Raw genomic sequence first — 56,136 nt, forward strand, 5'->3', positions numbered from 1 at the left:
CCGCCGTCGGCATCGCGGCGCGGCTGTGGCAGCACGCCGGCCTGGCCGCCGCCGCGTCGTCGGGGCTGGCGAAGCTGCGCGCCGCCGGGATCGACGTGGACCCGCACGCCACCCTGGGCCTGGAACCGATGGTGACGGTCGACCCGGCGTTCGCCCCGCTGACCGCCGCCGCCCGGGATCGGCGGGAGGTCGACTTCGACTACCGGGTGCCGGACCGGGACGCCCCGACCCGCCGTCGGCTGCAGCCGTGGGGCGTGGTCTGCTGGCGCGGCCGGTGGTACGTGGTCGGCCACGACCTGGACCGGGCGGCCACCCGTTGCTTCCGGCTCTCCCGGGTGGTCGGCGCGGTCCGGGTGACCGGCGACCCGGGGGCGTACGAGCCGCCCGTCGGGGTGGACCTGATCAGCCACGTGGCCCGCTGGTCCGGGCCGGTGGAGCGGTCCAACCGGGCCACCGTGCTGGTCGCCCCGGGGCGGGCCGCCGGGCTGCGCCGCTGGGCGACGGAGTGCGGGTCGGGGCCGGACGGCGACCGGCTGGTTCTGCCGTACGCCGACGCGGACTACCTGGCCGGCCAGATCGTCGGGTACGGCCCGGACGTGCGGGTGCTGGAGCCGCCGGAGGTGCGGGAGGCGGTCATCCAGCGGTTGAAGGAGATCGCCGCCCGGCACGACGAGCTGGCGGTAACCGGGGGTGTCCGGTGACCCGGCCGGCGGCCCGGGGTGGCCGCGCCTCGGCGGACCGGCTCGCCCGGCTACTCAACCTGGTGCCCTACCTGCTGGCCCGCCCCGGCATCGAGATCGCCGAGGCGGCGCGGGACCTGGGGGTGACCGAGCGGCAGCTCCGCGAGGACCTGGAACTGCTCTGGGTGTGCGGGCTGCCCGGCTACGGCCCGGGTGACCTGATCGACATGGCGTTCGACGGTGACCGGGTCACCATCACCTACGACGCCGGCATCGACCGGCCGCTGCGGCTCACCCCGGACGAGGCGCTCGCCCTGGTGGTGGCGCTGCGGATGCTCGCCGAGACGCCCGGGGTGGCCAACCGGGAGGCCGTCGAACGGGCCCTCGCCAAGATCGAGGGCGCCGCCGGGGACCTGGCGGGCGCCCCGGTGGAGGTGCGGCTGCCCGGCGACTCTCCCCGGGTACGCGAGCTGCGGGCCGCCGTGGAGCGTGGCCGGGCGCTGCGGATCACCTACTACACGGCCGCCCGGGACGAGACCACCGAGCGGACCATCGACCCGCTGCGGATGCTGATGGTCGGCGGGCGGGCGTACGTGGAGGCGTGGTGCCGCCGCGCCGAGGCGGTCCGGCTGTTCCGGGCCGACCGGATCGACGCGGTCACCGAGCTGGACGAGCCGGCGGTGGTGCCGGCGCAGGCCCGCCCGCACGATCTCAGCGACGGGGTGTTCCGCCCCTCGGCCGACCTGCCGTCGATCACCCTGCGGATCGGCCGGAGCGAGCGGTGGATCACCGAGTACTACCCGTGCGAGCGGGTCGAGTCCGACGGCGAGCAGTGGCTGGTGTCGCTGCGCGTCACCGACCTGGGCTGGGCGCGGCGGTTCGTGCTCGGGTTGGGTCCGGACGTCACCGTGGTCGCCCCGGCCGAGCTGGCCGAGCAGGTCCGTGCCCAGGCGGTCGCCGCGCTCGACGCGTACGCGACGCCGGTGGACCGCGCGGCCGCCGGCCGCAGCCAGTAGGCTGACCGCCGTGGTGACGTGGATCGTGCTCGGGGTCGTCCTGTTCGCGCTCGTCGTGCTGGCCCTGGCGGTCCGGCCGGTGCTGGCGCGGCTGCCCCGGCTGCGACGGGCCGCGGTGGCGCTGCAACGCCGCCAGGCCGAGGCGGAGGCGCTGCGCTCCGCCGCCGAGGCGCTCCAGGAGCGGGCCGGCGCGTTGCAGGAGCGGGTGGCCGTCACGCAGGAACGGCTGGCGTTGATCAAGGCCAGGCGCGGGCGCTGATCGACGGCGGTCGGTCGGGCGCTCGGTAGCTGCGCGTTCGCCGGTGGTTGCGTGCACAATCGCGCCGCGACGGGTGGTTGACGGGACACTTCGGGTTGGTCGAGACTTCACCGGCCAGGCCCGCACTGACAGGCCCGGCGGGGTGGCAACCCACAGTGACGGACGTACGATGGGCTCCGACCACCCCTCACCGACACTTGAGCGACTGGAGCTTCCCATGGGTGCCCTCAAGCCGTGGCACATCGCTGTACTCGTGGTCGTGCTGATCCTGCTCTTCGGCGCGAAGCGGCTCCCCGACGCGGCCCGTTCGCTGGGCCGCTCGCTGCGGATCATCAAGGCCGAGACCAAGAGCCTGCAAGACGACGACCGTGACCTGGCCGAGAAGGCCGACGCGCAGGCCGCCTACCAGCCGCTTCCGCCGAACGCCGGCCAGCAGCAGTACGCCCAGCCGCAGCAGCCGGTCGACCCGGTGCAGCGCGTCCGCGACAACTGACCGGAGGGCCCACCACCGTGGCCTTCGCGTTGAAGAAGCGCGGCCCGAGCAACTTCGAGCGGGCCGCCGACGGCTCGATGACGCTCATGGAGCACATCCGTGAGCTGCGGAACCGGCTGTTCCGCGCGTCGTTGGCGATCGTCGGCGGCCTGATCGCCGGCTTCTGGCTCGCCGACCCGGCCTTCATGCTGCTGAAGCGGCCTTACTGCCGGCTGCCCGACACGACGAACGCGCTGGGCGAGTGCCAGGACCTGCTGGCCCTGGCGCCGACGAGCGCGTTCCTCCTGAAGCTGAAGCTGGCGCTCTGGCTCGGGTTGATCATTGGTGGGCCGGTCTGGCTCTACCAGCTCTGGGCGTTCATCGCCCCCGGCCTGCATCGGCACGAGCGCAAGTGGGCGTACGTCTTCGTGTCGATCGCCGCGCCGCTGTTCGCCGCCGGCGGGGTGCTGGCCTACTTCGTGGTCGACAAGGGCCTCGGGTTCCTGATGGAAGCCGGGGTGGGCGGGCTGGGCAACCAGTTCGCGGCCGAACCGTACATCGCGTTCGTCACCAACATGATCCTGCTGTTCGGGGTGGCGTTCGAGTTCCCGCTGATCCTGCTCATGCTCAATTTCACCGGGGTGGCCAGCGCCCGGCGCCTGCTGAGCTGGTGGCGCGTGGTGATCTTCGTGTCGTTCGCGTTCGCCGCGATCGCCACGCCGGACCCGGGTCCGTTCGGTATGACGCTGCTGGCCACCGCGCTCTCCCTGCTCTACTTCGTCGCGGTCGGCGTGGCCTTCCTCAACGACAAGCGGCGCGGACGGGGCAAGGAGATGTACGCCGGCATCGCCGACGACGAGGTCTCGCCGCTGGACCTGTCCGCCGAGCCGGTGGGGGCCGTCGAGCGGGTCGAGGCGACCAGCCCGATCGAGTCGCCCGAGCCGATCGTTAAACCGGCGCCGATCGAACGGCGCTACGACGACATGACCTGACCGGTTCGCGTCGAGCACACCGGAACGCCGTCCCCGAGCAGGGGGCGGCGTTTCGCGTATCAGGAGCGGGCCGTCAGAGCAGCGCCAGCAGGCGGTCCAGCGGCGGTGGGGTTCGCGCGGGGTCGAGGGCGTCGGCGAGCAGGGTGGCGTAGTGGCTCTTGCGGCCGGCCCGGGTGCCGATGAAGCGGCGTAACTGGCGGGCGAGCGGGCGGTCCCGCTGGGCGGGCTGCCGCTGGAACAGTCGGAAGGAGCGCAGGTCCCCCACGGCCGCCATGACCTCTTCGACCGTATCGGTCCCGAGCGCCCGGATCAGCTCGTCCTCCAGGTCGGCCCGGCAGGCATGGAAGCCGAGGCCGGCCAGCTCCGCCGAGGACCGGGCGGGGCCGAGCCCGCCGTCCGCCAGGGCCCGCCGGATGAACCTCTCCTCGGCGGCGTCGTAGAGGCCGGCCAGCCTGCGGTCGTGGAACAGCTCGACGAAGTGCCGGATGTTCGTCACCCCGCCCATCGGCACCACCGCCACCCCGTGCAGCGAGCGGCCGTGCCGGCGCGCCACCGCCTCGATCGCGTGGCGGTCGCTGTCGCCCTCGACCAACACCACCGTCGCGGCGGACAGGCCGGCGGCATCGGTCAGGCCGCTTCGCAGGTCCATGGCATGCCTCCCGGGGTCCGCGCCGAAAACAGGCCCACCATGCCCGCCCGCACCGACCTCGGCAACCGGATTCTCCTAGTGGGGATACTTGCCGAAGAGGCTGCTCAGCGCGGTCTCCGCCGAGCAGGGCAACTCGCCCGGGGCGAGCTGGGTGTGCGACGGCCGCCAGATCTCGGCGCCCTTCGGGGTTACCCGCCCCAGCAGGCAGTCGTACTGACTGGCCCGCAGAGCCACCCCAACCATGCCCTGCCGGGCCGCGACGTCCTGGCCGACGGCGGGGTCGAGGCCGAGGCCGGCGACGGCCGACCGGACGGCGGACTCGTCCGGGCCGGCCGAGGCGAGGGCCCGCTTCAGCCGGTCGTCGACACCGCCGAGCGACGGATCGCGTGAGACCGGCAGCGGATCGCCGGCCGGGCAGGCGATGTCGTCGTCACGGCGGTCGCGCTCCGGGCCGAGCCGCAGCCGGAAACAGATCTGCTCGTCGCCCTCGACCACGGAACCGTCGCGGGCGACCGCCTGCCCGTGGCCGGTGACCCGTAGCACCAGCGTCACCCCGGTCTGCCAGTGGGTCTCGCCGGTCACCGAGAGGACGGTCACGTCGGGCTGCTGGGCGGCGGTGTGCGCGTAGTCGTCCGCCCGGTAGAGGTGGTCGTAGGTGAAGCGCGTCTGGACCCGGTCGACCTTCTCGGCCGCGTCGTCCACGGCGCTGTCGCGGTAGGGCGTGGCCGCCGCGTCGGGCCACCACAGCCGGGCCGCCAGCAGGCCCGCGCCGACCACGACCACCGCGCCGACGGCCAGTAGGTTTCTCCGTCGCACGGACGCGAACATACCCGAGCGGTGCCCGCCGCACTGTCCCCGTCGGTGGCCGCCCCGGCGGCAGCGGTCCGCGCGGAGCCGGGGAGGGTGGTCACGGCTCGTCGCTGGCACACAGCACGCCCGCCGAGCTCTACGGTTCCGCGGTCGACGGGCCGGCCGCGCCCGGCCGGCCCGTTCCGGCCGGCCCGGACGAGGTTGGAGGTGCCGACTGCCCGTGCCGTACGGTGCTCGCCGTGACCGTGCACGATCCTGTCCCGCCCGGCCCCGTCGCCGTGCTCGTCAACCCGACCGCCGGCCGGGGACGGCACCGTGGCCTGCTGCCCCGGCTGCTGGACCGGCTGAACGGCGCCGGCCGGCCGGTCCGGCTGCTGGCGGCGGACACCCCCGAGGAGGCGGAGGCCGCCTGCCACGCCGCGGTCGCCGACGGCGCCGGCGCGCTGGTCGCGATCGGTGGGGACGGCACGATCCACCGGGCGCTCCAGGCGGTCGCCGGTACGGCCGTGCCGTTCGGCCCGGTCCCCGCCGGCACCGGCAACGACTTCGCGGCCGACACCGGCTTCCCCACCGACCCGCTCGCGGCCGTCGAGGTGGTCGTCGAGGCGCTGCGCGCCGGCCGCGCCCGCCCGGTCGACCTGGCCCTGGTGACCACCGCCGACGGCGCCGAGCGGTGGTACGGGGCGGTGCTGGCGGCCGGCTTCGACGCGATCGTCAACGAGCGGGCCAACCGGATGCGCTGGCCGCGCGGCCCGCGCCGCTACGACCTGGCCATCCTGGTCGAGCTGGCCCGGCTGCGCCCGCGCCGCTACCGGCTGCGCCTCGACGGTGCGGAGCACGAGGTGGACGCGGTTCTCGTCGCGGTCGGCAACTGTGCCAGCTACGGCGGCGGCATGCGGGTCTGCCCCGACGCCGACCCCACCGACGGGCTGCTGGACGTGGTGGTCGGCGGGCGCTTCGACCGGCGCACCCTGATCCGGGTCAAGCCCCGCATCTACCAGGGCACCCACGTCGCGCACCCGCTGGTGCGCGTACACCGGGCCCGGACGGTGGAGCTGGACGCCGCCGGCATCACCACCTACGCCGACGGGGAGCGGACAGCCGACCTGCCGCTGCGGATCACCGCCGTGCCGGCGGCGCTGCGGCTGCTGCGCTGACCGGCTCGACGTCACCCGGTCCCGGCGTGCCGCCGGCCGTCCCGGTGGGGCCCCGCGTGCCGGCCCGGACCGCGCCGGCGCTGGCGGCGATCACCAGCCCGATCGCGAGGATCTCCACCGCCGCCAGCCGCTGGTCGAGCACCAGCCAGCCGGCCAGGGCGGCGATCGCCGGCCCGAGGCTCATCAGCACGGCGAAGGTCGCGGTGGGCAGCCGCCGCAGCGCCAGCAGCTCCAGCGTGTACGGCAGCACCGAGGCGAGCACGGCCAGCCCGGTGCCCAGCCCCAGCACCGCCGGGTGCCACAGCCGGCTCCCCGAGCCGACCAGCCCGATCGGCAGGGTGACCAGCGCGGCCACGGCCAACGCCAGGGCCAACCCGTCGGCGCGGGGGAACCGCCCGCCGACCCGGGCCGAGCAGACGATGTACGCCGCCCACAGCGCGCCCGCGCCCAGCGCCAGCCCGACCCCGACCGGATCCAGACGATCGAAGCCGCCCTGCCCCAGCAGCGCCACCCCGGCCAGGGCCAGCGCGGCCCAGCACCAGGCCGCCGGCCGGCGGGCGGTGAGCACCGACAGCGCCAGCGGCCCGAGCACCTCCAGGGTCACCGCCGGGCCGAGCGGAATCCGCTCGATGGCCTGATAGAAGACCGAGTTCATTCCGGCCAGTGCCAGCCCGAAGGCGATCACGGCGACCCAGTCGTCGCGGTTGTGCCCGCGCAGCCGGGGGCGGCACACGGCCAGCATCAGCAGCGCGCCGATGGCCAGCCGCAGCGTCACCGCTCCGGCCACCCCGGTACGCGGGAACAGCAGCGCGGCGACCGCGGATCCGAACTGCACCGAGAGCGCCCCGCCGAGCACCAGCCCGACGGCGCCGGTGCGGCGGGCCGGGGCGGGCGTGGTGGGAGATCCGCCGGTCGTCATGCCCGCGACGCTAATTCCCAGGTCAGGCGGTGCGTCGTCGGGCGTCGCGAGGTGGGTCGGCGGTCACTCCGGCGGTGTGCCCCGGCCGTGGCCGGCCCAGGGTCCGGCACCTCCGCCGCTGGCCAGGCGGGGCGGCGAAACGGTCAGCCGGGCACGGCGAGGTCGAGCACCGCACCCAGGCCGTTGGGGCGCCCGGCGTCGGCGCAGGGCAGCACCAGCACGGCGCAGCCGGCCCCGACCGCGCCCGCGTCGGCGGGGGTGTCGCCCACCATCAGGGCCCGCTCCGGGTCGACGCCGAGCATGCCGCAGGCGCGCAGGAAGATGCCCGGGTCCGGCTTGCACCGCCCCACCTCGTACGACAGGGCGTACGCGTCGATCAGCTCGGCGAGCCCCCAGGCGTCGATCAGCGGCCGGATGTCGAAGCCGATGTTGCTGACCACCGCCACCTTCACCCCGGACCGGCGCAGTGCCTTGAGCACCGCCTCGGTGTCCGGGTACGGCACCCAGCCGTCGGGCACCAGCACCCGCTCGTAGAGCGCGTCGGCGAACCCCTCGATGCCCACGTCGACGGTCTCCGCCAGCCCCGTGTAGGCGCCCCGGTGGGCGTGCGGGTAGAGATCGCGGTCGGCCCACAGCTCGGCCAGCCGGGGCGGCACCCGGGCCGGCAGTGGCCCGCCCGCCCGGCCCGCGGTGAGCAGCCGGTCGGCCAGCGCGGTGGCGCGGACCCGGTCGAGTTCCACCCCGCACGCCGCCGCGGCGGCCAGCACCCACTCCCGGGGCTCCTCCACCTGGGCGAGGGTGCCGTGGAAGTCGAAGAGCACCGCCTCCACAGGCCGGCGGGACGTGGTCGGGTGGACAGCGTCGTCGGCGCCGCTCGGGGCGGTCGGTTCGGCATGATCCGGCACGTCGTGCACCCTACCGACCCGCTCCTACCCGGTTGCCGGATGGCCTTGGCCGGTGGTCGTCGGACGGACCGATTAATCTTGGAGGCATGTCGAGCCCCGCCGAGCGGTACGCCGCGGCGCGCCGCCGGGCCGCGCAGGCCTCCACCTTCCCGGCCCTGGACGAATTCGCCCGTGATCTGGGGTTCGACCTCGACGACTTCCAGCGCGAGGCGTGCGAGGCCCTGGAACGGGGCAGCGGCGTGCTGGTCTGTGCCCCGACCGGGGCCGGTAAGACGGTGGTCGGCGAGTTCGCCGTACACCTCGCCCTGCGGGGTGGGCCCGGGAAGGCGCCGGCCGCCGACGGTGCGGGGCCGACCCGGCGCAAGTGCTTCTACACCACGCCGATCAAGGCGCTGTCGAACCAGAAGTACCACGACCTGGTCGACCGCTACGGCGCCGAGCAGGTCGGCCTGCTCACCGGCGACAACGCGATCAACGGCGACGCGCCGGTGGTGGTGATGACCACCGAGGTGCTGCGCAACATGCTCTACGCCGGCTCGGCCACCCTGGAGGGCCTGGCCTACGTGGTGATGGACGAGGTGCACTACCTCGCCGACCGGTTCCGCGGCGGGGTCTGGGAAGAGGTGATCATCCACCTGCCCGCCTCGGTCACCCTGGTCTCCCTGTCGGCCACCGTCTCCAACGCCGAGGAGTTCGCCGACTGGCTGGTCACCGTGCGGGGCGAGACCGCCGTGGTGGTCAGCGAGCACCGGCCCGTGCCGCTGTGGCAGCACATGCTGGTCGGCCGGCGGATGTTCGACCTGTTCCACGACGCTGACGCCGCCCGCAAGCACGACGTGCACCCCGAGTTGCTGCGCTACACCCGGGAGACGATGCGCCGGCTCGAACTGGGCGAGGGGCGCAGCGCCGGCCCCGGCGGCGGCCGGCGCGGGCCGCGGTGGCGCGGTCCGATGCGCCCCGACATCGTCGACCGGCTCGACCGGGAGGGGCTGCTCCCGGCGATCCTGTTCATCTTCAGCCGGGCCGGCTGCGACGCGGCCGTGCAGCAGTGCCTCGCCGCCGGGCTGCGGCTGACCTCCCCAGAGGAGCGCGCCGAGATCCGCCGGGTGGTCGAGTCGCGGGTCACCGCCATCCCCGGCGAGGACCTCTCCGTGCTCGGCTACTGGGAGTGGCTCGACGGCCTGGAGCGCGGGCTCGCCGCCCACCACGCCGGCATGCTGCCCGCGTTCAAGGAGGTCGTCGAGGAGCTGTTCGTGCGCGGCCTGGTGAAGGCGGTCTTCGCCACCGAGACGCTGGCGCTGGGCATCAACATGCCGGCCCGCTGCGTCGTGCTCGAACGCCTGGTCAAGTTCAACGGCGAGGCGCACGTCGACCTCACCCCGGGCGAGTACACACAGCTCACCGGCCGGGCCGGCCGCCGGGGCATCGACGTGGAGGGGCACGCGGTGGTGGTCTGGTCGCCGGAGACCGACCCCCGGCACGTCGCCGGCCTCGCGTCCACCCGGACGTATCCGCTGCGGTCCAGCTTCCGGCCGTCGTACAACATGGCCGTCAACCTGGTCGGCACGGTCGGCGCCGAGCCGGCCCGGGCGCTGCTGGAGTCCTCGTTCGCCCAGTTCCAGGCGGACCGGTCGGTGGTCGGCCTGGCCCGGCAGGTGCAGCGCAACACCGAGACCATCGAGGCGTACGGGGTGGACGCGGCCTGCCACCACGGCGACTTCGACGAGTACTTCGCCTTGCGGGTGGCCATCGCCGAGCGGGAGCGGGCCATCGCCCGGCAGGGGCAGACCCAGCGCAAGGCCGCCGCCGTCGCCTCGCTGGAGCGGCTGCGGGTCGGTGACGTGATCCGGGTGCCGTCCGGCCGCCGGGCCGGCCTGGCGGTGGTGCTCGACCCGGCCACCGGCGGCTTCGGCGAGCCGCGCCCGCTGGTGCTCACCCAGGACCGGTGGGCCGGCCGGGTCACCCCCGGCGATTTCACCACCCCGGCCGAGGTGCTCGCCCGGATCCGGGTGCCGAAGCACTTCAACCACCGATCCCCGGCCGCCCGGCGGGACCTTGCCGCCGCGGTCAGTGGCACCGGGCTGGACCGGCACGGCGGCCGGCGCGGCGGGCGGTCCCGGCAGGCCGTCGGCGAGGACCACCGGCTCAGCCAGCTCCGTGCCGAGCTGCGCCGGCACCCGTGCCACGCCTGCCCGGAGCGGGAGGAGCACGCCCGCTGGGCGGAGCGGCGCCGCCGCCTGGAACGCGACACCGAGGAGCTGCGCCAGCGGGTCGCCGGCCGGACCGGCTCCCTCGCCCGCACCTTCGACCGGATCGTGGCGCTGCTGACCGCCCGGGGTTACCTCTCCGTCGAGGGCGAGGTCACCGACGCCGGGCGGATGCTCGGCCGGATCTGGACCGAGGCGGACCTGCTGGTCGCCGAGTGCCTGCGCCGCAAGGTCTGGGACGGGCTCTCGCCGGCCGAGCTGGCCTCTGCCGTGTCCGTGGTGGTCTTCGAGGCGCGCCGGGACGTCGACGAACGGGCCTCCCTGCCGCGCGGCCCGGTCGCCGAGGCGGTCGACGAGACGCTCAAGCTGTGGAACGACATCGAGACGGACGAGGCCGCCCGGGGGCTCGCCGTCACCCGGGAGCCCGACCTCGGCTTCGCCTGGCCGATCTACCGCTGGGCGCGGGGCGAGGCGCTGGCCAAGGTACTGGCCAGCGGCCACCAGATCGACGGCGAGATGCCCGCGGGCGACTTCGTCCGCTGGGCGCGGCAGGTGGTCGACCTGCTCGGCCAGCTCGCCGACTCCGGCGGTGCGTCGACGGAGTTGCGGGCCACCGCCCGGCAGGCGATCGCCGCGGTCAACCGGGGCGTGCTGGCCTACCACGGCGCCGCCTGAGCGGCGCCGCCGGTCAGGACCCGCCGGCCAGGGCGTCCACCAGACGCCGGCACGAACCGGCCAGGTTCCACCGCTGCGCCAGCTCCAGCAGCCGGTCCGGGTCCGCCGGTGCCGTCGGTAGCGCCGTGGCCAGCTCCGGCAGCGGCACGTCGGTGGCCACCCGCACCACCTTCGGCGCGACCGCCAGGTAGTCCCGGGCCGCCTCCAGTTTGGTTCGCAGGCCGGGGGCGAAGCCGGAGGCCCGGTCGTCGAGCGCGGCCAGGATGCCGGGGAGCCCGTCGTACCGGTCGATGAGCCGGGCGGCGGTCTTCTCGCCCACGCCGGGCACGCCGGGCAGCCCGTCGCTCGGGTCCCCACGCAGGGCGGCGAAGTCGGCGTATCGGTTGGCGGGGACGCCGTAGCGGGTGCGCACCGCCACGTCGTCGCAGTCCTCCAGCTTGGCCACGCCGCGCCCGATGTAGAGCAGCCGCACCTGGCGGGCGTCGTCGACGAGCTGGAACAGGTCACGGTCGCCGGAGACCACCTCCACCGGGCCGGGCTGGGTCACCGAGAGGGTGCCGAGCACGTCGTCGGCCTCGTAGCCGGTGGCGCCGACCACGGTGATGCCGAGCGCGTCGAGGACCTCGAGGATCATCGGCACCTGCGGGGAGAGCGTGTCCGGCACCACCTCGCCGCCCTCCGGCGCGACCCGGTGCGCCTTGTACGACGGCAGCAGCTCCACCCGCCACGCCGGCCGCCAGTCGTGGTCGAGCGCGCAGACCATCCGGTCCGGCCGGCGGGTGCGGACGAGCTGGGCGAGCATGTCGAGGAAGCCGCGGACGGCGTTGACCGGCTGGCCGTCGGCGGTCCGCGCCGCCGACTCGGGGATGCCGAAGTAGGCGCGGAAGTAGAGGCTGGGGGAGTCGATCAGCAGGATCGGGGGTTGGTGTGCCACGCCACCAGCGTGGCACAGCGGTGTGACGAGGTGGGGGACCGGCGAGGGGCGTCGCCGGGGTCAGCGGCCCTCGTTCCGGTACAGGGTCTCCCGGCGGGCCACCCGTTGCAGCATGTAGCTCCCGACGAGCAGCACGAGCGCCAGCACCACCTCGACCCAGGCCAGGGTCCCGCTGGCGACGATCAGGCCGATCAGGAGCAGCGCCAGCCCGACCACGGCGAGGATGCCGGCCCACCACAGCCGGCGGCGCCGTACGCTTCGGTCCCGCCCCCTGTCCGTCACCGCTCCACCCTCCTCCACCCGTAACCCAGGCTATCGGCGTGGGCCGGTCGGTGAACCGATAACCGCCGAGCGGTCGGGCAGACTGGCGGCATGGATTTCGTGCCCGGCCTGACGCTCTGCCGGCGTTTCCACGATGAGGTCCTCGCCCCGCTGCTGGCCCGCCGCCTGCCCGGCCTCCGCTACGCCGCCGGGCTGCTCGACGGTGGCTCGGAGCTGCTCGGGCTGGACACCCCACGTTCGACCGACCACGACTGGGGGCCGCGTACCCAGCTCTTCGTCGCCGATGCCGCCGACGTCGCGCGGGTACGGGCGACCCTCGACGCCGCGCTGCCGGCGCGGTTCCTCGGCTGGCCGACCCGGTTCGCCGGTGGCCCGGACGTCCGGCTCGGCGTGGTGCACCCCGACGGCGACCGGCACGGGGTGGGCGTCGACGAGTTGGGCGGCTGGCTACGCGAGCGGCTCGGCTGCGATCCGCGCGCCGGGATGGCGGTGGCGGACTGGCTCTGCGTACCCACCCAGCGGCTGGCCGAGTTGACCGGCGGCGCGGTTTTCCACGACGGGCTCGACGGGGAGCTGACCGCGGCCCGCGCCCGCCTGGCGTGGTATCCGGATGACGTCTGGCGGTACGTGCTGGCGGCCGGGTGGCAGCGGATCGGCCAGGCCGAGCACCTGGTCGGCCGGTGTGCCGAGGTGGGTGACGAGCTGGGCAGTCGGGTGGTGGCCGCCGGGCTGGCCCGGGACCTGATGCGTCTCGGGCTGCTGCTGCACCGGCGCTGGCCGCCGTACGCGAAGTGGCTCGGCACGGTCTTCGCCGCGCTGCCGGCGGCGGACCCGGTGCTGGACGCCCTGGCCGCCGCCCTCGGCCCCGGGGACTGGCCGGCGCGGCAGGCCGGGCTGGTCCGGGCGTTGGAGACCGTCGCGGCCTGGACCAACGACAGCGGGCTGGCCGCTGCGGTCGACCCGACCGTGCGACCGTTTCACGACCGGCCTTTTCTGGTCCTGGACGCGAACCGGTTCGTCGCCGCGTTGCGCGCCGCGGTCGAGGACCCGGCCCTGCGGGCCCGCCCGCCGGTCGGCGCCGTCGACCAGTATCTCGACAACGTCGATGTGCTCACCCACGCGGAACGGGTACGCCGGGTCGCCGCGGCGGTGCTGCCGGACTGACCGCCGGAGGTCAGCCGGTCGGGGCGGCGGCCCAGCCGGTGAGGGCGATCTCGGTGGCCCGGCGCAGGGCCGCCTGCACGGCCGCCGGGTCGGTGGCCTGGTCCGGGTCGTCGAGAAGCACCTGGAGCGCGCCGGCCACCGCGCCGACGAACGCCCCGACCAGCGCCGCCGCCGTCACCGGATCGAGCCGTTGCGGGTACGCGGCGGCGAGGTGCCGGGCGATCTCCCGCTGCGCGTCGAGTTGGAGTTGCAGGGCACGCCCGCGTACGACCGGCACCTCGCGGATCAGCCGCAGCCGCAGCGCGGCCAGCCGGCTGCCCAGTTCCTCACTGTCCGCGGTCACCGTGCGCAGCGCCCGCAGCAGCACCTCGGCCGGCCCCTCGTCCGGCCCGCGATCGGCGATCGCCTCGACGGCGGCCCGGATACGGTCGTCGCTCTCGGGGAAGAGCAGCGCCTCCTTGCTCGGGAAGTACCGGAAGAAGGTCCGGGTGCCGACCTCGGCGGCCGCGGCGATGTCGGCGACGCCCGTGCGGTCGTAGCCGTGCCGTTCGAAGAGGTCGACGGCGGCGTCGATGAGCGCCTGCCGGGTCCGGGCCCGCTTCCGGTCACGTAGCGACGACATGCCGGCGATCATACGGCGCTGAGAGTCATGTGGCATCCATTGCAAAATGGCATTGAGTGCCATTAGTGTCGGTGGTATGCGGACAGTGCTCATCTCCGGCGGCGGCATCGCGGGCAACACGCTCGCCTGGTGGCTCGCCCGGCACGGATTCCGGCCCACGGTCGTGGAGCGCGCCGCCGGCCAGCGCTCCAGCGGCGCACCGGTCGACGTGCGCGGTCCCGCCGTTCCGGTGGTCGAGGCGATGGGGTTGCTGGAGCGCCTGCGCGCGGCCGCCACCTCGGTGACCGGCGCCCGGCTGGTGGACGCCGGCGGGGCGACCGTCGCCCGGTTCCCGATGGGCGGCGACCGCCCCGCCGGCCGCACCGAGCTGGAGATCCCCCGCGCCGACCTGGCCGCGATCCTGCACCGGGCCACCGCCGACGACGTCGAGTTCCGGTACGACGACACGATCACCGGGCTGACGGAGGACGCGGGCGGCGTCGACGTGACCTTCGCCCGGGGCGAGCCGCGCCGCTTCGACCTGGTCGTCGGGGCCGACGGCCTGCACTCGGCGGTGCGCCGCCTCGCCTTCGGGCCGGAGGCGCGGTATGTCCGCCATCTCGGCGTGTGGGTGGCCGGCATGTCGCTGCGCGGGCCCGCCGACGACCCGCACGACGTGCTGCTGTACAACACGCCGGGGCGGCTCGCCTCGGTGCACCCGGCCCGGGGCGACGCCATGGCCGCGTTCATCTTCCGGGGCCCGATGGTCGACGGCCTCGACCACCGCGACCTCGCGCGGCACAAGCGGCTCGTCGTCGAGGCGTACCAGGACGAGCGGGGCTGGCGGGTGCCGGAGCTGCTCGACCGGGTACGCGCCGCCGACGACCTCTACTTCGACAGCGTGAGCCAGGTCCACCTGCCCCGCTGGTCACGGGGGCGGATCGTGCTCGTGGGTGACGCCGCCTCCTGCGTCTCGCTCTTCGGCGAGGGCTCCAGCCTCGCCATCGCCGGCGCACACACCCTCGCCGAGGCCCTGGCGGCCGGTGGGTACGGCGCGGCGTTCCGCCGCTACGAGACGGTGCACCGCCGCCGTACCGAGCCGAAGCGGCGGGCCGCCCGGTACGTGGCCGGGCTGCTCGTGCCCCGTACCCGGATCGGTCTGGCGACCCGCAACGCCACCGCCCGGGTGTTCGCCCGCGTCCGTCCGGCCGCCCCGGCCCGGTAGCGCTCGCGGGTCCCGCCCCGTCTCAGGCGGCCGATCCGACGCTGTCCACGACGGACATCCGCCGGAACTCCCAGGGGTCGTGGGCGGAGACGACCTCCACCTGGTCGGGGTGCTCCGCCAGCAGCGCCCGCAGCCGGGCCAGGTTGTCCAGCCGCAGTGGGCGGTCGGTTTCGACGGACGCCTGCAGCGCGTCGAACATGGGCGGCGTCGGCGGCAGCCCTGGCGCGACCTCTCCGCGGTAGTAGTACGCGTCACCGGCGTGCACGAGCCACGCCGGGCCGGGCCCGGCGGAACGCCGGACGGCCACGGCGAGGTGCCCCTCGGTGTGACCGGCGAGCGGCACCAGCAGGATCTCCGGTGGCAGGTTGGTAAGTTGCTGGACCTTGTCGAAGCCGAACCAGCGCTCCCCGTCGGTGCCGGAGTACGTGACCCAGTGCGGATCGTGGGCCCAGTGCGCCTGGGGGTACCGGTCGCCGCGGGTGACCGTCGCCGCGCGATGCTCGGTTTCGTGCAGGTGCACCCGTGCGTGTGGGAAGTCCGCCAGGCCACCGGTGTGGTCCCGGTGCAGGTGGGTCACCACGATGTGGCGGACGTCGGTCGGCGAGTGGCCGAGCCGCTCGATCTGGCGTACGGCCGTCTCCTCCGGATCGAGGACGGGCTGAGCCCAGCCGAGGAAGTCCTGCCCCAACCTCGCCTCCGGATCCCGGATGTCGGACGTGCCGAAGCCGGTCTCCACCAGCACCAGCCCGTCGGAGGCGGTCTCGATGAGCAGGCAGTGGCAGACCGCGGGCAGCGGTCGGAGCGCCCCGTCCGGGTCGGTGGCCGGGGCGATCTCCCGCATGGACCCGCAGTTGAGATGATGGATTCGCACGTTTCCCCCTGAGCTGGCGTCGGATGCGACCGCGCCGAACGCTAGGAGACGCTCTCGTGACTCACCAAACGGTTGGCCACATCGGGGTGGGCCTGCTGGACCTGTGCTCCGGCCCGGATGTCCGCCCCGACCCGTCCTGCCCGGTGGAGGTCACCCTCGCGGCGCTGCGCGGGCGGTGGACGGCGTTGGTGATCGGCGAGATCGCCCGTGGTCCCCGAAGCTTCACCGCGCTCGCGCAGGCGCTGCCCGCCCTGTCCGACAAGGTGTTGGCCGATCGGCTGGCCCAGCTGGCGGAGGCGCGGGTCGTCGTCCGCCGCCGTACCCCGTCCTGGCCGCCTCGGGTCACCTACACCCTCACCGACCGGGGCCAGGCACTGCTCCCGGTACTTCAGGCGATGTGGGACTGGGGAGCGGGCCCGGCGGGCCCCCGGGGCGGGTAGCCGGCTCAACCGGCCGCGGTCATCTCCCGCTCGGCCGGCTCGTCGACCCGCAGGTCGGTGAGGTCGCGCAGTCCGCGTACCGGGGAGAGGAGCAGGGCCAGCGGCGCCAGCACGGTCGCCACGGCGAACGCGACGAGGGTGAGCCGGGCGCCGGCGAGTCCGGCGAGCGCCCCGGCGACCAAACCGCCGACCGGGATCGCCCCCCAGGAGACGAAGCGGACGGTCGCCATCACCCGGGAGAGCAGATCGGGAGGGCTGGCGGTCTGCCGGTAGGTGCGAGTGGTCACGCTGAGCACCACGACGCCCCCGGCGAAGAGCACGTTGCCGGCGGCGAACGCCAGGTACGCCGGCCAGCCCACGCCCAGCGGCACCAGGAACGCGCCACCGGCGGCGACGAGGCAGGCGACCACCAGGGACCGGGCGGTGCCCCACCGTCGGGTGATCCACGGTGTCAGGGTCGCCCCGACCAGTGACCCGACTCCTTCGACGGCGAGCAGCACACCGACCAACGCGGCCGGGGCGTGCAGCTCTCGGACCAGGTGGAGCGGATACACGGCGAGCTGTGCCCCGCAGACGAAGTTCACCGCCGTGGCGGTCCACATCGTCGGTCCCATCACCGGGTGGCGGGTGACGTACCGCCAGCCCTCGCCGATCATCGCGCGTACCGGCGGCCAGCGGTCCGGGGCGTCGGCCCGGCGGGCCGGCAGGGACCACAGCAGCGCGGCGGAGACGAGGTAGCTGGCCGCGTCGACCAGCACCGTCGGCACCGCGCCGAGCGCCTGCACCGCCAGGCCGCCGAGGGTCGGGCCGCTGAGCTGGGTGCCGGCGTGGGTGGCCGAGGTGAGGCTGTTGCGGGCGTGCAGCTGTTCCCGGCTGACGATGGCCGGCAGGAAGGTGGCGTTGGCGACGTCGAAGAGCACGTTGGCGAAGCTGACCACCAGGGCGACGACCACCAGTTGGGCGACGGTCAGCACCTCCCACCACCAGGCGAGGGGGATGGAGGCGACCGCGAGCGCCCGAGCCAGATCGGCACCGACCTGGGCGCCGCGCAGCGGCAGCCGCTGCACGATCACCCCGGCGGGCAGCCCGATCACCAGCCAGGCCACGTAGCTGGCGGCGGTGATCAGCCCCATCTCGAACGCGGACGCGTCCAGCACGGTGAGCGCGGTCAGCGGCAGCGCCACCGCGCCGACCGCCGACCCGACCGAGCTGGCCGTGCCGGCGGCCCACCAGCGCCAGAACACTCCGGCTCCCTGCTCGACGGACATGCCGTCAACCCCCGATCCCGAGCCAGTGAGTTCCAAACTGAAACGGACTATAGTCGAGGTGGCTGGACGAACGGGAGGTGGGACGTGAGGCGGGCGGACCTCGGCGACGCCGACTGTGGCATCGCCCAGGCGCTCGGTGTCCTGGGCGACTGGTGGACCTTCCTGATCGTCCGCGAGATCGCCGGCGGCACCACCCGCTTCGACGCGATGCAGCGAGAGTTGGGCGTCAGCCGGCGGGCGCTCACCGAGCGGCTGGCCGGGCTGGTCGAACACGGCGTGCTGTTTCGCCGGCCGTACTCCGCCCACCCGCCGCGCCACGACTATCTGCTGACCGCCAGGGGAGAGGCCCTGTTGCCGGTCCTCGTCGCGTTGCAGGACTGGGGCACCCGGCACGTGATGGGCGACGGCGCGCTCACCGCCACCGCCGACGCGGACTCCGCCGAGGCGCGCAGGGTGCACCGACTGGTCGGCCGCCGCGTACCGGAGATGGCCCTGCGCCGGCACGACGGCGACACGGAATCGCCGGCCGTCCCCGGCCGGTGGACCGTCCTCTACCTTTTCCCGGGGGCGTTCGCGCCGGGCGCGCCGGGTCTCCCGCCGGGCTGGGGGGAGATCCCCGGCGCCATCGGGTGCACGCTCGAATCCCGGACGTACGCCGAGCGGCACTCCCGCTTCCGCGCTGCCGGCGCCGAGGTGCGTGGTGCGAGCACCCAGCGCCCGGACCAGTTGCGTGACTTCGCCGAGCACGCCCGGCTGCCGTACCCGCTGCTGTCCGACGAGGACGGTCGGCTCGCCGCCGGCCTGCTGCTGCCCACTTTCCGGGCCGGCGGGGTCGAGCGGTTCAAGCGGCTGACCCTGCTGGTCGACCCGGAGTCGGTGGTGCGCGCGGTGCAGTTCCCGGTGACCGACCCGGCCGGCTCGGTCGACGAGATGCTCGACCAGGTACGCCGGCGCGCGAGCCGGTAGCGCCCGCCGCCGGCCGGCCCGTCAGGTGAACCTCCCGTTGTCGGCGACCGCGCCGATCCGTAAACTCCGGGACAACCGTACTGATCTACGGTTGTCTATCTCGTCTCCGAGGGTCCGGGCCGCCGTGATGGCGCCTCGACGGCGAGGCCGTGGCGCGTGCCCGCAGACGCGCCGTCGTCCCACCACCCCGAGGAGAACCATGTTGAGAAAGAGGCTCAAAATGCTCGGCGCGGCCCTGGTCGCCGCCGGGTTGACCGCGCTGGCGGCCGTCGCCGCCGCGACTCCCGCCTCGGCGGCGGCGCTGACCGAGGTGACGAACTTCGGCACGAACCCGAGCAACCTGCGGATGTACCTGTACGTACCGGACCGGGTCGCGCCGCAGCCGGGGCTGGTGGTGGCGATCCACTACTGCACCGGCACCGGGCCGGCGATGTACACCGGCACGCAGTTCGCGGCGTTGGCCGACCGGTACGGCTACATCGTGGTCTACCCGTCGGTGACCCGCAGCAGCCAGTGCTTCGACGTCTCCTCGCCGCAGGCGCTGCGCCGTGACGGCGGCAGCGACCCGGTGGGCATCGTGTCGATGGTCAACTACGTGCGGCAGCGCTACAACGTGGACCCGAACCGGATCTTCGCCACCGGCATCTCGTCGGGCGCCATGATGACGAACGTCATGCTGGGCCTCTATCCCGACGTGTTCGCCGCCGGGGCGGCCTTCGCCGGTGTGCCGTTCGGTTGTTTCGCCACCACCAACGGGTCGGAGTGGAACAGCGACTGCGCGAACGGCCAGCTCATCAAGACCGCGCAGCAGTGGGGTGACCTGGTCCGCAACGCGTACCCGGGCTACAACGGCAAGCGGCCTCGGATGCAGTTGTGGCACGGCACCAACGACGAGACGTTGCGCTATCCGAACTTCGGTGAAGAGATCAAGCAGTGGACCAACCTGCACGGGTTGAGCCAGACCCCGACGTACACCGACACCCCGCAGGACGGCTACACCCGCACCCGCTACGGCAGCAGCGGCAGCACCGCGCCGGTCGAGGCGATCAGCATGCAGGGGGTGTCGCACAACCTCCCGGTCGACGCCGCCCAGGCGATCCGCTTCTTCGGCCTGGACGCCAGCACCCCGCCGACGACCACGCCGCCGACCACCACGCCCCCGACCACCACGCCGCCCAGCAGCCCGCCGCCGTCCGGCGGGTGCCGCGTCGCGTACGTCGTGAACGCCTGGAACACCGGCCTGACCGCGGACGTGACCGTCACCAACACGGGCACCGCGACGATCAACGGCTGGAGTCTGGCGTTCACCCTGCCCGCCGGCCAGACCATCACCAGCGGCTGGAACGCGACGTACGCACCGTCCAGCGGCGCGGTGACGGCGCGCAACGTCTCCTACAACGCGGCCATCCCGCCGAACGGGTCGGTCAGCATCGGCTTCCAGGCCAACCACACCGGTAACACCGGCAAGCCTTCCTCCTTCGCCCTCAACGGCGTTCCCTGCGCGGTCGCCTGACCGCCGGCACCGCCGGACGCCCCGTCGAGGGCGTCCGGCGGCAGCCCGGTGCGCCGAATCCGGCGGCGCCGGAATCGGACACCCGACGACGTTGCCGACAGCGCTTCGGCAAAACGCCACCCCTCCGCAGGGTTGCCGACGCGACGTCGATAACATGGCGACATGATGTCGACAAAACAGCGTGGGGTGGCCTGATGTTCCTGGCCCTTCGCGAGTTGCGTTTCGCCCGGACGAGATTCGGGCTGATGGGTGCGGTGATCGCCCTGATCGCGGTGCTGATGGTGATGTTGTCCGGGCTGTCGGTCGGCCTGGTGAACGACGGCGTGTCCGGGCTGCAGAAGATGCCGGTGACCGCGTTCGCCTTCGAGAAGCACGTCCAGCACGACGCGGCCTTCTCACGCAGCGTCGTCGACCTGGACGCGGTGCGGGCCTGGCGCGACCGGCCCGACGTGGCGGCGGCCGAGCCGTACGGCAACACGTTGGTCAACGCCCGCAGCGACCGGGGTGTCGAGATCGACCTCGCCCTGTTCGGGGTGGAACCAGAGTCGTTCCTGTCGCCGCGGGTCAGCCAGGGGAAGTCCCTGTCGGCACCCGACGGGATCGTCGTCAGCACGACGGCCGAGCAGGCCGGCCTCAAGATCGGCGACACCGTCACGCTGGACCGGATCGGTACCCGGCTGACGGTCGTCGGGGTGACGGACGGCCAGCACACCTTCGGCCACGTCGACGTGGCGTACGTCCCGCTGGGCACCTGGCAGCGGGTCAAGGCAGGGGTCGGGCCCGACGGTGCGCTGCCCGACCGGGCGGCCCGGGAGAGCACCGCCGTGGCGGTACAGGCGAAGCCGGGACGCACCCTCGACCTGGCCGCGGGTGACGCGGCGGCCGGGACCGAGAGCCTGACCCTCGACCAGGCGTACGGCGCCTCCCCGGGTTACACCGCGGAGAGCACCACCCTGCAGCTGATCCAGGGGTTCCTCTACGCCATCTCGGCCCTGGTCGCCGGGGCGTTCTTCGCTGTCTGGGTGATCCAGCGCAAGCAAGAGGTGGCCGTCCTGCGGGCCATGGGCGCCTCCGCCGGGTACGTCCTACGGGACGCGCTCGTCCAGGCCCTCCTTCTCCTGGTGGGGGCGGTCGCCGTCGGCGTGGCCGTCGGGGTCGGCCTCGGGGCCGTCATCACCGGCGGCGGAGTCCCGTTCGCCCTGAGCGCGCCCGCCGTCACCGCCGCCGCGCTCGGCCTGATCCTGCTGGGCCTGGTCGGCGCCGCCGTCGCGGTGGCCCGCGTCATCTCCGTCGATCCCGCGACCGCACTGGGAGGCAACCGGTGAGCGCAACCCACCCGTCCGGCGGTGCGCCCGCCGAAAACAGCGCCGTGGCGCTCGACGCCGACCCGGCGCGGCACGGACTGGTCCTTCGGGGGGTGTCGCTCCAGCACGGGGACGGCCCCGACCTGGTCCGGGCGCTCGACGAGGTCGATCTGTCGGTCGCGCCCGGCGAACTCGCCGCCGTCGTGGGTCCGTCCGGTGCCGGCAAGTCGAGCCTGCTCGCCGTCGCGGGCGGCCTGAGCCGCCCGACCTCCGGGGCAGTCCTGGTCGCCGGTCACGACATGACCGTGGGCAGCCAGCGGGCCCGCGCCGCACTGCGCCGGGAACACATCGGCTTCGTCTTCCAGTCCGGCAACCTGCTGCCCGCGCTCACCGCCCGGGACCAGGTACGGCTGCCGTTGCAGTTCGCCCCCCGCCGGCGTCGGGCCGGCCGGGACCCCCTGGAACTGCTCGCCGAGGTCGGGATGGCGCACAAGGCCGACCGGCGCCCGCACCAGCTCTCCGGCGGGGAACGCCAGCGGGTCGGTATCGCCCGGGCACTGGTCACCGCACCGCGCGTGCTGCTCGTCGACGAACCCACCGCCGCCCTCGACCGGGCCCGCAGCCACGAAGTGGTGCGCCTGCTCGCCACCGAGGCGAAACAGCGGGCCGTCGCCGTGGTCATGGTCACCCACGACCACGACGTCCTGGAGCACTGTGACACCGTGTACGAGATGGTCGACGGTCGGCTGAGCCGGCTCGGCTGAACCCGATCCGTCTCGGTCCGCCGCCGTCGATCGCCGCCCCGACGCCGGACCCGGAGGACCGCGTGCCGAAGATCCAGGCATCCACTGTTGCCGAGCACCGCGTCCAGCAGCGCGCCGCACTGCTGGACGCGGCACGCAACCTCCTGTCCCGCAACCCCACCGAGCAGCAGCCGCCCAGCCTGGCCGAGGTCGCGCGGCTGGCCGGGCTGGCCCGCTCCAGCGTCTACTCCTACTTCCGGTCCCGGGAGGACCTCCTCGACGCCCTCATCGCCGACACCTTCCCCCGCTGGTCCGCGTACGTGACGGAGCAGATGGACCGGCACCGCGAACCGGGCCGGCGGGTGCTCGCGTACGTCGATGCCAACCTGCACCTGGTCGCCCGTGGCGACCATGCCCTGGCTCGCGCCCTCGCCTCCGCCGGCCGTGCCGACACCCTCGCCACGTCCAGCAGGCTGTTGCACGACGAGTTGCGTACGCCGCTGGTGGCGGCCCTGCGCGCACACGGCGCTCCGGACCCGGTCCGGATGGCCGAGGTCATCCAGTCCGTCGTCTTCGCGCTCACCCGGATGATCGAGGACGGGACGTCGGAACGGAAGGCCCGCCGCCTCGCCCACGAGCTGCTGGAGCCGTATCTGCGGCTCGGTGGCGACCGTCAGCGCGACGCATGAGCCGTCCCGCACCGGGTACGCGGACTCGACGGCCGAGAACCCAGCGGGAACGGGGGTGACCCGGGATGAAGGTCCGAAGTTCACTTCGCGGGCTGAAACGGAAGGCCAACTCGATCGTGGTACGCCGTCGGGGCAAGGTCTTCGTGCTCAACAAGGCGGACCCACGGCAGAAGGCGCGACAGGGCTGACCGGGCGCGAAGTACAGCTCAGACAATTGTTTTCGGACTTTTCACAAGAGGTGAAAAAAGGCGGGCGAGCGCGTCGTATCCATTGACATAGGCCACTGCGACGGGAAATCTCCACCCGACCGGGCGGGTGTCCGCAACACGGCGGACACCCTGTTCGTCATCCCGGCGCCCCCACCCGTCCTGGAGAGGCCCATGTCACCGGTCCCCCCGCACCTCAGCCCGCCCCCATCCCCGCGCTCAGCCCGGCGACTGCTCGCCGCGCTGACGTCGCTGCTCGCCGCCACCGCGCTGGTCGCCCCGCCGGCCGCGGCCCGCGCGGCCGACCCGCTGCTCTCGCAGGGTCGCCCGACCACCGCGTCGTCGACGGAGAACGCCGGCACCTCGGCGGCGAACGCCACCGACGGCAACGCCGGCACCCGCTGGTCCAGCGCCTTCAGCGATCCACAGTGGCTCCAGGTGGACCTCGGCGCCACCGCCACCGTCTCCCGGGTCACCCTGGTCTGGGAGGCCGCGTACGCGCGGGCGTACCAGATCCAGACCTCGACCGACGGCGCCACCTGGACCACGATCTGGTCCACCACGACGGGAGCCGGCGGCACCGTCGACCTGACCGTCAGCGGCACCGGCCGGTACGTGCGTATGTACGGCACCACCCGGGCCACCGGCTACGGCTACTCGCTCTGGGAGTTCCAGGTCTACGGCAGCACCGGCGGCGGCACCGACTGCGACACCGCGACCAACGCCGCCCAGGGCCGGCCCGCGACCGCCTCCTCCACCGAGAACGCCGGCTTCCCGGCCACCGCGGCGGTCGACGGCAACCTGGGCACCCGCTGGTCCAGCGCCGCCAGCGACCCGCAGTGGCTCCAGGTCGACCTGGGCAGCGCCCGCACCCTGTGCCGGGTCGTGCTGAACTGGGAGGCCGCGTACGCGCGGGCGTACCAGATCCAGACCTCGACCGACGGCACCGCCTGGACCACCGTCTGGTCCACCACCACCGGCGCCGGTGGCACCGAGACCCTGACCCTGGCCGGCTCCGGCCGGTACGTGCGCGTGTACGGCACCGCGCGGGCCACCGGCTACGGCTACTCGCTCTGGGAGTTCACCGTGAACACCACCGGAGGGGGCACCATCCCGGGCGGCGGGTCGCTCGGACCCAACGTGATCGTCTTCGACCCGTCGATGTCCAGCGCCACCATCCAGAGTCAGCTCGACACCGTCTTCCGGGCCCAGGAGTCGAACCAGTTCGGCACCCAGCGGTACGCGCTGGTGTTCAAGCCCGGCGACTACAGCGGGATCAACGCGCAGATCGGCTTCTACACCTCGATCATGGGCCTGGGCCGGAACCCGGACGACGTCCGCATCCACGGCGACATCACGGTCGACGCCGGCTGGTTCAACGGAAACGCCACCCAGAACTTCTGGCGCTCGGCGTCCAACATGGAGGTGTTCCCCTCCGCCGGGTTCACCCGCTGGGCCGTCTCGCAGGCCGCGCCGTTCCGGCGGATGGACATCCAGGGCGACCTGAATTTGGCCCCCAACGGATACGGCTGGGCCAGCGGCGGCTACATCGCCGACAGCCGGGTCACCGGCAATGTGCAGCCGTACTCGCAGCAGCAGTGGTACACCCGGGACAGCAACGTCGGCGGGTACCTCAACGCGGTGTGGAACATGGTCCAGTCCGGCGTCGCCGGTGCTCCCGCCACCAGCTTCCCCAACCCGCCCTACACCACCCTCGCCCAGACCCCGGTCAGTCGGGACGTGCCTTACCTCTACCTCGACGCGTCCGGCAACTACCAGGTCTTCGTCCCGTCCACCCGGACGAACGCCTCCGGGGCCTCCTGGCTGAACGGCGCCACCCCCGGCACCTCCATCCCGCTGAGCCAGTTCTACGTGGCGCGTCCCGGCGACTCCACCGCGACCATCAACGCCGCCCTGGCCCAGGGGTTGAACCTGCTGTTCACCCCCGGCGTCTATTCGGTCACCCAGACCATCACCGTCAACCGGCCGGGCACGGTGGTCCTCGGCATCGGCTTCCCGACGCTGATCCCGCAGAACGGCGTCACCGCCATGTCGGTGGCCGACGTCGACGGGGTCCGGCTGGCCGGCATGCTCTTCGACGCCGGTCCGGTCAACTCGCCGGTCCTGCTCCAGGTCGGGCCCACCGGCTCGACCGCGAGCCACGCCGGGAACCCCACCTCGATCCAGGACGTCTTCTTCCGTATCGGCGGCGCCGGCGCGGGCAAGGCCACCACCAGCCTGGTGGTCAACCAGAACGACACGTTGATCGACCACATCTGGGCCTGGCGGGCCGACCACGGCACCGGCGTGGGCTGGACCGTCAACACCGCCGACACCGGCCTGATCGTCAACGGGAACAACGTCACCGCGCTCGGTCTCTTCGTCGAGCACTACCAGAAGTACGAGGTGATCTGGAACGGCAACAACGGCCGGACCATCTTCTTCCAGAACGAACTGCCGTACGACCCGCCGAACGCCGGAGCCTGGACGAACGGCTCGATGGTGGGCTACGCCGCCTTCAAGGTCGCGAACACGGTCACCTCGTTCGAGGGCTGGGGGATGGGCAGCTACTGCTACTTCAACGTCGACCCGACCATCGCCGCGTACCACGGCTTCGAGGCGCCGACCACGGCCGGCGTCCGGTTCCACGACCTGCTCACCGTCTCGCTGGGCGGCAACGGGTCGATCACACACGTCATCAACGACACCGGCGCCACGGCGCAGGGCACCAACACCGTGCCGGTGAACCTGGTCAACTACCCCTGACCCCGAGGGGGCGGCGCGCTCGCCACGCCGCCCCCCACGGGTCGTACGCCCGACCGGAGCGCGTCCGGCGGCGGACCCGTCGCCGGGCCGCCGCCGGACGGACCGGTCAGCTGGTGGGGAAGTTGTCCGGGGTGCGGATACGGCTGCGCATGAAGTTCCCCGACGCGGTCAGGTTCGCCGTGCCGGCGTACTGGCCGCCGGCGCAGGTGCCCGGCTTGAACGCCGCGCTGCCCTCGTTGGCGTCGGAGTACGTCCAGTTCGCGTAGCTGATCTTCAGACGGTCGAGCAGGTCGAGCCAGGCGGTGCTGCTGGCCGTGTCGACCGCCCCGTCACCGGTGTAGGTCACCGTGCCGAACTCGGTGACGAACAGCGGGATCCGGGCTGCGGCCCGCTGCACCTCGCTGCGGTAGTTGTCCTTGTGCGAGGCGGCGTAGAAGTGGAACGTGTACATGATGTTGCTGGCCGAGACCGGGTTGTTGACGATCTCGTCCGAGTTGCCGCCCTCGGAGATGCCCAGGGACGACCAGCCGCGGGTGCCGACGAGGATCACGGCCTCCGGGTGGTTGGCCCGGATGACCGGGATGACCTGCTCGGCGTAGTTCTTGATGGTGGACCAGCTAACGCCGTTCGGCTCGTTGGTGATCTCGTAGATCACGTTCTTCTTGCCGGCGTTGCGGGCCGAGACCGAGGCGAAGAAGGTCTTGGCCCGGTCCAGGTTGTACATCGGGTCACCGGGCGTCAGCGTGTGGAAGTCGATCAGCGCGTACATGCCGCGCGCCGTCGCCTTGTCCACCAGGTTGTTGACCTGGTTGGTGAACCCGGTCGGGTTCGTCTCGTACCCCTGCTCCTGCACGTACATCGAGATCCGCAGCAGGTCGGACTGCCAGTCGTTGGCGAGCGCGTCGAGCGACGCGTCGTTGTAGCAGTTGGCGAACCACTGCAACCCGTGGGTGCTCATGCCGCGCAACTGGATCGGCTTGCCGTACTGGTTGCAGAGGTTGACCCCGCAGACGCGCAGCTGGCCGTTGATGGCCGCCGGGGTGCTGCCGGTGGGCGGCGGGGTGGTCGGCGGGGGAGTGGTCGGCGGCGGTGTCGTCGGCGGCGGCGTGGTGGGCGGGGGCGTGGTGGTGGGCGGGTTGGTGGGGACGCTGCCGGTGCAGGTCGTGCCGTTCAGGGTGAACGTGGTCGGGTTCGGGTTGGCGCTGGTCCAGGTGCCGTTGAAGCCGATGGTAGTGCTCGCCCCGGTGCCCAACGTGCCGTTGTAGTCGAGGTTCTTCGCGGTGACCGCGCTGCCGCTCTGTTGGAAGGTCGCCGACCAGCCCTGGCTGACGCGCTGCCCGGAGTTGGGGAAGGTGAAGCCCAACGTCCACTGGTTCACCGGGTCGCCCAGGTTCTGGATGGTGATGTTGGCGGTGAACCCGCCCTGCCAGGAGTTGGTGGTGTACGTGACGGCGCAGCCGGTCGCGGCCATGGCGTTGGTCGACGGCAGCAGGGCCGCCCCGGCCAGGGCGAGCGCGCCGACGGCGCTCGCTGCGAGGAGGGGGCGCCGTGACGGGCGCGGAATCGAGGTCATGCGGGATCGTCCCATCTGGTGGGTGGTGGTGAGTCATGGCGGTGCCGTCGCGAACTCGCCCGGACAGTTCGACGCGGCAGCCTCGGGAGCGCTCCCACGGAGAGGGTAGAGGGGTGTGCGCCGCAGTGCAACATATCGATGGCCGCGCGTGGGTCGTGGGCCTGGTGTCGGGCGAAACCGGTTGCCGCGGCGGGAGCCGCCGGCGATGCTTGGCCGCGATGACACCACAGCACGGGCTTCAGACCCGGTGACGGCGCCGCGCGAGGCCCCCCACATCGACGCGGCACTGGTGCGCCGGCTGGTGGCCAGCCAGTTCCCCCACTGGGCTGACCTCCCGGTCCGGCCCGTCGCAGTGGACGGCTGGGACAATCGCACCTTCCACCTGGGCGACGAGATGACCGTGCGCCTGCCCAGCGCCGAGGGCTACGTGCCGCAGGTCGAGAAGGAACAGCGCTGGCTGCCGCTCCTCGCGCCGCGGCTGCCGCTGGCGGTGCCGACCCCGCTGGCCCAGGGGAGCCCCGGCGAGGGCTACCCGTTCCCCTGGTCCGTCCGCCGCTGGATCGACGGCGAGACCGCCGCCGCCGAGCGGATCGGCGATCCGGTCCGGTTCGCCACCGACCTCGCCGGCCTCCTCACCGCCCTGCACCGCACCGAGCCGGCGGGCGGACCCTTGGCCGGCGCGCACAGCGCCTTCCGGGGCGCCGCGCTGGCCACGTACGACGCCGAGACCAGGCAGGCGGTCGAGCTGCTCGGCGACCGGATCCCCACCGACACCGTCCGCGAGATCTGGGCCACGGCCCTGGAGTCGACCTGGACCGGGCCGCCGGTCTGGTTCCACGGCGACGTCGCCTGGGGCAACCTCCTGGTGCGCGCCGGCAGGCTAGTCGCGGTCATCGATTTCGGCTGCTGCGGGATGGGTGATCCGGCCTGCGACCTGGCCGTCGCCTGGACGCTGCTGGCCGGCGCGAGCCGGACGGCGTTCCGCGCCGCGCTCGACGTGGACGACGCGACCTGGGCCCGGGGCCGGGGCTGGGTGCTCTGGAAGGCCCTGATCACGCTCGACAACCCCGACCCGGTCCGCGCCGCGGAGGCGCGCCACGCGCTCGACGCCGTCCTCACCGAGTACGCCGAATCCACCCGGGCGTGAGCGGACGGGTGGCGGGGCGACCGGCCCGGGTGGCCACACGCCACGGCCGCTCGCTGGTGACCGCTCAGCCGGCCAGCCAGTCCACCGCCCGCCGGCGGATCTCCGCCGGCACCTCGTGGCCGCCGGGGAACTCGGCGTACTCCACCGGGTAGCCGAGGGTGTGCAGGCGCGGGACCAGCCGCCGGCTGCACACGTCCACCGGGAGCACCCGGTCGTCGGTGCCGTGCGAGACGAAGACGCGCGGCCGGCCGTGGGTGACCAGGGGCGCGGCGAAACCGGGGGAGAAGGCCAGCACCGCGTCGACCAGGTCGCCGTTGGTCAGGCCCAGGGAGAGGGCGTACGACGCCCCGTCGGAGAAGCCGCCCAGCGTCACCCCGGCCACCGGGTACGCCGCGAACGCCGCGCCCACCAGCGCGTCGATCCGGCGTACGTCCGGGCCGAACCCCTCGGCGATCAGGTCCCAGGTGCTCGCCGCGGCCGGTGGGGCGAGCAGCAGCAGTCGCCGCTCGTCGGCGAGCGGCAGCAGCAGGTCCAACCCCTGCCGGGCCGAGCCCCCGGCGCCGTGCAGCAGCACCACCAGCCGGTACGGTCCGGCGTCGCCGGCCGGGACGTACCGCAGCGCCGGCGGCCTGCCCTCCGGGTCGGGTACGAAGGCCAGCCCGGTCGGACCGGGCGTGGCCACGGCGGCGGGGCGGGCGCTCAGCCGGCCGTGCCGGTGCCCCTCCTCGGGCTGCCGGTGCGGTGGCGCGGGCTCGGTCACCTTCTGCTCGCCCTTCGTCATCCGGTCGGGTCGGCCGGCGCATACCCGGCTCCCGGCCGCCCAACCGCGCCGGTCAGGCGCTCTCCCTCGCCACCAGCCTGGAGGGGAACGCGGTGACCGGCGGCATCCGCCGCCCGTGCAGCACCGCGGTGGCCGCCGCCGTGGCGATCCGGGCGACCGGGTGGGTGGCGGTGGTCAGCGTCGGACTGCTGACCGCGGCGTACGGGATGTCGTCGAAGCCGGCGACCGCCACGTCGTGCGGCACCCGGTACCCGCGTCCACGCAACGCGGCGATCACCCCCAGCGCCGTGGCGTCGCTCGCCGCGTAGATCGCGTCGGTGTCCGGCCAGCGGGTGAGCGCCTCCAGCGCCGCCGGGCCGCCCCGGTCGGCGGTGAAGTCCCCGGTCACCAGGCGCACCGGCAGCCCGGCCGCCCGCATGAGCGTCTGGTACACGGTCACCGACCGCTCGGCGCAGGCGAGCCAGCGCGGGCCGGTGACCATGGCGATCCGGCGGCGGTCCCCGGCGTACAGGTGGCGCAGCACCGCCTCGGCGCCCGCGGCGTTGTCCACGTCGAAGGAGGGGACGGCGGGCGAGCCGGTGCCGATCGAGGCGACCCGCCCGCGCAGCCGGGCGGGGACCTCGGCGAGCACCGCCGCGGTGGTGTTGACCAGCAGCATCCCGCAGACGCTGCGGTCCTCGCCCAGCCGGCGCAGGCCGGCCGGGGCGGTCAGCGGCAGCCACTCCAGGGCCACGCCGACCCCCTGCGGGGCACACACCCGGGCCGCCGCGCTCACCACCCGATCCACGTACGGGTCGTCGAGGACCGTGGCGTCCGCACCGGAGACGACGACCACCAGCCGTACCCCGGCGCCGCGGACCAGCGCGCGGGCCGCGGTGTTCGCCACGTAGCCCAGGCGGTCGGCGGCGGCGGTGACCCGGTCCCGGGCGTCGGGCGAGGCGAATCCGTAACCGCCGAGCACCCGGGAGGCGGTGGCCCGCGACACCCCGGCCGCCCGGGCCACGTCGTCGAGCGTGGCGGGACGTGTCGTCGGCGTACCCATGGTCTGGTCCTCCCCAAGCCCGGCCGGAACCCCCACATCCGGCTTGTCCGCATCATGCACCGTCCGGGCCGTCAACGGTAAGGGGTGACGGCGCTTGCCGTGTGAGCGCTCTCAGGTGTGAGATGGTCGCGCAGCCTGGGGAGAGGAAGACGACGCGGTGAGCAGCACGATCGACGCGGCGACCGCTGGCCGGCCCGTCGCGCCCCGGGCGGTCCTGACCGCGCGCAACGGGGTCGCGGTGGTGTTCGCCCTCAACGGGCTCGCGGTCGGGACCTGGTTCTCCCGGGTGCCCGCGGTGCGGGAGGCGCTCGGGCTCAGCGCCGGGCAGCTCGGCCTGCTGCTACTGACCATGTCGGCCGGCTCGGTGCTCGCGATGCCCACCGCCGGGCTGGTGACCCAACGGCTCGGCCCGGCCCGCACGGTGGCGGGGTCGGTGCTGTTCGTCGCGTTCGGCACGGTCGTCGCCGGCCTCTCCGCCGACCTGGCCACCGCGACGGTCGGGGTGGGGGTGGGGCTGTTCGCCTTCGGCTACGGCTCCGGCACCTGCGACGTGGCGATGAACGTCGAGGGCGCGGCGGTGGAGAAGCGCCTCGGCCACACGATCCTGCCCCGGTTCCACGCGGCGTGGAGCCTCGGCACGGTGGCCGGGGCGGGGATCGGCGCCGGGGCGGCCCGGCTGGGCGTACCGGTCGGGGTGCACCTGCCCGTGCTCGCGGCCGTGGTTCTGGTCGGCACGCTCCTCGGCGCCCGCGCGTTCCTGCCGGCCCCCACCGAGGCGGACGGCCCGGCGGACCCGGCGGCCCGGCGACGGGCGCTGCTGGCCACCTGGCGGGAGCCGCGCACCCTGCTCATCGGCCTGCTGGTGCTGGTGATGGCGTTCACCGAGGGCAGCGCCAACGACTGGCTGGCCGTCGCGTTCGTCGACGGGTACGGCGTCACCGAGGCGGCGGGCGCCACCGTGTTCGGCGTCTTCGTGGTCGGCATGACCCTCGGCCGGACCGTCGGCACGATCGCCATCGACCGCTGGGGACGGGTGCCGGTGCTGTTCAGCACCATCGGGCTGGCCGTCGCCGGCGCCGTCCTGGCCGTGCTGGCCGGCTCGGGGCAGCTCGCCGTGCTCGGGGTGGCGCTGTGGGGGATCGGGGCGTCGCTCGGCTTCCCGGTCGGCATGAGCGCCGCCGCCGACGACGAGGACCGGGCCCCGGCCCGGGTCAGCGTGGTGGCCGTCATCGGCTACACCGCCTTCCTGGGCGGGCCGCCGCTGCTCGGCTTCCTCGGCGACCACCTGGGCACCCTGCACGCCCTGGGTGTCGTGCCGCTCCTGCTGCTGCCCACCCTCGCCCTGGTCCCGGTGCTGCGCCCGCCGGCCCGCTGACCGGGCGGCCCGCGGCGGTCAGCGGACTCCCACCGGGCGCGCAGCCGGCGCTCAGGTACGGGTGCTGCACTGGGCGGGACCCGACGAGAGGAGGCCGGCATGGGCTGGTTCAGCCGACGGGCCGCCGACCCGACCACCCCGACCAAGCTCGACCGCGAGGCCACCGGCGAGGACCTGGCCGCGCTGGAAGCGTTCGTGACCAGCCGCCGCGGCGTGGAGTTCTACCTGGAACCGGAGACCACGGCCACCGACACCACGGTGGTCGCGATCGCCCACGACGGCGAGTGGATCCGCCGGCGCACCGGCACGCCCCGGGCCGCCGCCAAGATCGCCCGGCGGCACGCGGTGCCGCTGTACGAGGCGGCCCGCACCGGCTACCCCGAGCGGATGCGGGCCTGGAACCGGGCCCACCCGGAGCGCCGCGCCCGCTGACGGCCGCTCCCGCCCCGCCCTCGGGTTGGCCGGCGCGCCGCGTCCGCCCGCGGGCCGGCCGCTGTTCCCGCCCGCAGTCAGCGCGCTGCGTCCGGCTGCCGGCTGGCGCGCTGCGTCCGGCTGCCGGCTGGCGCGCTGCGTCCGGCTGCCGGCTGGCGCGCTGCGTCCGGCTGGCCGGCTGCCGGCCGGCGCGCTGCGGCCGTCGCCGGTCAGCCGGTCAGCGCACGGCCGAGTACGTAGCCCAGGGACGCCGCGCCCAGCCCGGCGACCACGCTGACCAGCACGTTCGCCAGGGCGTGCCGGCGGGTGCCCGACCGGGCCAGCCGCAGCGTTTCGTAGCTGAGCGTGGACCAGGTGGTCAGCGCGCCGCAGAAACCGGTGCCGACCAGCGCGGCCACCGCCGGGCTGGTCGGGACCCCGGCCAGCGCGCCGAGCAGCAGCGACCCGGAGACGTTGACGGTCAGGGTGCCCCAGGGGAAGACGGAACTGTGCCGGGCCTGCACCGCCCGGTCGGTCAGGTAGCGCAGCGGAGCGCCCAGCGCGGCCCCGATCGCGATCAGCAGGACGGTCACCGGGCCGCCGCCCCATCGGCCCGGGTCAGCAGCAGCCGGCTGGTCACCGCGTCCCCGGTCCAGACCGCCAGCAGCGCCCCGACCAGGGTCGCCGCCAGGTACGCCAGCGCCGTCCCCGGTGCCCCGGCGGTCACCGCCCGCTGCGCGTCCACCACGTACGTGGAGAAGGTGGTGAACCCACCGAGCACGCCGACGCCGAGGAACGGCCGGAGCAGTGGGCCGGCCGGGCGGGCCGTGAGCACCGCCATCAGTGCGCCGATCAGCAGGCAGCCGACGACGTTGACGCCGAAGGTGGCCCACGGGAAGCCGGTGGGCGGATGCGGGAACGCGGTCTGGAGACCGGCCCGGGCCAGCGCCCCGAGCACGCCGCCAGCGGCTATCACGCCGAGCACCGTCCCCGGGTGGGCGGCCAGTTCCCCCCGGTCGGCGGGTACGTGCAGGTCGACGTCGGGGTCGACGGGAAGATCGGGTGATGGTGCCACGGTGCCTCCCACCAGTCATGGGTATCACTGGCAGGGACCGTTGGCGACGGAACGCGGTTCTCCCGGCGCGGCCCGGGACGGCGGGCCCCACCGCCGGTCTCCGTCGAGCATATAGCCCGGCCGGCCCGGCCCCGGACCCGCGCCGGGGGACCACATCCCCCATGATCACCAACGTGGGTCGGCGATCGTTGCCTGACCTGGCACGACTGACGGTACGGGCGTACGGTATGCGGCATCGTCCGGCGCGACGCTGCGCCGGGACCGTCGCGCAGGAGGCAACAGTGCAGGACCGCACCCCTCGTCCGGACGAGCTGGAACCCGTCGAACGGGCCGGCGTCGACGAACTGCGGGCGCTGCAACTGGAGCGGCTGCGCTGGTCGCTGCGGCACGCGTACGACAACGTGCCGCACTACCGCCGGGCCTTCGAGGCGGCCGGGGTCCACCCGGACGACCTGCGCGAGCTGTCCGACCTGGCCCGCTTCCCGTTCACCGGCAAGGCCGAGCTGCGGGAGAACTACCCCTTCGGCATGTTCGCCGTGCCCCGGGAGCGGATCGCCCGGCTGCACGCCTCCTCCGGCACCACCGGCCGACCCACCGTGGTCGGCTACACCCGGAACGACGTGCAGACCTGGGCCCGGCTGATGGCCCGCTCGATCCGGGCCGCCGGCGGCCGCCCCGGCGACCGGGTGCACGTGGCGTACGGCTACGGGCTCTTCACCGGCGGCCTGGGCGCGCACTACGGCGCCGAGGAACTGGGCTGCACCGTCATCCCGGTCTCCGGGGGCATGACCGAGCGGCAGGTGATGCTGATCCGCGACTTCGAGCCGGACGTCATCATGGTCACGCCCAGCTACATGCTGGCCATCGTCGACGAGCTGGAACGCCAGGGCGTCGACCCCCGGTCCACCTCGCTCAAGGTCGGCATCTTCGGCGCCGAGCCGTGGACCGAGGACATGCGCCGCGAGATGGAGCGGCGCCTGGACATGCACGCGGTCGACATCTACGGGCTGTCCGAGGTGATGGGCCCCGGGGTGGCGGTCGAGTGCGTGGAGACCAAGGACGGCCTGCACCTGTGGGAGGACCACTTCTACCCCGAGATCATCGACCCGGTCACCGGCGCGGTGCTGCCCGACGGCGAGCAGGGTGAGCTGGTGCTCACCTCGCTGACCAAGGAGGCGATGCCGGTGGTCCGCTATCGCACCCGGGACCTGACCCGGCTGCTGCCCGGCACCGCCCGTACGATGCGGCGGATCGAGAAGATCACCGGCCGGACCGACGACATGATGATCGTACGTGGGGTGAACGTCTTCCCGACCCAGATCGAGGAGCTGATCCTGCGTACCCCCGCGCTGTCGCCGCACTTCCAGTGCGTGCTGGACCGGCAGGGCCGGATGGACACCCTCACCGTCCGGGTCGAGCGGCGGGCCGGGGTGGCCGCCGACGAGGCGGAACGGGCCGGAACGGCCCTGGTGCAGCAGGTCAAGAACACGATCGGGGTGAGCGTGGCGGTGCAGGTCATCGAGCCCGACGGGGTGGAACGGTCGATGGGCAAGATGCGCCGGATCGTGGACCAGCGGCGGGGGCACTGACGTGGCGGAGCACGACGGCCGTACCGCGGCCCACGACATGTTCGACCTCGACGTGGCCTCCAAGGGGCTCGGCATCGAGCTGGTCTCGGCCGGCCACGGCGCGGCGGTGGCCCGGATGCGGGTCACCGCGGCCATGCTCAACGGCCACGCCATCGGGCACGGCGGTTTCGTCTTCCTGCTCGCCGACACCGCTTTCGCGCTGGCCTGCAACAGCCACGGCCCGGCGACCGTGGCCGCCGGCGGGGAGATCAGCTTCCTGCGTCCGGTGCACGAGGGCGACCTGCTGGAGGCCCGGGCCACCGAGCGGGTCCGCTACGGGCGCAGTGGCATCTACGACGTCACGGTCTGGCGGGACGACGAGGTGGTCGCCGAGTTCCGCGGTCGCAGCCGCACCCTCGCCCGGGACGCGAGGGGCGGCGCGGCTGGCTGAGCCCGGGGCTCCACGACCTGGCGGGTACGCGGCGATGCCGCCACCGGCCGAACTCGTCGCCCGGCTCGGGTCTCTACGCTGACCGTCCACCGGCGCGGCTGTCGGCTCTGTCGGTGGCCGGGGGCAGGATGAGCCCATGGCACACATCCTGCTGTTGCACTCCGTCTACGGGCGGCGGCCCGCCGTGCTGGCCGCCGCCGCCCGTCTGCGCGCCGCCGGGCACGAGGTCACCGCCCCCGACCTCTACGGGCTGCCCCCCGTGGGCACCGTCGAGGAGGGCTTCGCGCTGCTCGACAGGGTCGGCCGGGACGCCGTCCTGGAACGGGCTCGTGTGGCGGCCCGCGACCTTCCGGCCGAGACGGTGCTGGCCGGCTTCTCGATGGGCGCCGGGGTGGCCGGGGCGCTGCTCGCCGAGCGGCCGCAGGCGGCGGCGTTGCTCCTGCTGCACGGGACCGGCGGCGCCCCGGAGTCGGTGCGTCCGGGGCTGCCGGTGCAGCTGCACCTCGCCGACCCCGACGAGTACGAGCCGCAGGACGAGTTGGACGAGTGGCGGCGGGCGATGACCGCCGCCGGCGCCGACCTGACCATCCACCGCTACCCGGGCCCTGGGCACCTCTACACCGACCCGGAGTTGCCCGATCATGACGGGCTGGCGGCGGCGCTGACCTGGGACCGTGCCCTGGCGTTCCTCGCCGACCGCTGACCCGTCGGCGCCGGCCGGCGAGGCGGGGGGCGGGTGGCACCCCTGTGCCCGGTGCCGCGCTCAGGCGACGGCCCGGCGGGAGTCGATCGGCCCGGCCCGTCGAGAGTGTCCTCGTCGGACCCTGTGAAGCTGATGTCACAGACGATTCAACTCACGGCGGCCGGCCCTGAATCGCCTGCGCTATCAGCTTCACAGCGGGTGCGGGGCCATGGCTCGGGCGGCGGAAACGGACCGGTTGATCGCACACGGGTAGCCGTCCTCGCCCGTGCCACCGCCCTCGGCCGTGCCGTCGGGGCGCTCGTCGGGTGAGTGCCGTGGCCAGGCTGGCCGGGGTCCGGGGTGACGCCGGGGCGGAGCAGCCCCGTGCCCGCTCCGCCCCGGCGCCGGACTCAGGCCGCGGCGAGTGCCGGCAAGCCTTCGGCGGCAGCGCCCGTGTCACCGAGGCCCGGTGTTCGTGCCCGGGCCGACGACCGGCCTTTCGCGGGTGCCCCCCGGCGGTGGTAGGGCCCGGTGGGTGGTAGCCCCGCGCGGTGGGACTCGGCACGCGGCGCGCGGTGGTGGGGCCCAATGGGTGGTAGCCCCGCGCGGTGGGACTCGGCACGCGGCGGCGAGAAGACGGGCGGGCCGTCGTCGGGGTGGGAGGTCGCCGAGCGGACGGTGCCCGCGGTGCGCTGCGGGTCCAGGGATGCGAGGGCGAGCGTCCGGTCCGCGGTGCGGCCGACTCCGGCCGGCGGTGGAAGGGACCCGGAACCCGGCTGGGCCGGCCGGCTCGCCGAGGGGCGGGCCGCCGTTCCGCGGGCCGCCGAGGCGTCGGCCGGGAGACAGACGCCGGCATGGAGACCGGCGACCGGCCGACCCGCGATCCTGGGGCGTGGCGCGATGTCCGGGTGCGGCGCGAGGCCGGTCCGATCCGCGATGCCGGGGCAGGCGCTGGCGGGAACGCTGCTCGGGCGCGGTTCCACGCCGACCGCCGCCGGCTGCGGGGTGAGCCGCGTCCGACGGGCGAACTCGGCCCGGAGCGCGCGGGGGAGTCGGTGTCGCGCCACCCGGGCCACCGTGGGGTCGGCGACGGCGTACCCGCCGGGGCCGGTGCGGCGCAGCAGGCCGGCCGCGACCAGAGCGCGCAGCGTCGGCTCGGCCTGACCCGGCGCCCAGCCGAGCAGTCGTTCCACTGTGTCGGCCCGGAGCCCCGCCCCGTGGGCCGCACCGGCCATCAGCACCGCGCGCTGGTCGCCGTCCAGCCGGTCCAGCCGGGCGTCGACCATGCGGCGGACCGCGTCCGGCACCTCGGCCGGGGCGGTGCCCTCGCCGAGCGCCCGGACGTATGCTCGCGCGACGGCCGGGTTGCCGCCGACCAGGGGCAACAGCTTCGCGGCCAACGCGGCCGGGCGACCGGCCCGGTCCAGCAGGTGCCGCAGCAGCCGCCCGGTGTCGACGGCGCCCAGCGCGGGCAGCGGCACCCGGCGACGCCGGCCGCCGGCCCCGGGCAGCAGGTCGGCCCAGCCCGGCCCGTGCGTGGCGACCACAGCGAGGGGGAGCTGCCGCTCGCTCGCCGCCGCGAAGAGCCGGTGCAGGAACCGGCTGAGCGTCGGGGCGGCCCGGTCCAGGTCGTCCACCGCCACCACCACTGGTTGGCCGGCCGCCAGGGCGAGGAGCACCTCTCGCCAGACCTCGGCGCCGCGACCGGCCGCCCCCGCATCCCGCGGTGCCGCGACGAAGTCGGCCAGCGCGTGCGCCGCCGCGCCGCGCCGGGCCGGTGGCAGCAGCCCGCCCAGCGCCGTGGCCAGCCGTCGGCGTACGGTCGCGGCGGGGTCCGCGTCGCGGACCCCGGCGAAGGCGCGGACCATGTCGGCCAGCGGGGCAAGTTCTCCCTCCGGGTACGGCGGGCACTGCGCCACGAACCAGCGGACCGGACGTCCGTTCACGGTCGACACCGCGCGGGCCAGCTCGTGCAGCAGCCGGCTGCGCCCGCTGCCACCCGGCCCGACCAGCGAGATCCAACGGGGCTGGCGGTCCCGGACCGCGCGGACGATCTCGTCGCCGGCGGCGGCCAGTTCCCGCCGCCGGCCGACCAGCGGACCGTGGTGGCGGGCCGGCGCCGGCCTGGCCACCCCGGTCACCCGCCAGACGTCCAGCGGTTGCGTCTTGCCGGCCACCGCCATCGCGGCCAGCGGGCGCTGCTCGACCAGGCCGGCGGTGGACCGGTGGGTAGCCGCGCAGATGACCACACCGCCGGGCGGGGCGTTCTCCTGGAGGCGGGCGGCGGTGGTGATCACCGCGCCGCTGGCGGTGCCGTGCGCGCCGTCGCGGGTGGTGGCCAGGTCGACCACGGCCTCGCCGGTGGCCACACCGACCCGGACCCGCAGCCGGGTGCCGGCCGGCACCCGACGGTCCAGCGCATCCTGGATCTCCAGCCCGGCACGCACCGCCCGGTACGCGTCGAACCCGTCGGAGCCGTGCGCGCCGAACAGCGCCATCACCGCGTCGCCGACGTACTTCTCCACCACGCCGTTCCAGCGGCGCAGCACCCCGGCGACCGTGCCGAAGTACGCGCGTTGCAGGTCCCGGACGTCCTCCGGGTCCAGCCGCTCCACCAGACCGGTCGAGCCGACGATGTCGACGAAGAGCACGCTGACCGTACGCCTCTCCTCGGGCACCGGCCAGCGTGCGGCGGTGGCGGCTGTCCGACTGTCTACGATCGTGGTCATTGGCATCGCACCCACCCTTTCGCCCCGTCCGGTGCCTGACGACCTCCGGAGACTTTCACCACCGGATCGTCGGGGGATCGGTAGGACGACGTATGTCGGCCACCCGCAACCTTTAGTCGCAATGTTGACGCGAGAGGTACCACAAGGGTCTAGAGTCCGTAGAACGGTGCGGGGCCGTGTGATTAGGCTGCCAGCCATGGCCAGCGATGTGGACACCGCACCGCTCGTCGGCCGTGCCGACACCCTGGTGGCGCTGCGGTCGGCACTGCTTGACGACGTCGCGCCCGGGCACACCGCGGCGGTCTTTCTCACCGGCGAGAGCGGGGTGGGTAAGAGCCGGCTGCTGGCCGAGGTCAGCGACCAGCTGCGGCAGGCGGGAGCGCTGGTGCTCACCGGTTCCTGTCTGGACATCGGCGACGCCTCGCCGCTGCATCCGCTGCGGCAGGCGCTGCGTCGCTTCGACGCCGAGCTCACCGAGGCCCGTACCTCCTCGGCGGTGCGTGGCCTGCTCCAGGTCTTCGACGAGGAGACGCCGGGGCCGGACGGCGCGGGTGCGCTGCTGGAGCGGGTGTCCCGGGGGCTGCACGTGGTCGCCGGGGGCCAGCCGCTGGTCCTCGTCCTGGACGACCTGCAGTGGGTCGACCGGAGCACCCGGCAACTCCTGCTCTATCTGCTCGCCGGCCTCGGCGACCTCCAGCTCTCGGTGCTCGCCGCGATCCGGGCCGAGGCGTTGCAGGGCGCGCACCCGCTGCGCCGGGTGCTGACCGAGCTGCGCCGGCTGCGGTCGGTCCAGGTGGTCGACCTGGCGCCGCTGGACCGCGCGGGCACCGATGGGCTGGCCACCGCGATCGTCGGCGCCCCGCTGCCCCCGGACGCCGCCGACCAGATGTGGCAGCGCAGCGGGGGCAATCCGTTCGTCGTCGAGGAGCTGGCCCGGGACCTGCGCGACGGCCGTGACGGGCTCTCCGACACACTGCGCGAGGTGTTCCTGGCCCGGGTCGACGCCCTGCCGGAGCACGCGCACGCCGTGGTGCACGCGGTCGCCGCGGGGGTCGAGCCGGTGGAGCACTGGCTGCTGGCCCGGGTGGTGCCGTTGCCCGAGGCCGAGCTGATCGAGGCGGTGCGGGCCGCGGTGGCGCACCGGCTGCTGGTCGGCGCGGACGAGGGGTACCGGCTGCGGCACCGGCTGGTCGCCGAGGTGCTGGCGCACGAGCTGCTGCCCGCCGAGCGCGCCGCGCTGCACCGCCGCTACGCCGAGACGCTCACCTCGGCCACCGCCGAGCTGCACCAGGCCCGCCTGGCTCACCACTGGCGCCTGGCCGGCGAACCGGGACGGGCACTGCCGGCCGCGATGGCCGCGGCTCGTGAAGCCGAACGACTGTACGGGTACGCCGAGGCCCACCGGCACTGGTCGGCGGCGTTGCAGCTGTCCACCGCCCCGGCGGCGGTGCCGCCCGACCCCGCTCGACCCGCCCCGGTGGGGGTGGACCGTGTCGAGCTGCTGGAGCACGCCGCCGAGGCGGCGCACCACTGCGGCGAGCACGCCCGGGCGTTGGCACTGTTGGAGGAGCTGGCCGGCGAGCAGGCCGGTCCCCGGGCCTGCGCCCTGCACATCCGCCGGGCCCGGTACCTGGCCGCGGCGGGCCGGTCGGCGCCGGCCGAGGCGGAGTACCGCCTGGCGCTCGCGGCGGCCGACTGCACGCCCGGCGAGCGGGCCAGCGCCGCCGCGCACCTGGCCGAGCTGCTGCTGCACCTCGGGCGGTACGCGGAGGCCGGCGACCAGGCGCGGGAGGCGCTCCAGCTCGCCGGCGCGGTGCCCGGCTCCACGTCGGCGGTGGTGCTGGCCAGCGCGGCGCTCGGCTTCAGCGAGGCGTTCCTGGAGGACCCGGACGGCGGGCTGGCCGTCATGCGGCAGGCTGTGGAAACCGCCGAGCGCTCGGGCCGGCCGGAGGACGTGGCGTGCGCGTACCTGCACCTGGCCGAGCTGCTGACCGGGCCGCTGAACATCCTCGAGGAGGGCGTGGTGGTGGCCCGCCGGGGCGCCGAGCGGGTCGCCGAGCTGGGCCTGGGCCGCACCTGGGAGACCCGGCTGCTGGCCATCGCCACCAACGGGCTGTTCCGGGTCGGGCAGTGGGCCGAGGCGGAGAAGGTGGTCGCTGCCGCGCTGCGGCACCGGCCCTCCGGCGCCGACGCGGTGGAGCTGCTGCTCGCCCGCTGCCGGCTCTCCGTCGGATACGGCGACATCGAGGCCTCCGACCGGGATCTGGAGGCGGTGGCCACGATGCTCGCCGGCGGCGGCGCCCGGCACGTGCTGCCGATGCTCATTCTGCGCGCCGGGCTGGCCATGTGGCAGGGCCGGCACGACCTGGCCCGGCAGGCCGTCCAGCGGGGGCTGACCGAGAGCCGCTCCGACGACGTGATCGTGCTCGCCACGCTCGCCTGGCACGGGCTGCGGGCGGAGGCCGAGGCGTACGCCAGCCGGACCATCGCGGTGGACCCGACGGCGGTACGCCGGCTCCGCGAGGTGGTCGACCGGGTGGTCCGCAAGAGTGAGAAGGCCGGTGCCCCGGTGCGCTACGTCGCCGATGGCTTCCTGGCGCTGTGCGACGCCGAGATCAGTCGGCTCGACGACGGCCGGGGCGATCCGGAGCTGTGGGCGCGCTCGGCGACCGAGTGGGACCGGCGAAACCACCCGTACCCGGCGGCGTACTCGCGGCTGCGGCAGGCCGAGGCGCTGCTGGGTCGCCGGGCTCGGGTGGCCACCGCCGGCAAGCTGCTGCGGCAGGCGTACCAGATGGCGCAGGGGCTGGGTGCGGTGCCGCTGAGCTCGGAGATCCGGACGCTGGCCGGCCGGGCGCGGGTGACCCTGGAGGAGGGCCCCGCCGCCCGTCCCGCGCCCCGGCCCCGGGCCGTGGCACCGGCCCCACCGACGGTGGACGAGCTGGCCGTGCTCACCGCCCGGGAACGGGAGGTGCTCGCCGCTGTCGCCGAGGGCCTGACCAACCGGGAGATCGGCCAGCGGCTCTTCATCAGCGAACGGACCATCGGGGTGCACGTGTCGCACATCTTCGACAAGCTCCAGGTCCGGACCCGGGTGCAGGCCAGCGCGATCTTCCTGCGGAACCGTCCGGAGTGAGACGTACACAGGTCGCGGTGAATACGTCGTTCTACTGATCCGGCCGACTCGCGCCGGCTGGCAGCCTGTCCAGCGTCATCGGTGGCGCCGACCGGCGTCACGCCACAGTGGAGGAAAAATGACCGAACCGGTTTGGGGTCCTGTGCACCAGGACATCGTCGGGCTGCTCGCCGACCACCCCGCCGACGTGCCGGCGGTCGTCGACCACCTCACCAAGCTCCAGGACCTGCTGGTCCGGCTGCCTCCGCTGGAGGAGAGCTGCCCCCTGGCGGACTTCAACAAGCTCTACCTGGTCATCACCAGCACCGTTCTCGACGGCCTGTACGACGACCGGTTCACCGACCCCGCCTTCCTGGCCCGCCTGGACGTGGAGTTCGCCGCCCGCTACTTCGACGCGTTGCGGTTCTGGACCGAGTCCAGCCCGAACACCCCGAAGGCGTGGTCGTGCCTGTTCAAGCGGATGCGCGGCCCGGACGCCCGGCCGCTGCCCTCGGCCGCCGCCGGGGTGAACGCGCACATCAACTACGACCTGCCGTTCGCGCTGGTGACCACGTTCGACAGCCTGGAGTCGGAGCCGGTCGACGGCAGCGACCAGCACCGCGACTACCTGGAGATCAACAAGATCTTCGCCGAGCGGATCCCGGGGCTGCGCCGGGGCTACCTGGACAACTGGCAACTGATGATCGACATGCTCAACGGCGACATCGACGACTGGTACCAGGGCGAACTAGTGGAATACACCCGGAACGTCGCCTGGCGCAACGCGCAGAAGATCTGGCGCTGCCGGCACGACCCGGAGGCCCGCGAGTGTGAGCGGCGGCGGTTGGACGACAACGCCGCGCTGCTCGGCCGGTTGCTGCTGTCGCCGCTCGGGTCGTTCCTCCAGTAGCCACGGGCCGGTCCCTCCCCTCGCGGCGCCGCCCGGTGTGACCCCGCCGCGCCGCGCTCGCAAGATCGTGCTCGATCCGCTGGTAGGGCCATCCGGCCAGCGAGGAAGCCACTGCTTCTGCTTCGAGCACGACCTTCGGGCGTGCCGCCCGGACGACGCGCCGATGATCTCCACTGGTTGTCGGGTTCGGCCGGGCGGTGACCGGAGAACCGCCTACGGTCGGTTCAGGGCCGGAAGGGATGACCATGGCGGAGGGACGGGACGGGGCGTCGCAGCCCCGGCGTCCGCGGGAGCGGCGCAACCAGGGGCAGGCCGCTGCGGCGGATCGCGCGCTGCGCGCCGCCCGCGACCCGGGGCACGGCGACCGTGCCGGCCGGGAGCCGATCCAGGTTCCCGCCTGCGTGGCGAGCCCGGTGCGACCGCGCGAACCGGCCAGCCGGCTGAGCCGGTGGCTGTTCCAGCACCAGGTGCAGCCGGTCGGCCCGGAGACCCGGGAGCACCAGGCGTCCGCGCACGCCTGGTGGCGGGTGATGTGCCTGACCGGCCTCGACTATTTCTCCACCCTGTCCTACCTGCCGGGCATCGCGGCGGTGGCGGCCGGGGCGCTCTCCCCGCTGGCCACCCTCCTGATCGTGGCGCTGACCCTGTTCGGGATGCTGCCGATGTACCGGCGGGTGGCCAGGGAGAGCCCGCATGGCCAGGGCTCGGTGGCCATGCTGGAGCGGCTGCTGCCGTTCTGGCGGGGCAAGATCTTCGTGCTGGTGCTGCTCGGCTTCGTGGCCACCTCGTGGATCGTCACGATCACCCTGTCGGCCGCCGACGCGACGGTGCACCTGCTGGAGAACCCGTACCTGCCGAAGTCTTTCCCGCACGGCGGCACCGCGCCGGTGGTGGTGACCGGGGTGCTGCTGCTCATCCTCGGCGGCGTGTTCCTGATGGGGTTCCGCGAGGCGGTGCAGGTCGCCGTCCCCCTTGTCGCGGTCTTCCTCGTACTGAACGCGGTGATCGTGGTCGTCAGCCTGTCGCATGTTCTCGCCAACCCGGCGGTGGTCAGCGGCTGGACGCAGCGGTTGACCAGCACCGTCGGTGGGGCCGGCGACCTGGTCCGCACGTCCGTGCTGGCCTTCCCGCTGCTGGTGCTGGGGCTCTCCGGTTTCGAGACCGGGGTGAGCATGATGCCGCTGATCAAGGGGGACGGCCCGGACACCGAGGCGCGGCTGCGGGCGCGCATCCGCAACACCCGCAAGCTGCTCGCCACCGCGGCGCTGATCATGTCGGTCTACCTGATCGCCACCACGTTCGTCACCACGGTGCTGATCCCGCCCGAGGAGTTCCAGCCCGGCGGAGCGGCCAACGGGCGGGCGCTGGCCTGGGTGGCCCACGAGCACCTGGGCGAGGGGTTCGGCACGATCTACGACATCAGCAGCATTCTCATCCTCTGGTTCGCGGGTGCGTCGGCGATGGCCGGCCTGATCAACATCGTGCCCCGCTACCTGCCCGCCTACGGCATGGCGCCGGAGTGGGGACGGGCCATCCGCCCGGTGGTGCTGGTCTATCTGGTGGTCAGCCTCGTCATCACCGTCGCCTTCAGGGCGGACGTCAACGCCCAGGCCGGCGCGTACGCCACCGGGATCCTGGCGATGATGGTCTCCGGCTCGATCGCGGTGACCATCTCGGCGTACCGGGAGCGGCACCCCTTCGCCGGGATCGGCTTCGCGATGCTCAGCGCGGTGCTGCTCTACGCGCTCACCGAGAACGTGATCGAGAAACCGGACGGCATCGCCATCTCCGGGTTGTTCATCGCCGGCATCATCGCCGTCTCGCTCATCTCCAGGGTGACCAGGACCACCGAGCTGCGCGCCGAGCGGATTGAGTTCGACGAGCCGGCCCGGCGGTTCGTCGCCGAGTCGGTCGCCCACGACGGCCGGCTGCACCTGATCGCGAACAAGCGGCAGACGGGCTCGCTGAAGGAGTACCGGGTCAAGGAGCGCGCGCAGCGCGGGATGAACCCCGTACCGGGCGCCGCCGACGTGCTGTTCCTGGAGATCGACGTGAGTGACCCGTCGCAGTTCAGCCACGTGCTGCAGGTGCACGGGGTGGAGGTCGGCGGTTACCGGATCCTGCGGGCCAGCAGCCCCGCCGCGCCGAACGCGATCGCCGCCATCCTGCTGGCCCTCCGGGACGCCACCGGGGTGCGCCCGCACTGCCACTTCGAGTGGTCCGAGGGGAATCCCATCGCCCACCTGTTGCGTTACCTGATCCTCGGCCGCGGCGACACGCCACCGGTGGTCCGCGAGATCATCCGCAAGTCCGAGCCGGAGCCCACCCGCCGCCCGGGCATCCACGTCGGCTGACCGGCAGGCCGCCGGCCAGCCTCCCGGGACGGCCTGCGGGTGGGGACGAACACCGACCGTGACGCCCCCGGGACCCGACGAGGCGGCACCGCGGGGAGTGGGGCGGGCCGGGGGCGGCGGCCTACTTCGACGGTTCGGGGAGGGCGCAGTCCACCTTCGGGTTGGCGCCGATGTAGTTCAGCGGGCCGGCCACGATGGTGACCAGGATGGTGCCCGCCTCGGCGCAGTTCTTCTCGTCCTCGGTGTAGTACCCGCGCTGCCCGGCGGCGATCGCGCCGATGATGAGCCAGATGACGACCAGGACGCCGACTATCGAGGTGCCGCGCATGGGTTGCCTCCACGGGGTGGGGTGGTCGAGGTGAAGGTCAGGTACCCGCAGCGGGACCGCGGTCAAACCGCGCCGGTGACGCCGGCGCGGCCGACTTCGACCAGCGCGGTCGGGTCAGTGCGGCGGGGCCGGGCTCTCGGGCGGCCGGCCCCGGCTGCGTAGGTAGTCGGCCCCGGCCACTCCGGCCAGCACCAGCATGCTCCCGAGCGCGGCGAGGAGCAGCGGGAGGAAGACGACGGCCGGCGCGATGGTGAGCAGGGCCAGCAGCCCACCGGGGCGGGAGATCGACACCCGGCTGAACACCTCGTACTCGAAGGCGGCGCGACCGGCCAGGAACATCGCCGGCCCACCGAGGATGACCGCCGCCCAGGCCGGCGGCGTACGCCCGGTCGGGTCGTGCAGCACCAGGTCGAACCCGCCCGCGGTGGTCACCACCCCGGCCACCATCAGCAGATGGGTGTACGGCGCGGTGAGCAGGAAGCGGCTGGGCTGCCTCGCCCGAGAGATGGCGTCCGGCAGCAGCTCGCCGGACTTGTGCACGTAGATCCGCCAGAGCAGCAGGGTGGTGACGAAGGCGATCGCGAACGCGGCGAGGTTCTCCACCTCGGAGTGACTGATGCTGTACATGGTGCCGGTGACCAGGATGGCGTCGCCCAGGGCGATGATGAAGAACTGCTGGAAGCGTTCGGACAGATGCTCGGCGGTGATCGTCCGCTGGACGTCCGGGATCGCGCCGAGCCTGGGCACCGGGTAGGCGAGCCGGAAACCGACGTAGTCGATGCCGAGCGCCAGCGCCCAGAGCGTCTCCCGGGCGTAACCGTGCACCACGCCGCCGATCAGCCAGGGTATGGCGGAGACCGAGAACCAGACGAAGACCCGGATCGCCCGGCGCTGGGCCTGCGGTCGGTGCCAGGACGCGGGCAGGAGGTACAGTCCGCGTCCGAGATGGATCGCCACGTACGTGCCGGCGAAGACCAGGCCCCGGGCGGTGAACGCCTCCGGGATGGTGGTGGTCATCAGCAGCGCGCCGAACATCACCACCGCGATGAGTAGTTTGATCTCGGAACGCTGCGGGTCGTACATGTCGGTGACCAGGGTGGTGATCGCCCAGGTCCACCAGACCGCCATCAGCAGGAGCAGGGACTGGAAGGCGTGCTCCCAGGATGCCTCGGTGATCAGGTTGCGCGAGATGAGGCTGAGCGCGACCACGTACACCAGGTCGAAGAAGAGCTCCAGCAGGGTCACCCGGCGGGGTGAATCGGGGTCACGGAGCGGAGGCCGCCCCTCCGCGGCCGGGTCCGGCGTGGCGAAGGGCACGAGCGGCTCCGTGACGGGATCGGTGCGGCGGGCCGTCCGGCCCCGTCACCGACGGTAGCGGCGGCTACCTCAACTCGTGTCCGGTTTTGGGCTTTCCATCCGGCCTGGACCGAGGAGCGAGCCGGCTGGAGGTCGTACGGGCATGGGCTCCGCCCGGGCCGATGGTGACGCGGTGTCAGCACCGGCCCGGGACGGGCTCAGGCCTTTCCGTCGGCGCCGGCCAGCGTCTTCGCCTGCTCCGGCCAGGTCGCCAGGCCCGGCGCGGCGCGCAGGCCGGCGGCCTTGATGACCTCCCGGAGCGCGGCCTCGTCCAGTCCGGCGAGCTGCCGGTAGGTGTGGATGCCGGCGGCTTGGAGGCCGGCGGCCATCTTGGGGCCGATGCCCTGGATCTTCCGGAAGTCGTCGGCGGGCCCGCTGTCGGGTGTGGCGACGGCGGATGCGGCGGGCTCCGTCACAGCCGCCGTGCTGTTCTCGACCGAGGCACGCGGCGCGGGGATGACGGCCGGCTCGGCGGGGTCCGTGGCCGACTCCGCCGCAGCGGGCTCGGCCTCGGCGAGTTCCGGGGCCGGCTCTGCCTCGGCTGGGGCCACAGCGGGCTCCGCCGCAACGGGGTCCGGGGCCGGCTCTGCCTCGGCTGGGGCCGCAGCGGGCTCTGCCGCAACGGGCTCCGGGGCCGGCTCCGGTTCGGCGGCGTCGGTGCTGGCCGGCTCGGCCTCGACGGCGGCGGGCTGCTCTGCCTCGGCCGGCTCGGACGGGGTGGAGTCGGCCGGCTCGGCGGCCTCGGTGGACGGCGGGACGGTGGTCTCGGCGGCCGGGGTGGCGGCGGCCGGGGTGGCGGCGGCCGGGGTGGGGTCTTGCTGGGCCGGGGCCGGCTCCTCGGTCACCGCGGCGGGCGGGGGAACCTCGTCAACGACCGGGGCATGCCGTTCCTGGTCACCAGCGGCGGTCTCGGGGGCACCTTCCACGATGGGCGCTGCCGGGTCCGCGGTGGTGCGGCCTCGGGCCAGCACCCGCCAGATCACCAGGCCCGCCACCACAGTCAGGATCCCGACCAGCCATAGCGCGAAACTCGGTGACACGGCCAACCTCCTCCTCAGTACGTGAACGAAAGTTGCGAGAAAACTCGGGGCAGCTTCCCACACGTGGGTTGAGGACGACAGGGCGGTCCGCGGCTTTCGTTACTGATGGGACGGACTCGTGCCGGGCGGTGGCGGTGGGGTGACCGAGGGTGTGTCGCCCGGGCGGAGGTGGGGCGTCCCGAAACCCCTGGTGCCGTGTGAGGGCTTTCGGGACGCCCGGTCTCAGGCCTCCGCGCCCGGCCGGGCGTAGAGGGCCGCGTCGGCGGCGTCCCAGCTGTAGAAGCAGCTGGCGACAGCGTCCCGAGGGGAGCGCCAGGTTGGCAGGTACGGCGACGTGTGCGCCGACAGCCGCTCGTTGACCAACTGGTAGAGCGGATGGCTGCGGGCCTCGGCCGCCGCGTCCGGCTCGACGTCCGCGAGTTCCATCAGGTGTACGCACAGGTCGTGCAGGCAGTACAGCGACCGGTGCCGGACGCCGGTCAGACTGGGCAACTCGGTCGCGTCGGACTCGGCGAAGAGCTGAGCCACCCGTCCCTCCGCGCCCGGCACGATCCGGCTGACGACCAACAGTCGACTCATCGGGACCCCTCTCGCCGGTGATCCCCCCGGACAGGACGAGGGGCGTCGGACACCGTGTGGGAAGACTCTGCCCGGCCGGCAGTCACTTCTCCGTCACCATTGGCGGCTGTCCGGTGACGGTGGTGAATGGGTTGGCGTGCCGCGGGCTGTCCGGCGGGCGGTGCCCGCCGGGTGGGTGGGTCCGCTCAGCGCGGTGCGGTGGGCGCGGTGGGACCGCGGTGCGACGTGGGGGCGGCCGGTCCGGTGTGCGGGGCGGGGTGTTCGGGTCGCCGTGCCAGATCGGGCGGCTGACGCCGGGTGGCGTGCCGGATCGGGGCGAGGGTGTCGTCGAGCAGCGCGCACATCGCCGGGGACGGTTCCAGGCGCAGCTCGCGCAGCAGCATGTCGCGGTAGACGTAGAAGGCGTGCACCGCCTCGAACGCGTTGCCTTCGGCGAGGTGGATGCGGACCACCAGGCGGTGTGGGGTCTCCCGCAGCGGTTCCGCGGCCATCGCCTCCAGGGCCGCCTCAAGCGCCTCGCCGTGCCGGCCGGCGGCGAGGTGGTTGCCGGCGAGTTGCTCCAGCATGTGCAGCCGTAGCTGGCGGAGGCGTTCGCGCTCCAGCAGTACCCAGTCCTCGTACCAGCCGGGGAGCAGGTCGTGCCGGCCGGCGGTGCCGGCGGCGGACGGCAGCTCGCCGTCCCGGACCCGGGCGGCGACGTCGACCAGTTCGTCGACGTCGAGGTGGGCGGTGTCGCCGAGCCGTACGGTGTCGCCGTCGGTGACCAGTGGGCAGCACGGGTCCTGTCGCAGCCGCCACAGGGCGGTGCGCAGCGAGGACAGTGCCCGCTCCTCGGACGCCTCCGGCCAGAGCAGCCCGGCCAGGTGGCTACGGGTGGCGCCCGGACGCAGCCCGATCAGGGCGATGACCCGTTGCAGTCCACGGGGTACCACCACCGGCACGTCGCCGTGGAGCAGCCGGAAGCCGCCGAGCAGGTGCAGCGACACCCGCGGTGCGGCCGGATCCCCGGCCGCCGGCATCCTTGAACCACCGGTCACGGGCGCACCCCCCTGCACCGGAACCCTCGTCCCGACCGTTCCTCTTGCCCGGCGCGGCGGCCCGCGACCCCGGTGTCGGAACGGCTCCGCCACAGCGCGGACGACGTTTTCGCCGGGCTGACCGGAACGGAGGTTATCAATCAAAGTTACTCTGAGTCAACAGTGTTCAATCGCGGTGATCATCCACAGCGGCCTGATGAAACCGATGTTGAACTGCGAAGAGGGGCCGTCATGAAATCGACGACAAATGATCTTCGCATAGCTCGGACACAGGTTCCGTCAACGCAGCGTCACCAGAATCCGGTTTGGAACGCCGGCGGGTGACGCCGCGTTGACGGTGCCGGCGGCACGGTGGCGGAAGTCGTCCGGGGCGACCGGTGGCATCCGCACACCGGAACGCGTCCCAGGGGGAGGCAGTCCATGCACCGTTCGCTCATCGTCGCCAAGGTGGTGCCGACCGCCGAGGATCGGGTCGCCGAGATCTTCGCCGAGTCCGACGCGACCGAGCTGCCTGGCCTGGTCGGCGTCCAACACCGGTCGCTCTACCGGCTGCACGACCTCTACGTACACCTGCTGGAGACCGAACTGCCGGCGCAGGGCGCGGTGGAGGACGCCCGCGGGCATCCCGAGTTCGTTCGGGTCAGCGAGCGGCTGCGGCCGTACGTCTCGCCGTACCTGCCGACGTGGCGCTCCCCCCGGGACGCCATGGCCCACTGCTTCTACCGGTACGACGCGCCAGGGCGGCAGTCCCACCGGTACGACGCCCCAGGGCGGCGGTCGTGACCACCACCGCGCCCCGCGACGAGCAGCTCTGGTCGCGCTGTGACGGCTGCGCCTCGCTGCTGTACCGCAAGCGGCTGCGCCGCAACCTCGACGTCTGCCCCGAGTGCGGGACGCACGCGCGGCTGGACGCCCCCGACCGGGTGGCGCAACTGACCGACCCGAACTCGTTCACCCCGCTGTCGGACCGGGCGGCCCGGGTCGACCCGATCGGCTTCGTCGACGCCCTGCCGTACCCGCACCGGCTCAGCGCCGCGCGGGCCGGCACCGGGCTGGACGAGGCGGTGCTCTGCGGCACGGCCCGCATCGGCGGTCAGCCGGTGGCCCTGGCGGTGATGGACTTCCGCTTCCTGGGCGGCAGCCTGGGCTGCGCGGTCGGTGAGCTGATCACGGCCACCGCCGAGCGGGCGCTCGCCGACGAGGTGCCGCTGGTGCTGGTCACCGCCTCCGGCGGGGCCCGCATGCAGGAGGGTGCGTTGTCACTGATGCAGATGGCCACGGTCAGCCAGGCCATCGCCGGGCTGCGCGAGGCCGGCCTGCTCACCGTAAGCGTGATCACCGACCCGACGTACGGTGGGGTGGCGGCGTCCTTCGCCACCAACACCGATGTGGTGCTCGCCGAGAGCGGTGCCCGGATGGGCTTCGCCGGCCCCCGGGTGATCCGGCAGGTCACCGGTGCCACGCTGCCGGAGGGCTTCCAGACCGCCGAGTTCCTGCTCCGGCACGGACAGGTCGACCTGGTGGTGCCCCGGCACGCGCTGCGCGGCCGGCTGACCGCGCTGCTCGCCGCCGCGCAGTCCGCCCGTCAGGTCGCCCGTCGGGCCGCGCGGCGTCCGCCCGTACCCCGGCAGGAGCCGGCGCCGCGACCGGCGGCCGCGCCCGCGACGGCGGCCGACCCCGAGCGGGACGCCTGGGCGACGGTACGCCGGGCCCGACACCCCGGCCGGCCCACCACCCTGGACTACCTGGAGACCGCCTTCGACGGTTTCGTCGAGTTGCACGGTGACCGACTGGCCGCGGACTGCCCGGCGATCGTCGGCGGGGTGGCCCGGCTCGACGGCTGGCCGGTGATGGTCATCGGCCACCAGAAGGGACACACCACCGCGGAGCTGGTGGCGCACAACTTCGGCATGGCCAGCCCGGCCGGGCACCGCAAGGCGCTGCGGTTGATGCGCCTGGCCGCCCGGCTCGGCCTGCCGGTGGTGACCCTGGTGGACACCCCCGGCGCCGACCCCGGCGTGAGCGCCGAGCAGCAGGGGCAGGCGGCGGCGATCGCCGAGAACATTCTCGCGCTGAGCACGCTGCCCACGCCGGTCGTCGCGGTGGTCACCGGGGAGGGCGGCAGCGGCGGGGCACTCGCCCTCGCGGTTGCCGACCGGGTGCTGATGCTCGAGAACGCCGTCTACTCGGTGATCAGCCCCGAGGGCTGTGCCGCGATCCTCTGGCCGGACAGCTCGGCCGCGCCGCAGGCCGCCCGCGCGCTGCGGCTCACCGCCGCCGACCTGTGCCGGCTCGGCGTGGTCGACGAGGTGGTGCCCGAGCCGCCGGCCGCCGCGCACGACGAGCCGGCCCGCGCCGCCGAACTGCTGGCCCGGGCGGTGGCGGCGAACCTCGCCCCGCTGCTCGAGGTGCCGCCCGCCACGTTGGTCCGCCGCCGCCGGCACCGCTTCCGCCGCTACGGCGCGGCCCGCACGACAGGAGTGACTCGATGAGCGCCGGCGGCCACTCCGACGAGGTGCTGAACGGGCTGCGGCGGCACGCGCGCAAGCTCGTCGCCGACCTGGCCGGCCCGCTCCGTCGGGTCCGGCTGCGCAGCGGCGAGACCGTGCTGGAGGTGGAGTGGCACGGCCCGGCCGAGGTCGTTCCCGTGCCGCGTACCGACCCGGTGCCGGTCGTTGAACCGGTCGCGGAGCCGGCGTCCGCGCCGGACCGGCTGGCCGTGCGGGCACCCGTGGTGGGCACCTTCTACCGGGCTCCGGAACCCGGCGCCGCGCCCTTCGTGGCCGTCGGCGACCCGGTCCGGCCCGGCCAGGTGGTCGGCATCGTCGAGGCGATGAAGCTGATGAACGAGGTGACCGCCGGCCAGGCCGGACGGGTGGTCGAGGTGCTGGTGGAGGACGGCAAGCCCGTCGAGTACGACCAGCCGCTGCTCGCCCTGGAACCGCTCGCCGGGCAGGGGGACTGATGTTCGAGAAGGTGCTGATCGCCAACCGGGGCGAGATCGCGTTGCGGGTGCTGCGGGCCTGCCGGGAACTGGGCATCCGTACGGTGGTGGTGCACTCCAGCGCCGACGTCCATTCGCTGCCGGTGCGGCTGGCCGACGAGACCGTCCGGATCGGACCGGCGGCCAGCCGGCAGAGTTACCTCAACGCGGCCGCGATCGTCGAGGCGGCCCGGCAGACCGGCGCGCAGGCCGTCCACCCCGGCTACGGGTTCCTCTCCGAGGACGCCGACTTCGCCGAGATCTGCGCTGAGAACGGCCTCACCTTCATCGGCCCACCACCGCAGGTGATGTCCGCGCTGGCCGACAAGTCGACCGCGCGGGCGCTGATGCGCAAGGCCGGGCTGCCGTTGCCGCCGGGCAGCGTGGAGACCCAGCCGACGGCAGCCGACGCGCTCGACGTGGCCGCCGAGGTGGGATATCCGGTGATCGTCAAGGCGGCGGCGGGTGGGGGCGGGCGCGGGATGACGGTGGTCCGTTCCGCCGCCGACCTGCCCCGCGCGTACGCCCGTACCCGCGCCGCCGCCCAGGTCGCGTTCGGCGACGACCGGGTGTACGTCGAGCGGTACCTGGCCGACGCCCGGCACGTCGAGGTGCAGGTGCTCTGCGACAACCACGGCAACGGGGTGCATCTGGGCACCCGGGACTGCTCGGTGCAGCGCCGCCACCAGAAGCTGATCGAGGAGGCGCCGGCCCCGGCGCTGCGCCGGTCCACCCTGGACAGCCTCGCCGAGACGGCGCTGCGCGGCGCGCTGTCGGTCGGCTTCACCGGCGCCGGGACCGTCGAGTTCCTCGTCGACGAGGCGGAACAGTGCCACTTCCTGGAGATCAACTGCCGGATCCAGGTCGAGCACCCGGTCACCGAGATGGCCACCGGCGTCGACCTGGTCCACGAGCAGCTGCACGTCGCCGCCGGTACGCCGCTGCGCCGGCGGCAGGAGGAGATCCAGCTCCGCGGGGTGTCCGTGGAGTGCCGGGTCAACGTGGAGGACCCGGACCGCGGCTTTGCGCCCGCCCCCGGGCGGCTCGACCGGTTCCGCCCGCCGGGCGGCCCGTTCACCCGGGTCGACACGCACGGCCACGCCGGCTACCTGGTCAGCCCGCACTACGACTCGCTGCTGGCCAAGGTGGCCGTGTGGGCGCCGGACCGGGCCGGTGCGCTCGACCGCCTGGACCGCGCGCTCGGCGAGTTCGAGGTGTCCGGTCCGGGTGTCCGTACCACCATTCCGTTCGTCCGGCGGGTGCTGCGCGACGGTGCCTTCCGCGCCGGGCGGCACACCACCGGCCTGGTCGACCGGCTGCTCACCACCGGTGCCGGCCCGGCCGGCCCCGAAACCGCGCCCGCCCGCGCCGGCGTCGACCCGGCCGGCCGTACCCCTGTCACCGCCGCGCCCGCCGCGGCCGCAAGGAGGAGGACCTGATGACCGTCGCTTCCGACCGACCGTACGCCGCGGAGATCACCGACATCCTGGTCGCGCACTGCGGCCTGGACGCCGAGGCCGCTGCCCGCACCCCGGCCGCGAGCCTGGAGGAACTGGGCATGGACTCCCTCGCCCTGCTCGAACTGTCCGCCGTCGTCGCCGACCGGTGGCGGGTACGGATCCCCGAGCAGGCCGGGCAGCTCAGCATCGCCGGCGTGGCCGACCTGGTGGCCCGCAAGGTCGACCCGCCCGGGCACACCGAGAACGCCATCGACATCGCCGCCCCACTGCCGCTGGTCTGGGAGGTCACCAACGACGTCGCCCGGTGGGCCGAACTGTTCACCGAGTACGCCAAGGTCGACATCCTCGGCCGTAGCGGCGACACGGTGCGGTTCCGACTCACCATGCACCCCGACGAGAACGGGATGGTGTGGAGCTGGGTCAGCGAACGCACCGCCGACCCGGCCACCCGGCAGGTGTACGCCCACCGGGTGGAGACGGGTCCGTTCGAGTTCATGCACATCCACTGGCGCTACGACGAGGTCCCCGGCGGCACCCGGATGACCTGGGTGCAGGACTTCGCCATGAAGCCCGACGCACCGGTCGACAACGCCGGCATGACCGACCGGATCAACGCCAACAGCAAGGTCCAGCTCGCGGTCATCAAGGAGCGCGTCGAGCGGCGGGCGGCCGCGTCGACCGGGAAGGGGGACCAGGATGCCTGAGACCACCACCGCCCCGATCCGCGCTCGGGACGTGGCCGCGGACCGGCGGCGCGGCGGCGAGCTGCGGGTGCTGCTCGGCCCGCGCACGGTCGGCAGCACCTCGGGGTTCATGGGCGTGGCCACGCTGAACCCGGGGGAGCGGATCGCCGAGCACTACCACCCCTACAGCGAGGAGTTCCTCTACGTGGCGCGCGGCGCGATCATCGTCGACCTGGACGACCGGCCGGTGCCGCTGCACGCCGGAGAGGCGCTGTTCGTGCCGAAGGACGTCCGGCACCGGCTGCGCAACACCGGTGACGAACCGGCCGAGGTGGTGTTCCATCTGGGTCCGCTCGCCCCCCGCCCGGAGCTGGGTCACGTCGACACCGAGGTCGCTCCGCCACCCCGGGGAACGTCGTGATCGGCCGGCGGACGGTGGTTACCGGCGTCGGCGTCGTCGCGCCGGGCGGCGCCACCCGGGACCGGTTCTGGAAGACGGTCACGGAGGGGCGCACCGCCACCCGGCGGATCACCTTCTTCGACCCGTCGGCGTTCCGCTCCCAGATCGCCGCCGAGTGCGACTTCGACCCCGACGCCGCCGGCATCACCCTCGCCGAACGGCAGCGCGCCGACCGGTACGTGCAGTTCGCGCTCGCCTGCTCCACCGAGGCGCTGGCCGACAGCGGCCTCACCCTCACCGACGCCGAACGGGACCGGACCGGCGTGGTGCTCGGCACCGCGGTCGGCGGCACCATGGCGCTGGAGAAGGAGTACGTCCGGGTCAGCGACTCCGGCCGGCACTGGCTGGTCGACCACACCCTCGGCGGGCCGTACCTCTACCAGGCGCTGGTCCCCAGCAGCCTGGCCGCGGACGTGGCCTGTCGGCACGGCCTGCACGGCCCGGCCCAGGTGGTCTCCACCGGCTGCACCTCCGGCATCGACGCCATCGGGTACGCCCACCAGCTCGTCGCCGACGGCGAGGCGGACGTGGTGCTGGCCGGCGCCGCCGACTCGCCGATCTCCCCGGTCACCGTCGCCTCCTTCGACGCCATCCAGGCCACCAGCCCGGACAACGACGACCCGGAGCACGCCTCCCGGCCGTTCGACGCCGACCGCCACGGCTTCGTGCTCGCCGAGGGGGCGGCGGTGCTGGTGCTGGAGGAGGCCGAGCACGCCCGCCGCCGGGGTGCCCACGTCTACTGCGAGGTGGCCGGCTACGCCAGCCGCAGCAACGGCTTCCACATGACCGGGCTGCGTCCCGACGGGGTGGAGATGGCCCTGGCCATCAGCGACGCGCTGCGGCAGGCCCGGCTCGCGCCGTCGGCCGTGTCGTACATCAGCGCGCACGGCTCCGGCACCCGGCAGAACGACCGCCACGAGACCGCCGCGTTCAAGCGGGCGCTCGGCCCGGCCGCGTACCGGGTGCCGATCAGCTCGATCAAGTCGATGGTCGGGCACTCGCTCGGCGCGATCGGCTCGATCGAGATGGCGGCCTGCGCGCTCGCCATCGAGTACGGGGTGGTGCCGCCCACCGCCAACTGGACCACCCGTGACCCGGAGTGCGACCTGGACTACGTGCCCAACGAGGCGCGGGAGGTGCCGGTGGACGCGGCCCTCTCGGTCGGCAGCGGCTTCGGCGGCTTCCAGTCCGCGATGGTCTTCCGCAGGGTGGCACGGTGACCGCGCGGGCGGTGGTGACCGGGATCGGGGTGGTGGCGCCCACCGGGATCGGCGCCGACGCGCA

54 protein-coding genes (2 of these 54 only partly in view) are annotated in these 56,136 nt (G+C 74.0%); 34 read left to right on the top strand and 20 right to left on the bottom strand.

Going from position 1 to position 56,136, the window contains the following annotated elements:
• The 5 genes from GA0070604_RS12325 to tatC all read left to right on the top strand — a co-directional run.
• On the top strand, window positions 1-701 hold the 3' portion of the coding sequence (locus tag GA0070604_RS12325) for a helix-turn-helix transcriptional regulator (protein WP_091118080.1). 298 nt of this gene lie to the left of the window's left edge; the window shows 701 of its 999 coding nt (coding positions 299-999); its start codon lies off the left edge, out of view; it ends in the stop codon at window positions 699-701.
• The gene (locus GA0070604_RS12330) at window positions 698-1,696 is read left to right on the top strand and encodes a helix-turn-helix transcriptional regulator (RefSeq protein ID WP_091118081.1); all 999 of its coding nucleotides are present in this window, start codon (window positions 698-700) and stop codon (window positions 1,694-1,696) included. Before GA0070604_RS12325 ends, GA0070604_RS12330 begins: the two co-directional genes overlap by 4 nt.
• 10 nt (window positions 1,697-1,706) lie before the next feature.
• On the top strand, window positions 1,707-1,955 hold the full coding sequence (locus tag GA0070604_RS32970) for a hypothetical protein (protein ID WP_091118082.1): 249 nt from the start codon (window positions 1,707-1,709) through the stop codon (window positions 1,953-1,955).
• Window positions 1,956-2,172: 217 nt separating this feature from the next.
• A complete protein-coding gene (gene tatA / locus GA0070604_RS12340; RefSeq protein ID WP_091118083.1) occupies window positions 2,173-2,448 on the top strand; it encodes a Sec-independent protein translocase subunit TatA in 276 nt (91 codons plus the stop codon).
• A gap of 17 nt (window positions 2,449-2,465) precedes the next feature.
• Window positions 2,466-3,419, top strand: coding sequence for a twin-arginine translocase subunit TatC (tatC, locus tag GA0070604_RS12345; protein ID WP_091118084.1), 954 nt, complete (start codon window positions 2,466-2,468; stop codon window positions 3,417-3,419).
• A gap of 73 nt (window positions 3,420-3,492) precedes the next feature.
• Here the strand turns inward: tatC and GA0070604_RS12350 are convergent, their stop codons facing one another.
• The gene (locus GA0070604_RS12350; RefSeq protein WP_091118085.1) at window positions 3,493-4,068 is read right to left on the bottom strand and encodes an ATP-dependent endonuclease; all 576 of its coding nucleotides are present in this window, start codon (window positions 4,066-4,068) and stop codon (window positions 3,493-3,495) included.
• Window positions 4,069-4,143: 75 nt separating this feature from the next.
• A complete protein-coding gene (locus GA0070604_RS12355) occupies window positions 4,144-4,884 on the bottom strand; it encodes a hypothetical protein (RefSeq protein WP_141721279.1) in 741 nt (246 codons plus the stop codon).
• 224 nt (window positions 4,885-5,108) lie between these two features.
• Here GA0070604_RS12355 and GA0070604_RS12360 point away from each other — a divergent pair, with 224 nt between their 5' ends.
• Complete coding sequence (locus GA0070604_RS12360; RefSeq protein ID WP_091118087.1) at window positions 5,109-6,035, top strand: diacylglycerol kinase; 927 nt, start codon at window positions 5,109-5,111, stop codon at window positions 6,033-6,035.
• Here GA0070604_RS12360 and GA0070604_RS12365 read toward each other — a convergent pair.
• Both GA0070604_RS12365 and GA0070604_RS12370 read right to left on the bottom strand, forming a co-directional pair.
• Entirely contained in the window at window positions 5,998-6,954 is a 957-nt protein-coding gene (locus GA0070604_RS12365; protein ID WP_091118088.1) for an EamA family transporter, read from the bottom strand. The genes GA0070604_RS12360 and GA0070604_RS12365 overlap by 38 nt on opposite strands.
• A gap of 143 nt (window positions 6,955-7,097) precedes the next feature.
• Window positions 7,098-7,859, bottom strand: a complete 762-nt coding sequence (locus GA0070604_RS12370; RefSeq protein WP_208602029.1) for an HAD family hydrolase — start codon at window positions 7,857-7,859, stop codon at window positions 7,098-7,100.
• Window positions 7,860-7,945: 86 nt separating this feature from the next.
• On the opposite strand from GA0070604_RS12370, the gene GA0070604_RS12375 reads away from it, so the two are divergent.
• The gene (locus GA0070604_RS12375) at window positions 7,946-10,741 is read left to right on the top strand and encodes a DEAD/DEAH box helicase (protein ID WP_091118089.1); all 2,796 of its coding nucleotides are present in this window, start codon (window positions 7,946-7,948) and stop codon (window positions 10,739-10,741) included.
• Between the two features lie 13 nt (window positions 10,742-10,754).
• Here GA0070604_RS12375 and GA0070604_RS12380 read toward each other — a convergent pair whose 3' ends face one another.
• The gene (locus tag GA0070604_RS12380; RefSeq protein ID WP_091118090.1) at window positions 10,755-11,675 is read right to left on the bottom strand and encodes a 5'-3' exonuclease; all 921 of its coding nucleotides are present in this window, start codon (window positions 11,673-11,675) and stop codon (window positions 10,755-10,757) included.
• Window positions 11,676-11,735: 60 nt separating this feature from the next.
• Window positions 11,736-11,957, bottom strand: a complete 222-nt coding sequence (locus tag GA0070604_RS12385; RefSeq protein ID WP_091118091.1) for a hypothetical protein — start codon at window positions 11,955-11,957, stop codon at window positions 11,736-11,738.
• Window positions 11,958-12,047: 90 nt separating this feature from the next.
• Here GA0070604_RS12385 and GA0070604_RS12390 point away from each other — a divergent pair, with 90 nt between their 5' ends.
• A complete protein-coding gene (locus GA0070604_RS12390) occupies window positions 12,048-13,121 on the top strand; it encodes a DUF4037 domain-containing protein (protein WP_091118092.1) in 1,074 nt (357 codons plus the stop codon).
• A gap of 10 nt (window positions 13,122-13,131) precedes the next feature.
• On the opposite strand, the gene GA0070604_RS12395 is transcribed toward GA0070604_RS12390, so the two are convergent.
• Entirely contained in the window at window positions 13,132-13,743 is a 612-nt protein-coding gene (locus GA0070604_RS12395; protein WP_244161856.1) for a TetR/AcrR family transcriptional regulator, read from the bottom strand.
• A gap of 76 nt (window positions 13,744-13,819) precedes the next feature.
• Here GA0070604_RS12395 and GA0070604_RS12400 point away from each other — a divergent pair, with 76 nt between their 5' ends.
• Window positions 13,820-14,947, top strand: a complete 1,128-nt coding sequence (locus GA0070604_RS12400; protein ID WP_091118094.1) for an FAD-dependent monooxygenase — start codon at window positions 13,820-13,822, stop codon at window positions 14,945-14,947.
• Between the two features lie 22 nt (window positions 14,948-14,969).
• Here GA0070604_RS12400 and GA0070604_RS12405 read toward each other — a convergent pair whose 3' ends face one another.
• Window positions 14,970-15,788 (bottom strand): MBL fold metallo-hydrolase, encoded by an 819-nt coding sequence (locus GA0070604_RS12405; protein ID WP_244161857.1) that lies wholly within the window; start codon window positions 15,786-15,788, stop codon window positions 14,970-14,972.
• 86 nt (window positions 15,789-15,874) lie between these two features.
• On the opposite strand from GA0070604_RS12405, the gene GA0070604_RS12410 reads away from it, so the two are divergent.
• A complete protein-coding gene (locus GA0070604_RS12410) occupies window positions 15,875-16,258 on the top strand; it encodes a winged helix-turn-helix transcriptional regulator (RefSeq protein ID WP_208602030.1) in 384 nt (127 codons plus the stop codon).
• A gap of 5 nt (window positions 16,259-16,263) precedes the next feature.
• On the opposite strand, the gene GA0070604_RS12415 is transcribed toward GA0070604_RS12410, so the two are convergent.
• A complete protein-coding gene (locus GA0070604_RS12415; RefSeq protein ID WP_091118097.1) occupies window positions 16,264-17,526 on the bottom strand; it encodes an MFS transporter in 1,263 nt (420 codons plus the stop codon).
• An 84-nt stretch (window positions 17,527-17,610) separates the two neighbouring features.
• Here GA0070604_RS12415 and GA0070604_RS12420 point away from each other — a divergent pair, with 84 nt between their 5' ends.
• From GA0070604_RS12420 to GA0070604_RS12450, 7 genes are all read left to right on the top strand, one after another.
• Entirely contained in the window at window positions 17,611-18,492 is an 882-nt protein-coding gene (locus GA0070604_RS12420; RefSeq protein WP_091118098.1) for a winged helix-turn-helix transcriptional regulator, read from the top strand.
• A 199-nt stretch (window positions 18,493-18,691) separates the two neighbouring features.
• Window positions 18,692-20,005, top strand: coding sequence for an extracellular catalytic domain type 1 short-chain-length polyhydroxyalkanoate depolymerase (locus GA0070604_RS12425; RefSeq protein ID WP_091118099.1), 1,314 nt, complete (start codon window positions 18,692-18,694; stop codon window positions 20,003-20,005).
• Between the two features lie 194 nt (window positions 20,006-20,199).
• Window positions 20,200-21,330: an ABC transporter permease gene (locus GA0070604_RS12430; protein ID WP_091118100.1), complete on the top strand. Its 1,131-nt coding sequence runs from the start codon at window positions 20,200-20,202 to the stop codon at window positions 21,328-21,330.
• Window positions 21,327-22,073 carry an ABC transporter ATP-binding protein gene (locus GA0070604_RS12435; RefSeq protein ID WP_244161858.1) on the top strand — a complete coding sequence of 249 codons (747 nt, stop codon included), beginning with the start codon at window positions 21,327-21,329 and terminating at the stop codon, window positions 22,071-22,073. The genes GA0070604_RS12430 and GA0070604_RS12435 overlap by 4 nt, the downstream gene beginning before the upstream one ends.
• Before the next feature lie 62 nt (window positions 22,074-22,135).
• The gene (locus tag GA0070604_RS12440) at window positions 22,136-22,741 is read left to right on the top strand and encodes a TetR/AcrR family transcriptional regulator (RefSeq protein WP_091118102.1); all 606 of its coding nucleotides are present in this window, start codon (window positions 22,136-22,138) and stop codon (window positions 22,739-22,741) included.
• Between the two features lie 65 nt (window positions 22,742-22,806).
• Window positions 22,807-22,929: a 50S ribosomal protein L36 gene (locus GA0070604_RS12445; RefSeq protein WP_091118103.1), complete on the top strand. Its 123-nt coding sequence runs from the start codon at window positions 22,807-22,809 to the stop codon at window positions 22,927-22,929.
• Window positions 22,930-23,121: 192 nt separating this feature from the next.
• Window positions 23,122-25,713, top strand: a complete 2,592-nt coding sequence (locus tag GA0070604_RS12450) for a discoidin domain-containing protein (protein WP_091118104.1) — start codon at window positions 23,122-23,124, stop codon at window positions 25,711-25,713.
• A 106-nt stretch (window positions 25,714-25,819) separates the two neighbouring features.
• Here the strand turns inward: GA0070604_RS12450 and GA0070604_RS12455 are convergent, their stop codons facing one another.
• A complete protein-coding gene (locus GA0070604_RS12455; protein WP_091118105.1) occupies window positions 25,820-27,286 on the bottom strand; it encodes a cellulase family glycosylhydrolase in 1,467 nt (488 codons plus the stop codon).
• Between the two features lie 247 nt (window positions 27,287-27,533).
• On the opposite strand from GA0070604_RS12455, the gene GA0070604_RS12460 reads away from it, so the two are divergent.
• Window positions 27,534-28,433 (top strand): aminoglycoside phosphotransferase family protein, encoded by a 900-nt coding sequence (locus tag GA0070604_RS12460; RefSeq protein WP_244161859.1) that lies wholly within the window; start codon window positions 27,534-27,536, stop codon window positions 28,431-28,433.
• Window positions 28,434-28,497: 64 nt separating this feature from the next.
• Here GA0070604_RS12460 and GA0070604_RS12465 read toward each other — a convergent pair whose 3' ends face one another.
• Window positions 28,498-29,214, bottom strand: coding sequence for an alpha/beta hydrolase (locus GA0070604_RS12465; RefSeq protein WP_141721280.1), 717 nt, complete (start codon window positions 29,212-29,214; stop codon window positions 28,498-28,500).
• 52 nt (window positions 29,215-29,266) lie between these two features.
• Window positions 29,267-30,256 carry a LacI family DNA-binding transcriptional regulator gene (locus GA0070604_RS12470; protein ID WP_091118107.1) on the bottom strand — a complete coding sequence of 330 codons (990 nt, stop codon included), beginning with the start codon at window positions 30,254-30,256 and terminating at the stop codon, window positions 29,267-29,269.
• A 157-nt stretch (window positions 30,257-30,413) separates the two neighbouring features.
• On the opposite strand from GA0070604_RS12470, the gene GA0070604_RS12475 reads away from it, so the two are divergent.
• Both GA0070604_RS12475 and GA0070604_RS12480 read left to right on the top strand, forming a co-directional pair.
• Window positions 30,414-31,631, top strand: coding sequence for an MFS transporter (locus GA0070604_RS12475; RefSeq protein WP_091118108.1), 1,218 nt, complete (start codon window positions 30,414-30,416; stop codon window positions 31,629-31,631).
• Window positions 31,632-31,730: 99 nt separating this feature from the next.
• Window positions 31,731-32,063 carry a hypothetical protein gene (locus GA0070604_RS12480; protein WP_091118109.1) on the top strand — a complete coding sequence of 111 codons (333 nt, stop codon included), beginning with the start codon at window positions 31,731-31,733 and terminating at the stop codon, window positions 32,061-32,063.
• Between the two features lie 209 nt (window positions 32,064-32,272).
• On the opposite strand, the gene crcB is transcribed toward GA0070604_RS12480, so the two are convergent.
• Together crcB and GA0070604_RS12490 are read right to left on the bottom strand one after the other, a co-directional pair.
• On the bottom strand, window positions 32,273-32,635 hold the full coding sequence (gene crcB / locus GA0070604_RS12485; RefSeq protein WP_091118110.1) for a fluoride efflux transporter CrcB: 363 nt from the start codon (window positions 32,633-32,635) through the stop codon (window positions 32,273-32,275).
• The gene (locus GA0070604_RS12490) at window positions 32,632-33,129 is read right to left on the bottom strand and encodes a FluC/FEX family fluoride channel (RefSeq protein ID WP_377592927.1); all 498 of its coding nucleotides are present in this window, start codon (window positions 33,127-33,129) and stop codon (window positions 32,632-32,634) included. Before GA0070604_RS12490 ends, crcB begins: the two co-directional genes overlap by 4 nt.
• A 269-nt stretch (window positions 33,130-33,398) precedes the next feature.
• Between GA0070604_RS12490 and paaK the strand changes: the two genes are divergently transcribed.
• The 3 genes from paaK to GA0070604_RS12505 all read left to right on the top strand — a co-directional run bounded on the left by paaK (window position 33,399) and on the right by GA0070604_RS12505 (window position 35,839).
• On the top strand, window positions 33,399-34,706 hold the full coding sequence (gene paaK / locus GA0070604_RS12495; protein ID WP_091118111.1) for a phenylacetate--CoA ligase PaaK: 1,308 nt from the start codon (window positions 33,399-33,401) through the stop codon (window positions 34,704-34,706).
• Between the two features lie 37 nt (window positions 34,707-34,743).
• Entirely contained in the window at window positions 34,744-35,136 is a 393-nt protein-coding gene (gene paaI, locus GA0070604_RS12500) for a hydroxyphenylacetyl-CoA thioesterase PaaI (protein ID WP_091127063.1), read from the top strand.
• Window positions 35,137-35,272: 136 nt separating this feature from the next.
• Window positions 35,273-35,839 carry a dienelactone hydrolase family protein gene (locus tag GA0070604_RS12505; protein WP_091118112.1) on the top strand — a complete coding sequence of 189 codons (567 nt, stop codon included), beginning with the start codon at window positions 35,273-35,275 and terminating at the stop codon, window positions 35,837-35,839.
• 389 nt (window positions 35,840-36,228) lie between these two features.
• Here the strand turns inward: GA0070604_RS12505 and GA0070604_RS12510 are convergent, their stop codons facing one another.
• Window positions 36,229-38,547 carry an adenylate/guanylate cyclase domain-containing protein gene (locus GA0070604_RS12510; RefSeq protein WP_244161860.1) on the bottom strand — a complete coding sequence of 773 codons (2,319 nt, stop codon included), beginning with the start codon at window positions 38,545-38,547 and terminating at the stop codon, window positions 36,229-36,231.
• A gap of 196 nt (window positions 38,548-38,743) precedes the next feature.
• Here GA0070604_RS12510 and GA0070604_RS12515 point away from each other — a divergent pair, with 196 nt between their 5' ends.
• From GA0070604_RS12515 to GA0070604_RS12525, 3 genes are all read left to right on the top strand, one after another.
• The gene (locus GA0070604_RS12515; protein WP_091118113.1) at window positions 38,744-41,683 is read left to right on the top strand and encodes a helix-turn-helix transcriptional regulator; all 2,940 of its coding nucleotides are present in this window, start codon (window positions 38,744-38,746) and stop codon (window positions 41,681-41,683) included.
• Between the two features lie 118 nt (window positions 41,684-41,801).
• Complete coding sequence (locus tag GA0070604_RS12520; RefSeq protein ID WP_091118114.1) at window positions 41,802-42,572, top strand: DUF5995 family protein; 771 nt, start codon at window positions 41,802-41,804, stop codon at window positions 42,570-42,572.
• A gap of 245 nt (window positions 42,573-42,817) precedes the next feature.
• Window positions 42,818-44,926, top strand: coding sequence for an APC family permease (locus GA0070604_RS12525; protein ID WP_091127065.1), 2,109 nt, complete (start codon window positions 42,818-42,820; stop codon window positions 44,924-44,926).
• Window positions 44,927-45,047: 121 nt separating this feature from the next.
• Here GA0070604_RS12525 and GA0070604_RS12530 read toward each other — a convergent pair whose 3' ends face one another.
• From GA0070604_RS12530 to GA0070604_RS12550, 5 genes are all read right to left on the bottom strand, one after another.
• Window positions 45,048-45,254, bottom strand: coding sequence for a hypothetical protein (locus tag GA0070604_RS12530; protein ID WP_091118115.1), 207 nt, complete (start codon window positions 45,252-45,254; stop codon window positions 45,048-45,050).
• Window positions 45,255-45,368: 114 nt separating this feature from the next.
• Window positions 45,369-46,571 carry a low temperature requirement protein A gene (locus GA0070604_RS12535; RefSeq protein ID WP_091118116.1) on the bottom strand — a complete coding sequence of 401 codons (1,203 nt, stop codon included), beginning with the start codon at window positions 46,569-46,571 and terminating at the stop codon, window positions 45,369-45,371.
• Window positions 46,572-46,768: 197 nt separating this feature from the next.
• Window positions 46,769-47,650, bottom strand: coding sequence for a hypothetical protein (locus GA0070604_RS12540; RefSeq protein ID WP_091118117.1), 882 nt, complete (start codon window positions 47,648-47,650; stop codon window positions 46,769-46,771).
• A gap of 222 nt (window positions 47,651-47,872) precedes the next feature.
• The gene (locus GA0070604_RS12545) at window positions 47,873-48,229 is read right to left on the bottom strand and encodes a TcmI family type II polyketide cyclase (RefSeq protein WP_091118118.1); all 357 of its coding nucleotides are present in this window, start codon (window positions 48,227-48,229) and stop codon (window positions 47,873-47,875) included.
• Window positions 48,230-48,414: 185 nt separating this feature from the next.
• Window positions 48,415-49,266 carry an AfsR/SARP family transcriptional regulator gene (locus GA0070604_RS12550; protein WP_377592920.1) on the bottom strand — a complete coding sequence of 284 codons (852 nt, stop codon included), beginning with the start codon at window positions 49,264-49,266 and terminating at the stop codon, window positions 48,415-48,417.
• A gap of 420 nt (window positions 49,267-49,686) precedes the next feature.
• Here GA0070604_RS12550 and GA0070604_RS12555 point away from each other — a divergent pair, with 420 nt between their 5' ends.
• The 8 genes in view from GA0070604_RS12555 to GA0070604_RS12590 are tightly spaced (each overlapping or abutting the next) and all read left to right on the top strand, a layout consistent with a single transcriptional unit that may run on beyond the window.
• Complete coding sequence (locus tag GA0070604_RS12555; protein WP_091118120.1) at window positions 49,687-50,049, top strand: TcmI family type II polyketide cyclase; 363 nt, start codon at window positions 49,687-49,689, stop codon at window positions 50,047-50,049.
• Window positions 50,046-51,758, top strand: coding sequence for an acetyl-CoA carboxylase carboxyltransferase subunit alpha (locus GA0070604_RS12560; RefSeq protein WP_091118121.1), 1,713 nt, complete (start codon window positions 50,046-50,048; stop codon window positions 51,756-51,758). The genes GA0070604_RS12555 and GA0070604_RS12560 overlap by 4 nt, the downstream gene beginning before the upstream one ends.
• Complete coding sequence (accB, locus tag GA0070604_RS12565; RefSeq protein WP_091118122.1) at window positions 51,755-52,231, top strand: acetyl-CoA carboxylase biotin carboxyl carrier protein; 477 nt, start codon at window positions 51,755-51,757, stop codon at window positions 52,229-52,231. Before GA0070604_RS12560 ends, accB begins: the two co-directional genes overlap by 4 nt.
• Window positions 52,231-53,688 carry an acetyl-CoA carboxylase biotin carboxylase subunit gene (locus tag GA0070604_RS12570; RefSeq protein ID WP_091118123.1) on the top strand — a complete coding sequence of 486 codons (1,458 nt, stop codon included), beginning with the start codon at window positions 52,231-52,233 and terminating at the stop codon, window positions 53,686-53,688. The genes accB and GA0070604_RS12570 overlap by 1 nt, the downstream gene beginning before the upstream one ends.
• Entirely contained in the window at window positions 53,688-54,413 is a 726-nt protein-coding gene (locus tag GA0070604_RS12575) for an SRPBCC family protein (RefSeq protein WP_091118124.1), read from the top strand. Before GA0070604_RS12570 ends, GA0070604_RS12575 begins: the two co-directional genes overlap by 1 nt.
• Window positions 54,406-54,813: a cupin domain-containing protein gene (locus GA0070604_RS12580; RefSeq protein ID WP_091118125.1), complete on the top strand. Its 408-nt coding sequence runs from the start codon at window positions 54,406-54,408 to the stop codon at window positions 54,811-54,813. The genes GA0070604_RS12575 and GA0070604_RS12580 overlap by 8 nt, the downstream gene beginning before the upstream one ends.
• A complete protein-coding gene (locus GA0070604_RS12585) occupies window positions 54,810-56,072 on the top strand; it encodes a beta-ketoacyl-[acyl-carrier-protein] synthase family protein (protein WP_091118126.1) in 1,263 nt (420 codons plus the stop codon). Before GA0070604_RS12580 ends, GA0070604_RS12585 begins: the two co-directional genes overlap by 4 nt.
• Window positions 56,069-56,136, top strand: the 5' portion of a protein-coding gene (locus tag GA0070604_RS12590; RefSeq protein ID WP_091118127.1) for a beta-ketoacyl synthase N-terminal-like domain-containing protein. It continues 1,177 nt past the right edge of the window; only the first 68 of its 1,245 coding nucleotides appear in the window; the start codon lies at window positions 56,069-56,071; the stop codon falls past the right edge of the window. Before GA0070604_RS12585 ends, GA0070604_RS12590 begins: the two co-directional genes overlap by 4 nt.

Origin of the sequence: Micromonospora eburnea (assembly GCF_900090225.1) — a bacterium.
Classification (GTDB): Bacteria; Actinomycetota; Actinomycetes; order Mycobacteriales; family Micromonosporaceae; genus Micromonospora; species Micromonospora eburnea.

Bases quoted from the DNA above. Each gene is read 5' to 3' on its own strand.
- GA0070604_RS12570 (WP_091118123.1), top strand. From the start codon at position 52,231: ATGTTCGAGAAGGTGCTGATCGCCAACCGGGGCGAGATCGCGTTGCGG.
- paaI (WP_091127063.1), top strand. From the start codon at position 34,744: ATGTTCGACCTCGACGTGGCCTCCAAGGGGCTCGGCATCGAGCTGGTC.
- GA0070604_RS12470 (WP_091118107.1), bottom strand. From the start codon at position 30,256: ATGGGTACGCCGACGACACGTCCCGCCACGCTCGACGACGTGGCCCGG.
- GA0070604_RS12530 (WP_091118115.1), bottom strand. From the start codon at position 45,254: ATGCGCGGCACCTCGATAGTCGGCGTCCTGGTCGTCATCTGGCTCATC.
- GA0070604_RS12365 (WP_091118088.1), bottom strand. From the start codon at position 6,954: ATGACGACCGGCGGATCTCCCACCACGCCCGCCCCGGCCCGCCGCACC.
- GA0070604_RS12425 (WP_091118099.1), top strand. From the start codon at position 18,692: ATGTTGAGAAAGAGGCTCAAAATGCTCGGCGCGGCCCTGGTCGCCGCC.
- GA0070604_RS12390 (WP_091118092.1), top strand. From the start codon at position 12,048: ATGGATTTCGTGCCCGGCCTGACGCTCTGCCGGCGTTTCCACGATGAG.
- GA0070604_RS12575 (WP_091118124.1), top strand. From the start codon at position 53,688: ATGACCGTCGCTTCCGACCGACCGTACGCCGCGGAGATCACCGACATC.
- GA0070604_RS12455 (WP_091118105.1), bottom strand. From the start codon at position 27,286: ATGACCTCGATTCCGCGCCCGTCACGGCGCCCCCTCCTCGCAGCGAGC.
- tatA (WP_091118083.1), top strand. From the start codon at position 2,173: ATGGGTGCCCTCAAGCCGTGGCACATCGCTGTACTCGTGGTCGTGCTG.
- GA0070604_RS12545 (WP_091118118.1), bottom strand. From the start codon at position 48,229: ATGAGTCGACTGTTGGTCGTCAGCCGGATCGTGCCGGGCGCGGAGGGA.
- GA0070604_RS12525 (WP_091127065.1), top strand. From the start codon at position 42,818: ATGGCGGAGGGACGGGACGGGGCGTCGCAGCCCCGGCGTCCGCGGGAG.
- GA0070604_RS12430 (WP_091118100.1), top strand. From the start codon at position 20,200: ATGTTCCTGGCCCTTCGCGAGTTGCGTTTCGCCCGGACGAGATTCGGG.
- GA0070604_RS12515 (WP_091118113.1), top strand. From the start codon at position 38,744: ATGGCCAGCGATGTGGACACCGCACCGCTCGTCGGCCGTGCCGACACC.
- GA0070604_RS12480 (WP_091118109.1), top strand. From the start codon at position 31,731: ATGGGCTGGTTCAGCCGACGGGCCGCCGACCCGACCACCCCGACCAAG.
- accB (WP_091118122.1), top strand. From the start codon at position 51,755: ATGAGCGCCGGCGGCCACTCCGACGAGGTGCTGAACGGGCTGCGGCGG.
- GA0070604_RS12555 (WP_091118120.1), top strand. From the start codon at position 49,687: ATGCACCGTTCGCTCATCGTCGCCAAGGTGGTGCCGACCGCCGAGGAT.
- GA0070604_RS12415 (WP_091118097.1), bottom strand. From the start codon at position 17,526: ATGTCCGTCGAGCAGGGAGCCGGAGTGTTCTGGCGCTGGTGGGCCGCC.
- GA0070604_RS12510 (WP_244161860.1), bottom strand. From the start codon at position 38,547: ATGACCACGATCGTAGACAGTCGGACAGCCGCCACCGCCGCACGCTGG.
- GA0070604_RS12465 (WP_141721280.1), bottom strand. From the start codon at position 29,214: ATGACGAAGGGCGAGCAGAAGGTGACCGAGCCCGCGCCACCGCACCGG.
- GA0070604_RS12580 (WP_091118125.1), top strand. From the start codon at position 54,406: ATGCCTGAGACCACCACCGCCCCGATCCGCGCTCGGGACGTGGCCGCG.
- GA0070604_RS12350 (WP_091118085.1), bottom strand. From the start codon at position 4,068: ATGGACCTGCGAAGCGGCCTGACCGATGCCGCCGGCCTGTCCGCCGCG.
- GA0070604_RS12375 (WP_091118089.1), top strand. From the start codon at position 7,946: ATGTCGAGCCCCGCCGAGCGGTACGCCGCGGCGCGCCGCCGGGCCGCG.
- GA0070604_RS12520 (WP_091118114.1), top strand. From the start codon at position 41,802: ATGACCGAACCGGTTTGGGGTCCTGTGCACCAGGACATCGTCGGGCTG.
- GA0070604_RS12400 (WP_091118094.1), top strand. From the start codon at position 13,820: ATGCGGACAGTGCTCATCTCCGGCGGCGGCATCGCGGGCAACACGCTC.
- GA0070604_RS12405 (WP_244161857.1), bottom strand. From the start codon at position 15,788: ATGCGGGAGATCGCCCCGGCCACCGACCCGGACGGGGCGCTCCGACCG.
- GA0070604_RS12395 (WP_244161856.1), bottom strand. From the start codon at position 13,743: ATGTCGTCGCTACGTGACCGGAAGCGGGCCCGGACCCGGCAGGCGCTC.
- GA0070604_RS12445 (WP_091118103.1), top strand. From the start codon at position 22,807: ATGAAGGTCCGAAGTTCACTTCGCGGGCTGAAACGGAAGGCCAACTCG.
- GA0070604_RS12450 (WP_091118104.1), top strand. From the start codon at position 23,122: ATGTCACCGGTCCCCCCGCACCTCAGCCCGCCCCCATCCCCGCGCTCA.
- GA0070604_RS12505 (WP_091118112.1), top strand. From the start codon at position 35,273: ATGGCACACATCCTGCTGTTGCACTCCGTCTACGGGCGGCGGCCCGCC.